The sequence below is a fragment of the uncultured Sphingomonas sp. genome (assembly GCF_913774285.1).
In the GTDB taxonomy this organism is placed as follows: Bacteria; Pseudomonadota; Alphaproteobacteria; order Sphingomonadales; family Sphingomonadaceae; genus Sphingomonas.
The window spans coordinates 1-50,133 of the sequence record NZ_CAJYHX010000027.1; the positions used below are offsets into that span (position 1 = coordinate 1).

At 67.8% G+C, this 50,133-nt stretch carries 47 protein-coding genes; 18 read left to right on the plus strand and 29 right to left on the minus strand.

The annotated features are described in order from the left end of the window. A partial coding sequence (locus tag QZ670_RS13920) for a ribonucleotide-diphosphate reductase subunit beta (RefSeq protein WP_294256451.1) occupies window positions 1-1,036 on the plus strand: 1,036 nt, incomplete at its 5' end. A 215-nt stretch (window positions 1,037-1,251) separates the two neighbouring features. On the opposite strand, the gene QZ670_RS13925 is transcribed toward QZ670_RS13920, so the two are convergent. The 4 genes from QZ670_RS13925 to QZ670_RS13940 all read right to left on the minus strand — a co-directional run bounded on the left by QZ670_RS13925 (window position 1,252) and on the right by QZ670_RS13940 (window position 4,693). Next, window positions 1,252-1,506, minus strand: a complete 255-nt coding sequence (locus QZ670_RS13925) for a hypothetical protein (protein WP_294256452.1) — start codon at window positions 1,504-1,506, stop codon at window positions 1,252-1,254. A 78-nt stretch (window positions 1,507-1,584) separates the two neighbouring features. Continuing rightward, window positions 1,585-2,208 (minus strand): 2-dehydro-3-deoxy-6-phosphogalactonate aldolase, encoded by a 624-nt coding sequence (locus QZ670_RS13930; RefSeq protein ID WP_294256453.1) that lies wholly within the window; start codon window positions 2,206-2,208, stop codon window positions 1,585-1,587. Continuing rightward, window positions 2,205-3,083, minus strand: a complete 879-nt coding sequence (locus QZ670_RS13935; protein ID WP_294256454.1) for a 2-dehydro-3-deoxygalactonokinase — start codon at window positions 3,081-3,083, stop codon at window positions 2,205-2,207. The genes QZ670_RS13930 and QZ670_RS13935 overlap by 4 nt, the downstream gene beginning before the upstream one ends. After that, window positions 3,074-4,693: a sodium/sugar symporter gene (locus QZ670_RS13940; RefSeq protein WP_294256455.1), complete on the minus strand. Its 1,620-nt coding sequence runs from the start codon at window positions 4,691-4,693 to the stop codon at window positions 3,074-3,076. Before QZ670_RS13940 ends, QZ670_RS13935 begins: the two co-directional genes overlap by 10 nt. Before the next feature lie 192 nt (window positions 4,694-4,885). On the opposite strand from QZ670_RS13940, the gene QZ670_RS13945 reads away from it, so the two are divergent. Then, on the plus strand, window positions 4,886-5,629 hold the full coding sequence (locus tag QZ670_RS13945) for a FadR/GntR family transcriptional regulator (protein ID WP_294256456.1): 744 nt from the start codon (window positions 4,886-4,888) through the stop codon (window positions 5,627-5,629). 54 nt (window positions 5,630-5,683) lie between these two features. Here QZ670_RS13945 and QZ670_RS13950 read toward each other — a convergent pair whose 3' ends face one another. From QZ670_RS13950 to QZ670_RS13970, 5 genes are all read right to left on the minus strand, one after another. After that, window positions 5,684-6,829: a CehA/McbA family metallohydrolase gene (locus QZ670_RS13950; RefSeq protein WP_294256457.1), complete on the minus strand. Its 1,146-nt coding sequence runs from the start codon at window positions 6,827-6,829 to the stop codon at window positions 5,684-5,686. A 41-nt stretch (window positions 6,830-6,870) separates the two neighbouring features. Then, the gene (locus QZ670_RS13955; protein WP_365894660.1) at window positions 6,871-7,395 is read right to left on the minus strand and encodes a DUF1345 domain-containing protein; all 525 of its coding nucleotides are present in this window, start codon (window positions 7,393-7,395) and stop codon (window positions 6,871-6,873) included. A gap of 140 nt (window positions 7,396-7,535) precedes the next feature. Further along, window positions 7,536-8,075 carry an inorganic diphosphatase gene (gene ppa / locus QZ670_RS13960; RefSeq protein ID WP_294256459.1) on the minus strand — a complete coding sequence of 180 codons (540 nt, stop codon included), beginning with the start codon at window positions 8,073-8,075 and terminating at the stop codon, window positions 7,536-7,538. Window positions 8,076-8,112: 37 nt separating this feature from the next. Next, window positions 8,113-10,002 (minus strand): peptidase M61, encoded by a 1,890-nt coding sequence (locus QZ670_RS13965; RefSeq protein ID WP_294256460.1) that lies wholly within the window; start codon window positions 10,000-10,002, stop codon window positions 8,113-8,115. A 94-nt stretch (window positions 10,003-10,096) separates the two neighbouring features. Beyond that, window positions 10,097-11,044, minus strand: a complete 948-nt coding sequence (locus tag QZ670_RS13970; RefSeq protein ID WP_294256461.1) for an isoaspartyl peptidase/L-asparaginase — start codon at window positions 11,042-11,044, stop codon at window positions 10,097-10,099. Window positions 11,045-11,228: 184 nt separating this feature from the next. On the opposite strand from QZ670_RS13970, the gene ispG reads away from it, so the two are divergent. Then, on the plus strand, window positions 11,229-12,353 hold the full coding sequence (ispG, locus tag QZ670_RS13975; RefSeq protein ID WP_294256462.1) for a flavodoxin-dependent (E)-4-hydroxy-3-methylbut-2-enyl-diphosphate synthase: 1,125 nt from the start codon (window positions 11,229-11,231) through the stop codon (window positions 12,351-12,353). 24 nt (window positions 12,354-12,377) lie between these two features. Here ispG and QZ670_RS13980 read toward each other — a convergent pair whose 3' ends face one another. After that, window positions 12,378-13,157 (minus strand): TSUP family transporter, encoded by a 780-nt coding sequence (locus tag QZ670_RS13980; protein WP_294256463.1) that lies wholly within the window; start codon window positions 13,155-13,157, stop codon window positions 12,378-12,380. Window positions 13,158-13,260: 103 nt separating this feature from the next. Continuing rightward, window positions 13,261-14,130, minus strand: coding sequence for a 3-hydroxybutyryl-CoA dehydrogenase (locus QZ670_RS13985; protein ID WP_294256465.1), 870 nt, complete (start codon window positions 14,128-14,130; stop codon window positions 13,261-13,263). Window positions 14,131-14,198: 68 nt separating this feature from the next. Here QZ670_RS13985 and QZ670_RS13990 point away from each other — a divergent pair, with 68 nt between their 5' ends. Then, window positions 14,199-15,182, plus strand: a complete 984-nt coding sequence (locus QZ670_RS13990) for a DUF1176 domain-containing protein (protein WP_294256467.1) — start codon at window positions 14,199-14,201, stop codon at window positions 15,180-15,182. A gap of 6 nt (window positions 15,183-15,188) precedes the next feature. On the opposite strand, the gene QZ670_RS13995 is transcribed toward QZ670_RS13990, so the two are convergent. Next, window positions 15,189-17,408: a transglycosylase domain-containing protein gene (locus tag QZ670_RS13995; RefSeq protein ID WP_294256469.1), complete on the minus strand. Its 2,220-nt coding sequence runs from the start codon at window positions 17,406-17,408 to the stop codon at window positions 15,189-15,191. A gap of 68 nt (window positions 17,409-17,476) precedes the next feature. Then, entirely contained in the window at window positions 17,477-18,043 is a 567-nt protein-coding gene (locus tag QZ670_RS14000; protein WP_294256471.1) for an HNH endonuclease, read from the minus strand. Between the two features lie 100 nt (window positions 18,044-18,143). Here QZ670_RS14000 and gluQRS point away from each other — a divergent pair, with 100 nt between their 5' ends. Further along, window positions 18,144-18,986, plus strand: coding sequence for a tRNA glutamyl-Q(34) synthetase GluQRS (gene gluQRS, locus QZ670_RS14005; RefSeq protein ID WP_294256473.1), 843 nt, complete (start codon window positions 18,144-18,146; stop codon window positions 18,984-18,986). Between the two features lie 9 nt (window positions 18,987-18,995). Next, the gene (locus QZ670_RS14010; RefSeq protein WP_093297005.1) at window positions 18,996-19,223 is read left to right on the plus strand and encodes an HIG1 domain-containing protein; all 228 of its coding nucleotides are present in this window, start codon (window positions 18,996-18,998) and stop codon (window positions 19,221-19,223) included. A gap of 8 nt (window positions 19,224-19,231) precedes the next feature. On the opposite strand, the gene QZ670_RS14015 is transcribed toward QZ670_RS14010, so the two are convergent. Beyond that, the gene (locus tag QZ670_RS14015; RefSeq protein WP_294256475.1) at window positions 19,232-20,524 is read right to left on the minus strand and encodes a sorbosone dehydrogenase family protein; all 1,293 of its coding nucleotides are present in this window, start codon (window positions 20,522-20,524) and stop codon (window positions 19,232-19,234) included. Next, the gene (locus QZ670_RS14020; protein WP_294256477.1) at window positions 20,524-20,964 is read right to left on the minus strand and encodes a DUF2231 domain-containing protein; all 441 of its coding nucleotides are present in this window, start codon (window positions 20,962-20,964) and stop codon (window positions 20,524-20,526) included. Before QZ670_RS14020 ends, QZ670_RS14015 begins: the two co-directional genes overlap by 1 nt. Before the next feature lie 285 nt (window positions 20,965-21,249). On the opposite strand from QZ670_RS14020, the gene QZ670_RS14025 reads away from it, so the two are divergent. From QZ670_RS14025 to QZ670_RS14045, 5 genes are all read left to right on the plus strand, one after another. After that, complete coding sequence (locus QZ670_RS14025; RefSeq protein ID WP_294256478.1) at window positions 21,250-21,816, plus strand: cob(I)yrinic acid a,c-diamide adenosyltransferase; 567 nt, start codon at window positions 21,250-21,252, stop codon at window positions 21,814-21,816. 64 nt (window positions 21,817-21,880) lie between these two features. Continuing rightward, complete coding sequence (gene egtB, locus QZ670_RS14030) at window positions 21,881-23,152, plus strand: ergothioneine biosynthesis protein EgtB (RefSeq protein ID WP_294256480.1); 1,272 nt, start codon at window positions 21,881-21,883, stop codon at window positions 23,150-23,152. Next, window positions 23,152-24,129: an L-histidine N(alpha)-methyltransferase gene (egtD, locus tag QZ670_RS14035; RefSeq protein ID WP_294256481.1), complete on the plus strand. Its 978-nt coding sequence runs from the start codon at window positions 23,152-23,154 to the stop codon at window positions 24,127-24,129. The genes egtB and egtD overlap by 1 nt, the downstream gene beginning before the upstream one ends. 43 nt (window positions 24,130-24,172) lie before the next feature. After that, a complete protein-coding gene (locus tag QZ670_RS14040; protein ID WP_294256483.1) occupies window positions 24,173-25,174 on the plus strand; it encodes a beta-eliminating lyase-related protein in 1,002 nt (333 codons plus the stop codon). After that, window positions 25,171-26,088, plus strand: coding sequence for an EamA family transporter (locus QZ670_RS14045; protein ID WP_294256485.1), 918 nt, complete (start codon window positions 25,171-25,173; stop codon window positions 26,086-26,088). Before QZ670_RS14040 ends, QZ670_RS14045 begins: the two co-directional genes overlap by 4 nt. Here QZ670_RS14045 and QZ670_RS14050 read toward each other — a convergent pair. The 3 genes from QZ670_RS14050 to QZ670_RS14060 are packed head-to-tail and all read right to left on the minus strand — an operon-like array spanning window position 25,998 to window position 30,085. After that, window positions 25,998-26,825: an NAD(P)-dependent oxidoreductase gene (locus tag QZ670_RS14050; RefSeq protein WP_294256487.1), complete on the minus strand. Its 828-nt coding sequence runs from the start codon at window positions 26,823-26,825 to the stop codon at window positions 25,998-26,000. The genes QZ670_RS14045 and QZ670_RS14050 overlap by 91 nt on opposite strands. Continuing rightward, window positions 26,822-28,426: a M28 family peptidase gene (locus QZ670_RS14055; RefSeq protein ID WP_294256489.1), complete on the minus strand. Its 1,605-nt coding sequence runs from the start codon at window positions 28,424-28,426 to the stop codon at window positions 26,822-26,824. The genes QZ670_RS14050 and QZ670_RS14055 overlap by 4 nt, the downstream gene beginning before the upstream one ends. Window positions 28,427-28,432: 6 nt before the next feature. Beyond that, the gene (locus tag QZ670_RS14060; protein ID WP_294256491.1) at window positions 28,433-30,085 is read right to left on the minus strand and encodes a M28 family metallopeptidase; all 1,653 of its coding nucleotides are present in this window, start codon (window positions 30,083-30,085) and stop codon (window positions 28,433-28,435) included. A gap of 190 nt (window positions 30,086-30,275) precedes the next feature. On the opposite strand from QZ670_RS14060, the gene pepN reads away from it, so the two are divergent. After that, window positions 30,276-32,864 (plus strand): aminopeptidase N, encoded by a 2,589-nt coding sequence (pepN, locus tag QZ670_RS14065; protein ID WP_294256493.1) that lies wholly within the window; start codon window positions 30,276-30,278, stop codon window positions 32,862-32,864. Then, on the plus strand, window positions 32,864-34,372 hold the full coding sequence (locus QZ670_RS14070; protein WP_294256494.1) for an AarF/ABC1/UbiB kinase family protein: 1,509 nt from the start codon (window positions 32,864-32,866) through the stop codon (window positions 34,370-34,372). The genes pepN and QZ670_RS14070 overlap by 1 nt, the downstream gene beginning before the upstream one ends. Before the next feature lie 155 nt (window positions 34,373-34,527). Here QZ670_RS14070 and QZ670_RS14075 read toward each other — a convergent pair whose 3' ends face one another. Then, window positions 34,528-36,150, minus strand: a complete 1,623-nt coding sequence (locus tag QZ670_RS14075) for an alkaline phosphatase D family protein (protein ID WP_294256496.1) — start codon at window positions 36,148-36,150, stop codon at window positions 34,528-34,530. 269 nt (window positions 36,151-36,419) lie between these two features. On the opposite strand from QZ670_RS14075, the gene QZ670_RS14080 reads away from it, so the two are divergent. After that, complete coding sequence (locus QZ670_RS14080; RefSeq protein WP_294256499.1) at window positions 36,420-37,967, plus strand: hypothetical protein; 1,548 nt, start codon at window positions 36,420-36,422, stop codon at window positions 37,965-37,967. On the opposite strand, the gene QZ670_RS14085 is transcribed toward QZ670_RS14080, so the two are convergent. From QZ670_RS14085 to QZ670_RS14095, 3 genes are read right to left on the minus strand one after another with little or no spacing between them, the layout of a single operon-like run. Next, complete coding sequence (locus tag QZ670_RS14085; protein ID WP_294256500.1) at window positions 37,904-39,103, minus strand: glycosyltransferase; 1,200 nt, start codon at window positions 39,101-39,103, stop codon at window positions 37,904-37,906. The genes QZ670_RS14080 and QZ670_RS14085 overlap by 64 nt on opposite strands. An 8-nt stretch (window positions 39,104-39,111) precedes the next feature. Then, on the minus strand, window positions 39,112-39,630 hold the full coding sequence (locus QZ670_RS14090; protein WP_294256502.1) for a DUF2141 domain-containing protein: 519 nt from the start codon (window positions 39,628-39,630) through the stop codon (window positions 39,112-39,114). Continuing rightward, on the minus strand, window positions 39,627-40,553 hold the full coding sequence (locus QZ670_RS14095; protein ID WP_294256504.1) for a hypothetical protein: 927 nt from the start codon (window positions 40,551-40,553) through the stop codon (window positions 39,627-39,629). The genes QZ670_RS14090 and QZ670_RS14095 overlap by 4 nt, the downstream gene beginning before the upstream one ends. Here QZ670_RS14095 and QZ670_RS14100 point away from each other — a divergent pair. Both QZ670_RS14100 and QZ670_RS14105 read left to right on the plus strand, forming a co-directional pair. Continuing rightward, complete coding sequence (locus tag QZ670_RS14100) at window positions 40,540-40,740, plus strand: hypothetical protein (protein WP_294256506.1); 201 nt, start codon at window positions 40,540-40,542, stop codon at window positions 40,738-40,740. The genes QZ670_RS14095 and QZ670_RS14100 overlap by 14 nt on opposite strands. Beyond that, a complete protein-coding gene (locus QZ670_RS14105; RefSeq protein ID WP_294256508.1) occupies window positions 40,741-41,835 on the plus strand; it encodes a glycosyltransferase in 1,095 nt (364 codons plus the stop codon). Here the strand turns inward: QZ670_RS14105 and QZ670_RS14110 are convergent. The 7 genes from QZ670_RS14110 to pyrE form a co-directional block, all read right to left on the minus strand. Next, the gene (locus tag QZ670_RS14110; RefSeq protein WP_294256509.1) at window positions 41,820-43,886 is read right to left on the minus strand and encodes a TonB-dependent receptor; all 2,067 of its coding nucleotides are present in this window, start codon (window positions 43,884-43,886) and stop codon (window positions 41,820-41,822) included. The genes QZ670_RS14105 and QZ670_RS14110 overlap by 16 nt on opposite strands. Then, window positions 43,879-44,520, minus strand: coding sequence for a maleylacetoacetate isomerase (gene maiA / locus QZ670_RS14115; RefSeq protein WP_294256511.1), 642 nt, complete (start codon window positions 44,518-44,520; stop codon window positions 43,879-43,881). Before maiA ends, QZ670_RS14110 begins: the two co-directional genes overlap by 8 nt. 4 nt (window positions 44,521-44,524) lie before the next feature. Continuing rightward, entirely contained in the window at window positions 44,525-45,622 is a 1,098-nt protein-coding gene (locus QZ670_RS14120; protein ID WP_294256513.1) for an AI-2E family transporter, read from the minus strand. Continuing rightward, window positions 45,619-46,509, minus strand: coding sequence for a signal peptidase I (lepB, locus tag QZ670_RS14125; RefSeq protein ID WP_294256516.1), 891 nt, complete (start codon window positions 46,507-46,509; stop codon window positions 45,619-45,621). Before lepB ends, QZ670_RS14120 begins: the two co-directional genes overlap by 4 nt. Then, window positions 46,509-46,922, minus strand: coding sequence for a holo-ACP synthase (acpS, locus tag QZ670_RS14130; protein ID WP_294256519.1), 414 nt, complete (start codon window positions 46,920-46,922; stop codon window positions 46,509-46,511). The genes lepB and acpS overlap by 1 nt, the downstream gene beginning before the upstream one ends. 157 nt (window positions 46,923-47,079) lie before the next feature. Beyond that, a complete protein-coding gene (locus QZ670_RS14135) occupies window positions 47,080-47,808 on the minus strand; it encodes a pyridoxine 5'-phosphate synthase (protein WP_294256521.1) in 729 nt (242 codons plus the stop codon). Beyond that, on the minus strand, window positions 47,805-48,389 hold the full coding sequence (pyrE, locus tag QZ670_RS14140; protein ID WP_294256523.1) for an orotate phosphoribosyltransferase: 585 nt from the start codon (window positions 48,387-48,389) through the stop codon (window positions 47,805-47,807). Before pyrE ends, QZ670_RS14135 begins: the two co-directional genes overlap by 4 nt. Window positions 48,390-48,560: 171 nt before the next feature. Between pyrE and coxB the strand changes: the two genes are divergently transcribed. Both coxB and QZ670_RS14150 read left to right on the plus strand, forming a co-directional pair. Beyond that, a complete protein-coding gene (gene coxB / locus QZ670_RS14145) occupies window positions 48,561-49,673 on the plus strand; it encodes a cytochrome c oxidase subunit II (protein WP_294256524.1) in 1,113 nt (370 codons plus the stop codon). Window positions 49,674-49,676: 3 nt separating this feature from the next. After that, a partial coding sequence (locus tag QZ670_RS14150) for a cbb3-type cytochrome c oxidase subunit I (protein WP_294256526.1) occupies window positions 49,677-50,133 on the plus strand: 457 nt, incomplete at its 3' end.

Sequence of the window (50,133 nt, forward strand, 5' to 3'; positions counted from 1 at the left end):
AAGTAAAGTGTATCGCCCGTTCCAGTATCCATGGGCGTTTGAATTTTGGAAAAAGCAGCAGCAGCTTCATTGGCTCCCGGAAGAAGTGCCCTTGGGTGAAGATTGCCGGGATTGGGCGCAAAAGCTGACAGATCATGAACGCAATCTTTTGACTCAGATCTTTCGCTTTTTCACGCAAGCCGATGTTGAAGTTCAAGACTGTTACCGTGAAAAATATGGTCGGGTCTTCAAGCCCACCGAAATCAAGATGATGCTGACCGCGTTCAGCAACATGGAGACGGTGCATATCGCCGCCTACAGCCATCTGCTCGACACGATCGGCATGCCCGAAAGCGAATATTCGGCCTTCATGCAGTATAAGGAGATGAAGGACAAACACGACTATCTCGCCCAGTTCGGCGTCGATACGGACGAGGATATCGCCAAGACGCTCGCGATGTTCGGCGGCTTTACCGAAGGGTTGCAGCTCTTCGCCTCCTTCGCGATGCTGATGAACTTCCCGCGCTTCAACAAGATGAAGGGCATGGGCCAGATCGTCACCTGGTCGATCCGCGACGAGAGCCTGCACTGCGAAGGCATCATCAAGCTGTTCCACACCTTCTGCAAGGAGCGGAACTGCATGACGCCGAGCGTCCGCGACGACATTCTGGACATGTGCCAGAAGACCGTGCGGATCGAGGACGCGTTCATCGACCTCGTCTTCGAAATGGGCCCGGTGAACGGCATGACGCCGAAGGACATCAAGAAGTATGTCCGCTTCATCGCCGACTGGCGCCTCGGCCAGCTGGGCCTGAAGCCGATCTACATGATCGACGAGCATCCCCTGCCCTGGCTCGCCCCGCTGCTCAACGGCGTCGAGCACGCCAATTTCTTCGAGACGCGCGCGACCGAATATTCGAAGGCGGCGACGCGCGGCCAGTGGAACGAGGTGTGGGACAGCTTCGACAAGCGCCGCCAGGCCAAGACCAGCACGATCGCCAATGAAGACGCGATCGAAGGCGACATGTTCGCCAAGGCGGGCATCGCGGCGGAGTAAGTAGCGACATCGGCGAAGGGGCGGCCCTCCCTCACTTGGTCATCCCGGCGAAAGCCGGGATCCATTGGGGGCTAGGTGCCGGTTCTTGCCAAGAGCGAGAGGCGAATGGATCCCGGCTTTCGCCGGGATGACGCACAGGTTGAACGACCTTGCCTCTCGCCACGACATCCTGGCAAAGCTTCCAGAATGAAGTTCGAAGGACGGACCTTGGGTGATTAACTCCCGTTGGTCCAGCGACGGATAACAGCGTTGATCAGGCCCCGGGATGTGAAGCCAACAACAGCGGCAGTTGCCAACGCGGCCAAGATCAACAACCAGTCCAGATCGTGATGACAAGATGCGTCCGGAGCGCAATCGCCGAGCGCACTCAACAAAATCGCGAATCCGAGCAGGGGTACGCCCACCATTGCCGCTAAGGCGCAGCCCCACTTACCGCCCGGTGTGCCGCCCGACTTGTAGCCCTCGTTCATCTCGACAGACTAACTCAACCGGGTTTGACCGCATATCGGGCGCAAGCGGACCTGCCGCTTACGCCGCGCCCCTAGGAATCACCCCAGCGCAGCAACGAACGCCCGCGCATTGGCGCCAACCTGCTCGGCGCTCATCCCCACCTTGTAGAGCGCCGAGCCCAGGCCGAAGCCGGGTGCGCCCGCGGCGATCCACGGCGCCATCGTATCCGGCGATACGCCGCCCACCGGCAGGATCCGCGCTTCGGTCAGCACCGCGCGCATTGCCTTGAGCACCGTCGGGCTTGCCGCCTCGGCCGGGAACAGCTTGAGCGCCGTCGCGCCGGCGTCCAGCGCGGCGAAGGCCTCGCTCGGCGTCAGGATGCCCGGCAGCGAGACCAGCCCCGCCGCCGCGCTCGCACGGATCACGTCGAGGTTCGCGTTGGGCGAGATGATCATCGTGCCGCCCGCGTCCGCCACCGCCTGCACCTGCTCCACCCGCAGCACCGTGCCCGCGCCGATCACCGCGCGACCGGCGAAGCGATTGGCGAGGCGCGACACGCTCTCCAGCGGCTCGGGCGAGTTCATCGGCACTTCGATCAGGGTGAAGCCGGCCGCGACCAGTTCGTCACCGATCGCCTCGACCTCGTCGGGCTTCACGCCCCGCAGGATCGCGATCAGCGGGCAACGGGCGAAGGCGGCGTCGAATTCGGCAATGTGGCTCATGCAATCTGCTCCGCAATGGCAAGGATTCCCGCGACGAACGCGTCATGGCTGCTGGCTATGACGGCCTCGCGCCCATGCGCGCCGATCGCCGCGGCATAGAGGCCGCCCAGCATCGGGTCGGCCAGGATATGGACGGTGTCATGACCCGCATGCTCGAGCCGCGCGGCGACGTCGCTGCCGATCAGCAGACCGCTGGCGAAGGCCGCCGCATCGGCATCGTCGCGCACGCCCAGCATCTTGGCCGCGCGGATCCCGAACAGCGAGGCGGCGAGGTCGCGCTTGCGCCCCTCCTCCACCCCCGCGTGGAAGGCAGCGCCGACATGGACCTCACCGCCGAGCTGTGCGGCGAGCAGGCCGTGCTTGCGCAGCGTGGCGAACAGTTCGCCGGTCATTGCAGTGGTGAAGTCGGCAATGCGGCCGTCCACCATCTCGACCCATTTGCAATGCGTGCCCGGCTGGACGAGCAGCGCGTCGGCGGGCGCCAGCCCCGCGCGCACCGCGCCGAGCAGTTGGACTTCCTCGCCGCGCATCACGTCGGGCCGCCCGGTAACCATGGTAGAGACGCCCGGCACGATCGCGCTGCGCGCCTCGACCCAGAGCAGCCCGGCCGCCAGCTCGTCGATACCGGCAGGTGCCGCGACATAGGGCGCCGGGGCCCAGCCGATATTGGCGCCGACCATGCCCGCCATCAGCAACGGCAGGTCGCCGTGCCGCGCGCGGATGCCGGCGGCCTCGGCGGCAAAGTCGGTGACCGAGGTCACGCCCTTGTCGTCACGCTCGGTATGGGTGACGGCGCCGTTCTCGACCAGGAAGACGCGGCGGTTGGTCGTGCCCCAGTCGACCGCGAGGAAGGAGCCCGAGAAGCTTACCACCATGTCGCGTACAGCCCGATCAGGATCAGAATGATCACCACCGCGGCCACGTTGAAGCCGGTGGTGGTGTTGAAGCGAACGCCTTCCATGCGGATCCGGTTGCTGCCGCCCGCCGCCGGACGGGCAAGCGAGACGATCACCGCCAGCGCGAGCGAGGCGAGGAACACGATGCCCATGCGATTGATGAACGGCACCGCGTTCAGCGCCTCGATCCCGCCCCACTTCGCCGGGAACCAGAAGACGAAGCTGAGCACCACCGAAGCGACGGCACCCACCAGCGCCCCCGCCTCGGTCGCGCGCGGCCAGAACAGGCCGAGCAGGAAGATGACGGTAATGCCCGGCGTCACGAAGCCGGAGAATTCCTGGATATACTGGAAGGCCTGGTCGAGGCTGCCGAGCAGCGGCCGGGCGGTGAACATCGCGATGATGATGGAGACCACCGCGGCGATCCGGCCGACGCGCACGAGGTGCGTTTCATATCCCGCCTTGTCCGCGCCGTCCTCGGCGCGGCGCTGCACGCCCTTCAGCTTGGCGTAGATGTCGAGCGTGAAGATCGTCGCGATCGAATTGATCTTAGAGGCGGTGGACGCGATGATCGCCGCGATCAGCGCTGCGAAGACGAGGCCGAGCAGGCCTGTCGGCAGCAGCGCCATCATCGTCGGATATGCCTGGTCGGGCTTGGCGAGGTTGGGGGCCAGCACCACTGCGGCGATGCCCGGCAGCACGATGACGACCGGCATCAGCAGCTTGAGGAAGCCGGCGAACACCACGCCGCGCTGCGCTTCGGCCAGGCTCTTCGCGGCGAGCGCGCGCTGGATGATATACTGGTTGAAGCCCCAATAGCTGAGGTTGGCGATCCACATGCCGCCGATCAGCACCGCGATGCCCGGCAGATCCTTGTAGTGCGGATTGTCGGGCGAGAGGATCATGTCGAAGTGATCGGGCACGCGCCGCGTCAGCTCCTGGAAGCCGCCGATCACGCCGCTGTCGCCACCGATCTTAGTCAGCGTGAGGTAGGCGACGACCAGCCCGCCCAGCACCAGCAGCGTCACCTGGACGATGTCGGTCAGCGCCACTGCCTTGAGGCCGCCGCGCAGCTGGTAGAGCAGCGCGAACGCACCCAGCCCGATCAGCGCCACGTCCTGGTTGACGCCCGCCACCTGGGTGACCGCGATCGAACCCAGCCAGATGATCGAGGTGAGGTTCACGAACACATATAGGATCAGCCAGAACACGGCCATCACCGTGCGGATGGTCGGCCCGAAGCGCTGCTCCAGGAACTGCGGCATGGTGTAGATTTCGTTGCGCAGGAAGATCGGCAGGAAGAACTTGCCGACGATCAGCAGCGTCAGCGCCGCCATCCACTCATAGGACGCAATGGCGAGGCCGATCGCATAGCCCGATCCCGACATGCCGACGATCTGTTCGGCGGAGATGTTCGCCGCGATCAGCGAGGCGCCGATCGCCCACCAGGGCAGGTTCTTCGAGGCGAGGAAATAGTCGCTCGAATCCTTGGTCGCGCCCGCCTTGTCGCGGCTCACCCATTGCGCGAGGCCGAAGATGCCGATCGCATAGACGATCACCACGACCAGATCGATGTTGGATAGACTCATGCCCACTCCTGCCGGTGCCGGCGCGAACGGCATGGCCCGCGCGTCTTGCCCCTCCCCGCCCCAGTGCAGGGTTCGATCCTTCATTTATCTTATTTATCGGGGTTGTCCAGCAACGCGGCTGGAGTACCATGGGTGCAACGATGCGGACGTGCGCAGCATCGCACGGACAAGAACAGGAAAGCAACTGCGAGGATGTCCACCTCTCCTTCCCTCCCTGCCGATGCGGTCCGTTCGGGGCTGGGCCGCAACCTCACCTATGGCATGCTCGACGCGCTGGGCCGCGCGATCGTCACCGGCCGCTACGAGACCGAACCCTTCCCCACCGAGGCGGAACTGGCCAAGCAGCACGGCGTCAGCCGATCGGTGACGCGCGAGGCGGTGAAGATGCTCACCGCCAAGGGCCTGCTGAGCGCGCGACCGCGCCAAGGCACGGTGGTGCAGCCGGCCTCCTCCTGGAACCTGTTCGATACCGATGTGCTGCGCTGGCTGCTCGAACGGCAATTCTCGGTCGACCTGCTCCGCCAGTTCAGCCAGCTCCGCATCGCGATCGAGCCCGAGGCGGCGGCGCTGGCCGCGCAGTTCGGCACGGCGGAGGATCTGCAGCGCATTTCGGCCGGGCTCGCGCGGATGGAAGCCGCCGAGCGCGGGCTGGACGACACGCTGGATGCCGACATCGCCTTCCACGTCGCGGTGCTGCGCGCCTCGGGCAATCCCTTCTACGCCCAGTTCCGCGACATGGTGGCGACGGCACTGCGCACCTCGATCCGCTTCACCAACCGGATCAAGGGTCGCACCGCCAGCGTGGCGGACCATGCCGCGGTGCGCGACGCGATCGCGGCGAAGGACTATACCGCCGCACGCATCGCGATGCGGACGCTGATCGGCGACGTGGTCGAGCTGATCGAGACAGTCGAAGGGGCAGACACGGCGGCCTGACCCCTCCGCCGGGCCCGCACCAGCGGCCCGGCGCAACGGGCGAAAGGGTCCGCCTCAGAAGGCCGGGTCGAAGTTGAAGAAGATCGGATTGGAGATCGCCACCATCGGCCCGGCGACCTTGGTGAAATTGTCGACGCCCGGATAGGGCGTCTGCGGCCCCTCCACCTCGACGCGATAATAGCTGCGCGCCTTGGCATCGGGCATGTCGGTGAAGCCGACGCTGCCGTCGGCGCCGACGTCGAGGGTGGCGAACACATCGCCATTCTTCACCACGCGGACGTGATAGGCGCCGTCCTCGCGTTTGCCTGCCAGCTTCACGGTGAAGCGCACCGGCCCCGTCGGCGCACGGGCATTGTCGCCCATCAGCATGTCCGTCTCGCCGTCGCCGTTGACGTCGGCGGTGAGCTCGACCCGGGGGGCATAGGGATTGGCGCTGATCGACGCGCGCCCGCGGCCGATCGCGGCGATCACCGCCTTGCGGGTGCGGGCCGGCGCGAACACCCAGGTCGTCGGCGTGCCGATATTGTTCGCCGTTGCCTCGATCGCGCGGGGTTCGGTGCTGCCGGGGACGGTGCCGTGGTGCGAATCGCTGCCGCCGCGCGCGGCGATCTTGCGGCCCGAACTGAGCATGTCGTCCCACACCATCAGGTTGGTCTTGTTCGGTGCCCAACGGACGGTGTTCCACACCTCGATCGAATCGACCAGATCGTAGGAATAGCCGAAATGATCCTTGTTGGTCGGGTGGTTGGCGGAGAGATGCACGCCCAGCCCGTCCTTGACCCTCTGCACCGCCACGTCGCGCGCATCCCGGATGTCGAAGAGCTTCTTGTGGTCATAGGGCTTGGCCGACAGGATCACGGCATGGCCGCGCACGGTCGTCCACTCGGCGCCGTACAGGAGCAGCAGCTTGTCCGAGCGGAATTCGGGATCCGACCACGTGTTGTGGGCCGTGTCGCCGTCGACATGGTTGTCGTGGTCGCTGATCAGCAGGAAGTCGAACCCGACCCGCTCGGCATCCGCGATGATCCGCGCCTCGGGATGGTTGGTCGAATCCTTGCTGTGCCGCGAATGGACGTGGAGGTCGCCCTTCATCCACGCGCCGTCGGTCAGGCTGGCAACGACGAACTTGTCGTTGGTCTGGGCGGGCGCGGCGGCAGGCACAAGCAGCGCGGCGAGCGCGAGGGTGGCGACACGAAACATGGCTTCTCCGGCAGGCTGGCGTCGGGCGGACGCCCGCCGCTTCAACTACCGCCGAGAACGTTGATCGTGAAGGCCACTACGCCCAGGTTGAACACGAAGGCGGCGAGGCAGTGCAGCGTCACCACCCGGCGTAGCTGGCGGGTCTCGACCGAGACGTCGCTGGTCTGGAAGGTCATGCCCAGGCAGAAGGCGAAATAGATGAAGTCCCAGTAATTGGGCTCCGGCGTCTTGGGAAACTCCAGGCCGCCCTTGTCGCGGCCGCCGGGCGCCTCGCTGTAGAACAGGTGGGCATAGTGGAGCGCGTAGACGGCGTTGCTGAAGGTCCAGCTGAGGGCCAGCGTACCGATGATCAGCGCGAGCTGCGCCGGCTGGGGCGCCTTGCGCTCCATCAGCTCGCTGGCAATCGCGATCAGGATGATGACGGTGACGGCGCCGGTGATGCCGAGCAGCACCAGCCGGTTCGCATCGTTGTTGCAGGCCGAGCGTCGCATCGCATCGGATTGATGCTTGAGCATCGGGATACACAGCGCCAGGAACAGCGCCGCACCGATGTCGAAGCCAAGCATCGCGCCTGCCCGGATGCCGAAATGCGGCACCAGCAACAGCCCCGCCGCGATCGTCGTCGCGGCGAAGGCAAGGAAACGCGGCGGCGCGAGGACGTTGCCCACCCCCCGGGGACGGCCCCCACGCCGCCGCACTTTCTGGCTCAGGCTGCCTTGGCCTTCTTGGCGGCTTCGATCGCCTCAAGGACGATCTGGCGCGCTTCGGCGGCATCGCCCCAATTGCCGATCCGCACCCACTTCTCGGACTCCAGGTCCTTGTAGTGCGTGAAGAAATGCTCGATCTGCTGGAGCACGATCGTCGGCAGATCCGAACGCTCATCGACGTCCGAATAATAAGGGAAGGTGCTGTCGACCGGCACGCAGACCAGCTTCTCGTCGCCGCCGGCTTCGTCTTCCAGCTTCAGCACCGCGATCGGGCGCGCACGCACCACGCAGCCCGGCACGAAGGGCGAGCGAGCGATGACGAGCGCGTCGAGCGGGTCGCCGTCGGGCGACAGCGTGTGCGGCACGAAGCCGTAGTTCGCCGGATAGCGCATCGGCGTGTGCAGGATACGATCGACGAACAGCGCGCCGCTGGCCTTGTCGAACTCATACTTCACCGGCTCGCCGCCGACCGGCACTTCGATGACGACATTGAGGTTGTTGGGGGGATCGTCCCCAACCGGAATCAGATCGATGCGCATAAGTGTCTCTAAACCTTGGTTGGCGGCTCCGCCCGTCTCAGCGGGCTTGCAGCAGCTTGTCGAGGCCAGCCTCTCCTTCGACCGTCTTGACGAGATGCGGATAGCGCAGCCCGTCATGATAGTCGATGCTAACCTCTCGGTAACTATCGTCCCGTTTTAGGGTCAGTCGAATCGGCGCCTTGGTGCCCTTGGCGGCCTTCACCGCCTCGATCAGCGCGTCGACCGCATAGGCGCGGCCATTCACCGCGACGATTTCGTCGGCAACGGTGATGCCCGCCTTGAACGCCGGGCCGTCCCACATCACGCCGGCGATGCCCTTCTTGCCGACCGCAAGACCCAGCGAATAGCTGAGGTCCGCGGTGCCCGGACGGCTCATCTTGTTCGGCACCTCGGTGTAGACGAGCTTGTAGCCGTTCCGCTCGAAGCCCTTGAGCGGCGCACGCTCGGACACGTCGTGGAGCCGGGCGGTGAGCAGCTTGCGCCAGTCATAGGGCTGGATGCCCTCCAGCGTCTTCACCACGTCGTCGAAGGTGTAGGTCACCTCGCCATAATCGCCGTCGCGGCCGCCGAAAAAGGCGCGTGCGAAATCGTCGATCGACTTGGTGCCCTTGCTTTGTTCACGGAGGACCGAATCGACCTCCATCCACACAAGCAGGCCCTCGTTGTAGTAATCCTCGCTGCGCTGCCAGCTGGTCCAGCCCTTGGGGGCGCGGGCGGTGATGATCGGATCGTTGGTGGTGTCGATCATCGGGCGCCACTGGCGGCCGGCGCGATTATCCAGGCTCGCCATGATGTTGGCATAGCCTTCCAGCGTCTCTTCCTTGGACACGAGGCCCGAGCGCGCCTGGAACACATAGCCCCAGAACTGGGTCTGGCCTTCGTACACCCACAGCGACTGGTCGCGCATCGGCATGCGGAAATCGGGCGTCCACAGCTCGGCGCCGCGGCGATACTTGCCGTCCCAGCTATGGGTATATTCGTGCGGCAGAAGGTTGCGCGCACCCGCCTGCTCGGCCCACTTGGTGAAATAGCCCGGGCCGACCCCGTCTTCCGAGCTGCGGTGATGCTCAAGGCCGATCCCGCCCATCTTGTCGCTGATCGACAGGAGGAAGTGGTAATGGTCGTAATGCTGAGCGCCGAAGGTCTTCACCGCCTGCTCGACCAGCCGCTTGTGCGCCTCGATCTGCTCGGGCTTGGCCTCGAGCTCGTCGGCGCTGTCCGCGACGACGTCGAGCGTCACCCGGTCGCTGAGCGGGAACTTGCGGTAGTAGCGGCCAGCGATCACCGGCGAGTCCATCAGGATCTCGTAGCTGGTGGTCTCATAAGCATAGGTCGAGCCCGTCACCTTGGCGGGCACCGCACCCGCGGCGGTCCAGCCGTCGGGGTACTTCACCGTCGCCTGGATCGGGATACGGCGGGTGAAATAGCCGGCCGGATAGAGGCTGAGCGAGTTGAACTGCACGCTCATCATCTCGGGCGTCATCACGATGCGGCCCTGGTTGCCGTCCGTCGCGGAGACGAACTGGAATTCGGCCTCGACCGTCTTGGCGCCCGCCGGCACGTCGACATGGAAGGCGAACACGTCGACCGTGTCGCGCGTCCAGGGAATGCGCTTGCCGTTCGCCTTGATCTGCAGGCCCGCCAGCTTCTCGATCTCGCCGCGGGGGCCGTGCTTGCCCGGCAGCCATTCGGGGAAGAGCAGCGTCAGGCGGCCCGCCTTGGCGACCGGGATCGTCTCGCGCACCCGGAAGATGCCGCGCACCGTGTCGGTCGCGTCCACGTCAATCTTCAGCGTGCCCGGATAGGCCATGTCGCGCGCCGCCGGGATGGTGTCGACGATCGGCACCGGCTGCGGCATCGAATTCTGCGCGAGCGCAGGCGCGGTGGTGGCCAGCAACAGGCTGGCGAACGAAATGGCACGAACCATGATGTGACGGCCCCTTTTGAACGATCTTCGCGAACGCGAAACGGCGCGGATCGGGCAATATTGTTGCTCGCGAATTTCCGCGAGGCAAGGGGGTTCAGTCGCGCCGATCCTCGTAGATCGCTACCGTGCGCTCGCCGCCCGCCGAAGCCTTGCCGCGATACATGCCGGGAGTGGTGAAGCTCCAGTCGAGCTCGCCGGTGGGGGCGACCAGGATCACCCCGCCAACCCCGCCCATTGCCTTCACATCAGCCATCACCACATCGGCAGCCTGCTTGGCGGTTTCGCCCTTGAACCGCATCCGCGCGCAGATCTCGTGCGCGACGCCCTCGCGGATGAAGAACTCGCCCGAGCCGGTGGCGGAAACCGCGCAGGCGCGATCATCGGCATAGGTGCCCGCGCCGATCAGCGGCGAATCGCCGACCCGCCCCCAGCGCTTGCCGGTGAGTCCGCCGGTGGAGGTGGCCGCTGCGACATGGCCGTGCGAGTCCATCGCCACCGCACCGACCGTGCCGTACTTCATGTCGACGTCGAAGCCGCCGCGGGCGGTGTCGCCCTTCATCGAGTCGAGCTGCCAGCGGCGCTCCTCGGTCCCGAACCAGCTGTTGTCGACTTGCTCCAGCGCCTGCTCGCGGGCGAACTGGTCCGCCCCCTCGCCGGCGAGCAGGACGTGGCGGCTCTTCTCCATCACCGCGCGGGCAAGTGCTACCGGATGCCGCGTGGTGGTCGATCCCGCCACCGCGCCGGCCGCGCGGGTGCGGCCGTCCATGATCGCGGCGTCGAGCGTGTGGCCGCCCTCCCAGGTGAACACCGATCCGCGCCCGGCGTTGAAGTGGGGATCATCCTCCAGCACCTGCACCGCCGCCTGCACGGCGTCGATCGCCGAGCCGCCGGCTTCGAGCACCGCAGCACCGGCATCGAGCGCGGCGTTGAGGCCGGCTTCCGCGCCCACCTCCTGCTCGGCGGGCAGTTCGCCGCGCCGCATGCTGCCGGCACCGCCGTGAATCATCAGCGTCCAGCGGGGCTTGGAGGTGGCGGTGGACATGGCGGCGGGCTCCTGCGGATGTGAATTGCGCCGTCCCCTAGCAGATCAGGCGGAGGCTCCAAGCCGCGCTACTGCATCCCCTCGAGCCGCTGCGCCCCCCCCCTATCGAGAAAGGATATGCGTTGGGAGTCGAGGGACAGCTTCCGCCCTAGCCCCGCCGCGCCGATGCGCCTATATGGCGCCCATGTCCGTACGACCCTGGCGCGATATCGTCCGGCGGCAAAGCCGTCAGATCATGGTGGGCAACGTGCCCGTTGGCGGCGACGCACCGGTGACGGTGCAGACCATGACCAACACCGCGACGTCCGACGTCAAGGCGACGATCGACCAGATCCGCCGCTGCGAAGAGGCGGGCGCAGACATCATCCGCGTCTCCTGCCCCGACGTGGAGAGCACCACCGCGCTCAAGCAGATCGTCCGCGCCGCGCGCGTGCCGATCGTCGCGGACATCCATTTCCACTACAAGCGCGCGCTCGAAGCCGCCGATGCCGGCGCCGCCTGCCTGCGCATCAATCCCGGTAATATCGGCTCGGCCGACCGGGTGAACGAGGTGGTCAATGCGGCCAAGGCCAATGGCGCGTCGATCCGCATCGGCGTGAACGCCGGCAGCCTCGAAAAGGACCTGCTCGAAAAGTACGGCGAGCCCTGCCCGGAGGCGCTGGTCGAATCCGCGCTAGATCATATCAAGCTGCTCCAGGACCGCGACTTCCACGAATTCAAGGTGGCAGTGAAGGCCAGCGACGTGTTCCTGGCGGTCGCCGCCTATCAGCAGTTGGCCGACGCGGTCGACTGCCCGCTGCACCTCGGCATCACCGAAGCGGGCGGGTTCGTCGGCGGCACGGTCAAGTCGGCGATCGGCATCGGTTCGCTGCTCTGGTTCGGCATCGGCGATACGATCCGGGTCAGCCTCTCGGCCGAGCCCGAAGAGGAAGTGCGCGTCGGCTTCGAGATCCTCAAGGCGCTCGGCATCCGCAACCGCGGCGTTCGCGTCGTCTCGTGCCCGAGCTGCGCGCGCCAGGGCTTCGACGTGATCCGCACCGTGCAGGCGCTGGAAGAACGTCTCCAGCACATCCGCACGCCGCTGTCGCTTTCGGTGCTCGGCTGCGTGGTCAACGGCCCCGGCGAGGCGCGCGAGACCGATATCGGCCTCACCGGCGGCGGCAACGGCAAGCACATGGTGTATCTGTCCGGCCTGACCGACCACACGGTCGAGGATGCCGACATGCTTGATCATATCGTCCAGCTGGTCGAGGCCAAGGCCGCCGAGATCGAAGCAGCGAATGCGGAGCCGGCCCAGGCGGCGGAGTAACTCGCGCACCTGATGGCGCGCCGACTATCCGTGGAGGAACTTCCAAAGCGGATGGGTGGGGTTCGCCAGCAGCTTCACGACCAGCGCGAAGGACATCACGACCAGTAGCGGCCGCACGCCACGGCCGCCGAAGCGGATCGCCAGCCAGGCCCCGACTTGGTTGCCGGCGATATTTGCCGCAGCCATCGTAAAGCCGAGCAGCCAGAGCACCTTGCCGCCGGCGATCATCGCGAGCAGGCCGGCGATGTTGGTCGCTAGATTGAGGAACTTCGTGTTCGCGATCGCTCGAACCAGACCAAGCCCGCCCAGTGCCACCAGCGCGGTCGTCAGGAACGATCCCGTCCCAGGGCCGAAGAATCCATCGTAGAAGCCGATGCCCCCACAGACCAGCGTCAGCCCGGTGCGCCCGAGCCGGGCGTGGCGATCCTCCTCGCTCATCTTCGGTGCGAGCAGGAAGTAGAACCCCATCGCGATCAGCAGGATCGGCACGAAGGCAGCCAGGAAGCTCGGATCGACATGCTGGACGATCGTGGCGCCGAGCACCGACCCCACGAACGCAGCCGCCGCAGGCAAGGCGAAGGCCTTCACGTCGATCCGCCCGGCGCGGAAGAAGGCGAGAACCGCCGATCCCGTGCCGAGCGCGCTCTGCAGCTTGTTGGTCGCCAGCGCCGCAACGGGCGGGACGCCGGCCGCCATCAGCGCGGGGATCGTCAGCAGCCCGCCGCCACCCGCCAGCGCATCGATGCCGCCGGCCAGGAAGGCGACGAGCAGCAGAAAGGAGATGGCTTCGACGGTGAGGTGCATGCGGCTCGCTATCGTGCGGCCCGAGTATTGGAAACCCTGCGGGTCGATTCCGCCGTGCCGAGGGCCGGCGGAAGCGGCACCGCGCCGCTCCCGCCGGACCGGATCAGCGCGTCGGCACCGGCTCGGCGCCAGTGTAGTCGTAGAACCCGCGCTTGGTCTTGCGGCCGTACCAGCCCGCTTCGACGTACTTCACCAGCAGCGGCGCCGGGCGGAACTTGGGGTCGCCGGTGCCTTCGAACAGCACGCGGGTGATCTCCAGGCAAGTGTCGAGCCCGATGAAGTCGGCGAGGGTGAACGGGCCCATTGGGTGATTGAGGCCGAGCTGGCAGGCCGCGTCGATGTCGGGGATCGTCGCCACGCCTTCGCCCAGCGCGAAGCATGCCTCGTTGAGCATCGGCATCAGCACGCGATTGACGATGAAGCCCGGCGCGTCATTGGCATGGACGATCCGCTTGCCGAGCGACTGGCCGAACGCCTCGACCGCCGTGACGGTCGCGTCGCTGGTGGCTAGGCCGCGGATCAGCTCGATCAGGCCCATGACCGGTACGGGGTTGAAGAAGTGGACGCCCATGAAGCGCGCCGGATCGGGCGCCGCCTGGGCAAGCCGGGTGATCGGGATCGACGAGGTGTTGCTGGCGAGGATCGCGTCGCCGCCCAGCGCCTTCCCGACCGTCTCGAAGATCTGGCGCTTGATCGCCTCCCGCTCGGTCGCGGCTTCGATCACTAGGTCACAGGGCGCCATCGCGGCGAGATCCGAGATCGGCGTGATCCGGCCGAGCGCTGCCTCGGCATCGGCGGCGGTGATCTTTTCCTTCTCCACCGCACGCGCGAGCTGCTTGGCGATGCCCGCCTTGCCGGCTTCGGCACGCGTCTGGTCTACGTCGGAGAGCAGCACGGCATAGCCCGCCTGGGCCGACACCTGGGCGATCCCCGCCCCCATCTGGCCCGCACCGATCACGCCTACCGTCTTCATGTCCGTCTCCTGAAACGTTGTTGCCGCCCTACTACGCAACCGCGCGAGGCTCGGCTAGCATCTGCGGCATGTTCCTGTTTGCTCTCGCAACCGCCCTCGCTGCCCAAGTCGCGCCCGGCCCGTTGGAATCCTTCGGCGACTGGGCCGTTGCCTGCGACAATGTCCGCCGCTGCGAGATGACCTCGCTGCTCCCGTCGGATGGCGAAACCGAACCCAACGGGGCGGAGCTTTCCCTGGTCCGCGAGCCCGGCGCGGCGGGAGCGGTGTCGATCACCGTCTGGCCCCCTGACGGTGCCAAGGGCGCCCCCTCGCTCACCATCGACGGCGCACGCGTCGAAGGCGGCAGTTTTCGGCAGGGAGCGCTAGAGTTCAGCGGCGTCGCGGCGCAGCGCCTCGCAACCGCGCTCGTCAATGGCCATGCTGCACAAATTGTCGCAGGGGCGGGCGAAAAGACCGGCGACATCTCCCTGGTGGGCGCATCGGCGGCGCTCCGCTTCATCGACGCCCAGCAAGGCCGGGCGGGCGGCGTGACGGCGCTCGTCGCGCGCGGGCCCAAGTCGGCGAACATGGTCCCAGCCGCGGCACCGCTTCCGGTTGTTCCCGCGATCGCGCCCACCGGCCAAGCGGCTGCCATCTCGCCCGCGCTGATCGCCCGGCTGAACAAGGAATCCGGCTGCGGCGAGAACTACGCCGAGGCGTTTCCTCAGCCGGAGCCGGAGATCGACGTGCTGGGCGGCGGCGCAACCCTGGTGCTGCTCGCCTGCGGTTCGGGCGCCTATAACCTGACGAGCGCAGCCTATGTGGTGCGCGATGGCAAGGCGACGGAGGCCCGGTTCGATTACAACACGGATCTGATCAATGCGGATTGGGACCCGAGCAGCGGCACCCTTTCCACCCATGGCAAGGGCCGCGGGATCGGCGATTGCGGGGAAGGCGCCAGCTATGTCTGGGACGGCAGCAGCTTCCGCCTGACCGAGGCGACGCGGATGGACGAGTGCCGCGGCTCGGCCAACTGGCTCACCGTCTGGCGCGCCGAGGTGCGGCGCCGCTGAACCCCGTCACTCCTCGCCGTCGGGATCGTCGCGCGGGGGATCGCGGCGGCGGCTGTCAGCGTCGCTGCCGGGCACCGGGATCCGCACGTTGCGCGGGATCGCGTCGCGCGCCTCGCCTTCGGGCACCAGCTCGCGCACTCGGCCGAGGTCGAGCTGCACGCCGTCCTGATCGACCTGCACGCCCGCGCCGTTCAGCACCTCGTCGAGACCGATGGCGTTCTCGTCGATCGCATTGTCTTCCTCGACCGGTGCCGGCGGCAGGGTGAGGCCGAGCGCCCGGACCATGAAGTCGCGCCAGATATGCGCCGGCAGCCCGCCGCCATAAGCCCCTGACACGGGGCTGTTGTCGTCATTGCCGATCCACACGCCGACGACGAGGTCGCCTGCCCAGCCGACGAACAGCGCGTCGCGCCCGTCCTGCGTCGTGCCGGTCTTGCCGAACGCGGGCACCGGCAGCGCCGCCGATCGCGCGGTGCCCGATTGGACCACCGTGCCGAGCATCGAGCGCAGATCCTCGAGCAGCCGTTCGTCGAAGCGGCTCGGGCCGCCGAGGCGACGCGCCAGCCAGTCGTCGGCCGATTCTTCTTCGTCCAGCCCGCGCGGGCGGACCGGATAGCTGCCGTTCGCCACCGCCGCATAGGCCGCGGTCAGCTCCAGCAGCGAGCCGGTCGAGGTGCCGAGCGCGATCGAGGCATCGTTGCCGAGCGGGGTGGAGATGCCGAGGTCGCGCGCCGCCTGCGTCACCCGGCCGACGCCGAGCTTCTGGATCAGCCGCGCCGCCACCACGTTGCTCGACTTGGCCATCGCCTGGCGCAGCGTGATGCGGCCGGCATAGCGGCCGTCGCTGTTGGAGGGCTTCCAGTCGCCGATCTGTACCGGCGTATCGTCGACCATCGTGTCCGGCGTCATCCCCGAGCGCAGCGCGGCGAGATAGACGAACAGCTTGAACGCCGAACCCGGCTGGCGGCGCGCCTGGGTGGCGCGGTTGAACGGGCTGGCGGCATAGTTGCGCCCGCCGACCATCGCGACGACGCGGCCGTCCGGCCGCATCGCGACGAGTGCTACCTGCGCCTTGCCGAGCCCCGAGGCCTTGATCACCCGCTCCGCCGCCGCTTGCAGCCGCGAATCGAGCGTGGTCGTCACCGTCTGCTCGGTGGCGACGCCGCCGGCGCGGTCGCGCGCTTCGGGGAGCACCCAGTCGGCGAAATAGGTGCCGTTGGGCAGCGTCTCGTCGCTGTCCTGCACATGGAGCACCGCCGGGCGCACGCGCCGCGCCTCGGCCTCGGTGATGAACCCTGCTTCCTGCATCGCGCCGATCACCAGCCGCTGGCGCTCGCGCGCGCCGTCGAGATTGCCGGTGGGGGCGAGGCGGCTCGGCGCCTTGACGAGGCCGGCGAGCAGCGTCGCCTGGCTCAGCGTCAGATGCTCGGGCATGGTCGAGAAATAATGCTGGGCGGCGGCGCGCAGGCCGTAGACGTTATCGCCGAAATAGACGTTCGAGAGGTAGCGCGAGAGGATCTCGTCCTTGCTCAGCCACGCCTCCAGCCAGAAGGCGATCAGCACTTCCTGCGCCTTGCGCCCGAAGGTGCGCCGCGAGTTGAGGAAGGCGTTCTTGGCGAGCTGCTGGGTGATCGTACTGCCGCCCTGCGAGCCGCCGCCCGAGCTGACATTGTGGAAGGCGGCACGGACGATGCCGCGCGGATCGACGCCCCAATGGCTGTAGAAGCGTCGGTCCTCGATCGCGATGAACGCCTGCGCGACATGGTCGGGCAGCTTGGAGACGTCGACCGGCTTGCCGATCACCGCCCCGCGCCGCGCGATCGGGGTGCCGTCCGCGGCGAGCAGCGTTATCGACGGCGGTGCCGGCGGCCGCAGCGACTTGGAGAGCGGCGCGGTGATCGCCAGCCAGGCGACCGCGGCGATGAACAGCAGGATGCACACCGCGAGCCCGCGAACGATCCAGCGGCCCCAGCGAATGCGGCGCTTGCCCGGCGTGGCGGGCGGCAAATCGTCGCCACCGTCGAAGCCGCCGCCTGCGCCGTGACCGCCGCGATAGGGCTCGTGCGGCGCGACGCTTTCCCCCGCCCCCATGCCCGGCCGCCAGATCGGCTCACGCTTGTCGCGCCGGCCCTGCGGACGCCAGCCCTGGGGTTGTACACCACCGTCGTCGGCGCCATCGCGCCGCAACGGGAATCGACTATCGAGAATGCCGGGCTCGCGCGCCATGGCCCCGCCTTAGCCGACTATCTGTGTTATCGCAATAACACACAGGGATTTTGCGGAGCGGTGGTCGCTCAGGCCTCCAGCTCGATGTCCCAATAGAGCCAGTCGCGCCAGGTTTCGTGGAGATGGTTGGGCGGAAAGCGGCGGCCATGTTCCTGGAGCTGCCAGCTCGTCGGCCGGATCGGTTGGATGTAGAGCGGCATGCCGGCCTGCTGGGGGGTGCGGCCGCCCTTTTTCAGGTTGCAGGGCGCGCAGGCGGTGGCGACATTTTCCCAGGTGGTGCGGCCGCCCTGGGCGCGGGGAATGACGTGGTCGAAGGTGAGATCCCGGTGCGATCCGCAATATTGGCAGGCGAACTTGTCGCGGAGGAACAGATTGAACCGGGTGAAGGCGGGAAATTGCGAAGGCTTCACATATTGTTTGAGCGCGATGACCGAAGGGAGCTTCAGCACCGCGCTGGGACTTCGCACCTCGCGTTCATAATAGGAGACGACGTCGACACGGTCGAGAAAGATCGCCTTGATCGCCGTCTGCCAGGGCCACACGCTCAGGGGATAATAGCTGAGCGGCGTGTAATCGGCGTTCAGCACGAGCGCCGGGCACCCATCCGGATGGCGGATCAGATCGGGATGGTACATGCAAGAACCTCACCCTCGATTTCGGTGCCTCGCCTCTTGCGCAGAAGCGTGACGCCCGCATGACAGCATATGCCGCGACTCACGGTCAAGAGCCACATCCATGAATATCCACACCCGATTTGCCCCCAGCCCCACCGGTCGACTCCATCTCGGCCACGCCTATTCCGCGCTGCAGGCGCACGACTTCGCAAGGGAGCGCGGCGGTCGTTTCACCCTGCGCATCGAGGATATCGACGGCACGCGCTCGCGGCCTGAACATGTGGCAGCCATCCTCACGGATCTCGACTGGCTGGGGCTGCAATGGGACGAACCGCCGACCTTCCAGTCGCAGCGGCTGGGGCTGTACCAGGATGCGCTCGACCGGCTGCGGGCCATGGGGCTCCTCTACCCCTGTTTCTGCACCCGCGCCGATATCGCTGCGAGCCTTTCCGCGCCGCACGGGCCGGACGGCCCGCTCTATCCCGGCACCTGCCGTGGGCTGGTCGATCCGGACCAGACGCGTCCGCATAGCTGGCGAATCGACATGGCGAAGGCGGTCGCACGGACGGGGCCGCTGACCTGGCACGATGCCCATGCCGGCATCGTCGTTGCCGATCCGCTGCGCCATGGCGACGTGATCCTCGCCCGCAAGGACGCGCCGGCCAGCTATCACCTCGCCGTGACGGTGGACGATGCCGCGCAGGGCATCAGCCATGTCGTACGCGGGGCCGATCTGTTCGCCGCCACCCATGTCCATCGCCTCCTACAGGCGCTGCTCGACCTGCCGACGCCCGAGTACCGTCACCACCCCCTGCTTGCGGGGCCGGATGGCCAGCGCCTCGCCAAGCGGCACGGCGCGCCGACGCTGGAGTCGCTGCGGCTGGCAAGCGAAGACGGCCGGGCTCTCTCCGACAAACTGCGCAAAGGGGAAGTACCGATTGGCTTCGGGCAAATCGAGGCGTAGGGTACCGCGATGTTGTTCCTCGCGATCCTGTTCCTCGCAGCGGTCCTGGCGACGCTGTTCTTCCTCATCAAGGGGCTGGTCAACATGGCCGGCACCACCACGCAGGATCTGGAAGGCGACGGCCCCAGCCAGCGCGCGTTGCGATCGAACAAGCTGATGCAGAAGCGCATCCTGTTCCAGGCGGTGGCGATCGGCGTCGCCGCGCTGATCCTGCTGATCGCCTCCGCCAAGAGCTGAGCTGGGGGTCAGCCTCCGCTGACCCGCCACACCGTGTTGCCGAGATCATCGGCGATCAGCAGCGCGCCGGTCTTGTCGAGCCCGAGGCCGACCGGGCGGCCATGCGCCTTCTCGCCATCGACGAAGCCGGTGACCACGTCGACCGCCTTGCCCGACGGCCGCCCTTCGGCGAACGGCACATAGATCACCTTGTAGCCGTTGAGATGGCCGCGATCCCAGCTTCCATGCTCGCCGATGAACGCGCCCGAGCGCCACTGCGGCGGGAGCGCGGCGGCATTGGCGGCGAACACCATGCCGAGCGGGGCGACATGGCTGCTCAGGCCGTAATCCGGCTTGATCGCCTTGGCGACGAGGTCCGGCCGCTGCGGCTTTACCCGCGGGTCGACGTGCTGGCCCCAATAGCTGTACGGCCAGCCATAGAAGCCGCCGTCGCGCACTGAGGTGAGGTAATCCGGCACCAGGTCCGGCCCCAGCTCGTCGCGCTCGTTGACCACGGTCCACAGCACGTTGGTCAGCGGCTCGAACTGCAGGCCGTTCGGGTTGCGCAGGCCGGTGCCGTAGAGCCGGTAGGCGCCGCTCGCGCGATCGACCTCCCAGATCGCGGCGCGACCGCGCTCGGCATCCATGCCGTTCTCGGTGATGTTGCTGTTCGATCCCACCCCGACATAGAGCTTGGTGCCGTCGGGGCTGGCGACCAGGCTCTTGGTCCAGTGATGGTCGATCGGGCCTCCCGGCAGGTCGACCAGCTTGGTGCCCGCCGCGGTGATGCTGGTTTGCCCCGTCTGATAGGGGAAGCGCAGGATCGCATCGGTGTTGGCGACGTAGAGGTCGCCGCCGACCAGCGCCACGCCGAAGGGCGAGTTGAGCCCGGTGAGGAACTTGGTCTTGAGCTCGGGCACACCGTCGCCGTTCGCATCGCGGAGCAGGATGATGTCCATCCCCGCCTTGCCGCCGCCGTGCGCGTGTGCCTGGATCAGGTTCATCACCACGTCCTTGGGGCGGTGAATCGGCTCGGACGGGCCGTCGGTCTCGACCACCAGCACGTCGCCATTGGGCAGCGTGTAGACCGAGCGCGGCTTGGCGAGCCCGGTGGCGAAGGCCTGGACCTTCATCCCCGCCGGCACCTTGGGTTTGCCGCTGCCCCATGGGGCGGGCGGCACCACGTGCATCGGCGGCACGAGATATTGCTGGATGTCCGGCAACTTGGGATCGCCGCCGATCTGCTGGCTGGTGTCGCCGCCCTTGCTGGCGCAGCCGGCGAGCGCGAGCGTGGCGCTCGCGGCGAGAAGCAGTGCACGCATCAGCGAACCCCTCCGAACAGGCTTTGGCGCAGCAGGATCGCGCCAAGCGCCGACGCGCCGGTAAGGATGAGCACGGTCAGCACCGACAGGATCAGCCCCGCCGGCATCGCGCCGTACGCATCGCGGCTGTGGATGAAGTTGTTGAGCAGCGCCAACACCATGGCGACGGCATAGGCGATCGCATAGGGGGTAAGCAGTCGGTTGGCGCGCACCGCCGGGCGGAGCAGATCGACAATGCCCACGATCGCGCCGAGCGCGCCCAGCACCATGCCGCCGGCGATCAGCCAGTCGGAGAAATTCTTCCAGCTGATGTCATAGGTTTGGAAATAGGCGATGTCGGTGAGCATGCCCGCGAAGAAGCAGACGAAGGGCAGGCCGAGCACGATCGGGTGCAAGGGCAAGCCATAGGATCGGGTGCGAAGCGGTACGGGATCGGGCACGGGACGTCTCCCCAGACGAGGCAGGCCCTTCGAACGGTCGCGCTTTCAAGGGGTTCCGCCGCAATGGTCCACCAGCCCGCGTCCCCAGCGTTTCCTCCCCCGCCAGGGGGAGGTGGCAGGCGCAGCCTGACGGAGGGGGAGGATGCCAGAACCCCTGGGCCGGCGTGCGTCCTCCCCCTCCGACCCGCTGGCGCGGGCCACCTCCCCCTGGCGGGGGAGGATACGGTGGGACCCTGTCCCTCCGCCCTCTGGCCACGGCTGCGCATCCGCCCTACCCTCGCCACCATGGTCAAGCTCAACAAGATCTACACCCGCACCGGCGACGCCGGCACCACGGGGCTGGCGGACGGCTCGCGCGTTTCCAAGGCTTCGGCCAGGATGGAGACGATCGGCGATGTCGACGAGGCGAACAGCGCGATCGGTGTCGCGCGCACCACGCTCGCCCCCGGCGACCCGCTCGAGGCCACGCTCGCCCGCATCCAGAACGACCTGTTCGATCTCGGCGCCGACCTCGCCACGCCGGGCGACCGCGAAGGCGCGCTGCGGATCACGCCCGAGCAGATTGCGTGGCTGGAGGCTGCGATCGACGCGTTGAACGACGAGCTGGAACCGCTCAACAGCTTCGTCCTGCCCGGCGGCACTCCGGCCGCGGCGGCGATCCACCTTGCCCGCGCGATCACCCGTCGTGCCGAACGCGCCGCGGTGGCCGCCAACGACCAGGGCGGGCTGAGCAGCAACGCACTCGTCTATCTCAATAGACTTTCAGATTTTTTGTTCGTGGCAGCGCGCACCATGAACCAAAAGGGCGCGGCGGACGTTTTGTGGATCCCCGGGGGGCCTCGTAACCAATAGCCGCTCCTGCGCGCATCCCACCGTATGGGTTGCCGCCGCAACCGGCCTGCGGTAGGAGAACAGAATGCGAACGATGCCCGCCACTGCCGCCGCCCCGGTTGCCCTGGCGGGCCGTTTCTCGGCCGTCCGCGCGCTCAGCACCGCGCTGGTGGCGCCGCTGTCCGATGCCGATGCGACGCTCCAGTCGATGGACGACGCCTCGCCTGCCAAATGGCATCTCGCCCACACCACCTGGTTTTTCGAGACCTTCGTGCTGCGCGATCATGTGCCCGGCTATCGCCTGTTCGACGAACGCTGGCCCTTCCTGTTCAACAGCTATTACGAGGCCGAGGGCCAGCGCCATGCCCGCCCCCGCCGCGGCATGCTCTCGCGGCCGACGCTGGACGAGGTCCGCACCTATCGCGCGGCGGTGGATGCGGCGATCGTCGCCGCGATGCCGACGCTGCCGCCCGAGGCGCTGGCGCTGATCGCGCTCGGCTGCCAGCACGAGCAGCAGCACCAGGAGCTGTTGCTCACCGACATCCTCCATCATTTCTCGGTCAACCCGCTCGAGCCGGCAATATGGCCCGGTGCCGCCAAGGTGCCGGTGGCGATGCCCGGACCGATCGGCTGGATCGAAGGCCCGACAGGCCAGGCCAACGCGGGCATCGACATGCCCGAGGACCTGTCGGGCTTCGCCTTCGACTGCGAGACCCCGCGCCACCCCACGCTGCTTCACCCGCACGCGCTGGCCGATCGCACGATTACCAATGGCGAATGGGCGGCGTTCATCGCCGATGGCGGCTATGCCGATCCGCGCCACTGGTTGTCGGACGGCTGGGCCTGGGTGCAGGCCAACCGCATCGCCGCGCCGCTCTACTGGCAGCAGGTCGACGGCGTCTGGACGCGCTTCGGGCTCGACGGCCGCCGCCCGATCGACCCCGCCGCGCCGGTCACCCATGTCAGCTTCTTCGAGGCCGATGCCTATGCCAGCTGGGCGGGCGCGCGGCTGCCGACCGAGTTCGAATGGGAAGCCGCAGCCGCTGGCACCGACCCGCTGGGCGGCAACCAGCTCGATGCCGCAGGACCGGTCGAGCCGCGCCCCTCCACCGGCGGCCCCGCCTGGTTCGGCGACGTCTGGGAATGGACCGGCAGCGCCTATCGCCCCTATCCCGGCTTCCGCACCGCCGAGGGTGCGGTCGGCGAGTATAACGGCAAGTTCATGAGCGGGCAGTTCGTGCTGCGCGGCGGCAGCTGCGCCACCCCGCGCGGCCATGTCCGCGCCAGCTACCGCAACTTCTTTTACCCCCACCAGCGCTGGCAGTTCACCGGCGTACGTCTGGCGAAGGACCTCTGATGCTCAAGCAGGAACTCGAAGACGGCCAGGCGAGCCTTGCCGACCCCCATTTCCGCGCCGACGTGCTGACCGGCCTCGCCGCCAGCCCGCGCGCGATTCCGGCACGCTGGTTCTACGACCGCCGCGGCTCGGAACTGTTCGAGGAAATCACCGAGCTCCCCGAATATTATCCGACCCGCACCGAGACGGCGCTGCTCGAATCGATTTCCGCCGACCTGGGCGCGCTCGCCGCGCCCAATGCGGCGGTGGTCGAGTTCGGCTCCGGCTCGTCGGTAAAGACGCCGCGGCTGCTCCGGGCGATCGAGCCCGCCGCCTATGTGCCGATCGACATTTCGGGCGAGTTCCTGCGCCACTCGGCCGCCCAGCTCTCTCAGGCATTCCCCGGCCTGCCGGTCTATCCGGTCGAGGCGGACTTCCTCCGCCCGGTGCCGCTGCCGGAGCAGGTGGCGACGCTGCCCAAGCTCGGCTTCTTCCCCGGCTCGACGATCGGCAACATGAATGCCTGGCACGCGGTCGACCTGCTGCGCGCGATGCGCGAATGGCTGGGCGAAGGCGCGCGGCTGCTGATCGGCATGGACCGGGTGAAGTCGCCCGAGATCCTCGTCCCCGCCTATGACGATGCGGCGGGCGTGACCGCGGCGTTCAACCTCAACCTGCTCGAGCGGATCAATCGCGAGCTGGACGGCACGATCCCGGTCGACGCCTTCCGCCACCGCGCGATCTGGAACGCCGACTGCGCCCGCATCGAAATGCATCTTGAGGCGCAGGGCGACGTGGACTTCACCGTCGACGGCCGTCCCTTCGCGGTGGCGGCGGGCGAGACGATCCACACCGAGAACAGCCACAAATACGGCCCCAACGGCGCGCGCCAGCTGCTCCGTTCGGGCGGCTGGACCCCGATCGAACAATGGACCGACGAGAAGGACTGGTTCGCGCTGATCCTGTGTGAGGCCCAGCCGCTGCGCCGCGCGCCGTAACAGACCGTTGACCGGGCGTGTGCCAGGCCGCAAGGGTCTGGCCATGCGCTTCTTTTCGGACAATGCCGCCGCCGTCTGCCCGCCCGTGCTCCAGGCGCTGGTCGACGCCAACACGCTCGACACCGCCTATGACGGCGATGCCTGGTCGAAACGGCTGGACGGCGCCTTCTCCGACCTGTTCGGCACCCAGGTGCGGGCGCTGTGGGTGCCGACCGGCACCGCGGCGAACTGCCTGGCACTGACCGCGCTGTGCCCGCCGCATGGCGGCATCGTCTGCCACCGCGATGCGCACATCAATTGCGACGAGGGCGGGGCGCCGGAATTCTACACCCACGGCGCCAAGCTGCTCACCGCCACCGGGCCGGGCGCGAAGCTGACGCCCGAGGCGATCCATGCGGTGATCGACCCGATCCGCAACGACGTGCACCAGGTGCAGCCGCACGCCATCTCGATCACCAACGCCACCGAATATGGCCTGGTCTACACGCCCGACGAAGTCGCGGCGATCGGCGACCTCGCCAAGGGGCGCAAGCTGGGCTTGCATATGGACGGGGCGCGCTTCGCCAACGCCGTCGCGCATCTCGGCTGCCATCCGGGCGACGTCACCTGGCGCGCCGGTGTCGATGCGCTGAGCTTCGGCTTCGTCAAGAACGGCGGCATGAGTGCCGAGGCGCTGGTGTTCTTCCGGCCCGAACTCGCTGACGTTACGCTCTACCGCCGCAAGCGTGCGGGGCTGCTTTTCTCCAAGGGGCGCTATCTCGCCGCGCAGCTGCTGGCGATGGTGGAGAACGATGTGTGGCTGGCCAATGCCCGCGCCGCCAACGCGGGCGCGCGGCTGCTCGCCGAGGCGGCCGGCGACCGGCTGGTGCACCCGGTGCAGGCGAACGAGGTGTTCCTGAAGGCGAACCCCGCCGAAGCCGAAGCCCTGCGCGCGCTGGGCTTCGACTTCTACGACTGGGCCGAGGGCGAGGTGCGTCTCGTCACCAGCTGGGACCAGGCCGAAAACGCGATCCAGCCGCTGGCGCAAGCGATCGCAGCGCTTTGATCAGCGCCGACACCCCCCGCTCCGCCCGGCTGACGGTCCTGATCCCCTTCCTGCTGGTGACGCTGATCTGGGGCTCGACCTGGCTGGTCATCAAGGACCAGTTGGCGGTGGTGCCGCCGAGCTGGTCGGTGAGCTATCGCTTCCTCGTCGCCGGGGTGTCGACGCTGCTCTGGGCGGCGTTCCGGCGCGACCGGCTCCTGCTCGACGCGCGCGGCCTCGCCTTCGCCGCCTGCCTGGGGCTCGCCCAGTTCGTGCTCAACTTCAACTTCGTCTACCGCGCCGAATCGCACGTCACCTCGGGTGTCGTCGCGGTGGTCTATGCGCTGCTGCTGGTGCCCAACGCGATTCTCGCGCGCATTTTCCTCGGCCAGAAGATGGGGCGTCAGTTGCTGATCGGTTCGATCGTGGCGATGGCGGGCGTGGCGCTGCTGTTCCTCCACGAGGCCCGGCTCAATCCGGTCGGGCCGCACGAGGCGCTGCTCGGGATCGGCATCGCACTGGCGGGCGTGCTCTCCGCCTCGGTCGCCAACGTGATGCAGGCGACCGGCACCGCCAAGGCCTATCCGATGGCGACGACGCTCGGCTGGGCAATGCTGATCGGATCAGCGCTCGATGCGGGCTTCGCGCTCGCCACGGTCGGCCCGCCGGTGATCGAGACGCGGCCCGCCTATCTGCTCGGCATCGTCTATCTTGGCGTGATCGGCTCCTCGATCACCTTCACCATCTATTTCCAGCTGATCCGCACCATCGGGCCGGCCAAGGCGGCCTATACCAGCGTGCTGATCCCAGTGATCGCGATGCTGCTGTCGACGCTGTTCGAGGGCTATCGTTGGTCGCTGCTGGCGGTGGGCGGCGGCGCGCTGGTGCTGGTCGGGCTGGTGCTCGCCTTGAGGGCGCGCAGGCCCAACCGGTAATCGGCGTAGCGCGGCCGCCAGCCGAGCAGGCGCTTCGCCTTGCCGTTCGCCACCCGCCGGTTCTCGGCATAAAAAGCGCGCGAGGCGGCGCTGAGCTCGACCTCGTCGGGCGTCACCGCCGGGCCAGGATCGATGCCGAGCAGCTCGGCGGCATAGGCGAGCACCTCGGCCTGCGGCGCGGGCAGGTCGTCGGCGAGATTGTAGGCGCCGGGCGGCCCCTCGAAGGCCGCGATCACTCCGGCGACGAGATCGTCGACATGCACCCGACTGAACACCTGGCCGGGGAAGTAGACGCGAGTCGCCCCCGCCGCCATCCGCTCCAGCGCCGAGCGCTCGGGGCCGTAGATGCCTGGCAGGCGGAAAACATGCGCGTTGGGCAGCGCCCCCCAGCCGAGATCCGCCTCGACCCGGCCGCCGCGCCGCCCCCGCAACGGCGCGCTTTCGTCGACCCAGCCCCCCCCGGTATCGCCATAGACGCCGGTGGAGGAGAGATAGCCGAGCCACTTGCCGCTTGCCGCGAGATCGGCGCCATAGGCGGCGAGCACTGGATCGGCATCCCCCGGCGGGATACTGGAGAGGATGTGCGTCGCTGCCGCGATTTCTGCACGGGTGCGTGGCTGGTCGTCGAAGGTCGCGCGGGTCACCGTGGCGACCTCGCCGCCCCCGGCCTGCACGGCCGCCATCAGCCGAGACGCGGTATAGCCAGGGCCAAACACCAGCAGGCGGACGACGCTCACTGCACGCTCCCGAACAGCATCCCGAAAAAGTCGCCTTGGTTCCAGCTCGGCCGCGCGTCGCCGTCGGCGAGCGCCTGCACCGTCGCCAGCCCGACATGCTTGTATTTCACCGCCGAATTCCAGTCGAACGGCAGGTCGATCTGGTCCGACGGCTTGTGGTAATTCCCGTCGAGGAACTTGCGCGCCGCCACCGCACCGGTGCCGCCGGGGCCGGTGTCGATCGACACCGCCGGAATGCCCGCCTGCACGAAGCTGTAATGGTCGGAGCGGACGAAGAACATCTCGTCCGGCTCGGGATCGGGCACCACGCCCAGCCCCTCGGCCTTGGCCGCGGCGGCGACCACCGGGCCGATGCTCGATCGCTCGCCGCCCAGCACGACGAGGTCGACCAGCGGATAGGTAAGGATCGGCATGTCGAAATTGACGTCCGCGACGATCGAGCCTTTGGGCACGGTCGGGAAATGCGCGAAATAGTCAGAACCGATCAGCCCCTTCTCCTCGGCGGTGAGCGCCACGAACAGCAGCGAGCGGCGCGGGTGCTTGCCGCTTTCCTCGATTGCCTTGGCGATCTCCAGCAGCATCGACACGCCGATGGCATTGTCCATCGCGCCGTTGTAGATCGTGTCGCCCTTCACCGGCTCGCCGACGCCGACATGGTCGAGATGGGCGGAGAGCACCACCGTCTGCGCCTTGAGCGTGGGGTCGCTGCCCTCGATCCTGCCCACGACATTGTGGCTGTCCCGCGTCGACAGACGCGTCTTGCTCGCCACCGCCAGCGTGCCGGTAAGCGCACCCGTCGGCATGCGGCTGCCGCGCGTCTGCGCGGCGAGCACGTCGGACCAGCGGATGCGCGCGCCCTCGAACAGCTTGGCCGCGCCGGCCTGGCTCACCTGGCCGACGACCGGGGCTTGGAGGGACACGGCGTTGGCGACGCCGTCCGGCCCCGCCCAGCCGGTGCGCGGATAGGCATAATAGGGCGCGAACTTCTCGACGCTGAAGTCCTTGGCCCGCGCGATCGTCTCGACGATCAGCACCGCCTTGGCGCCGCGCGCCGCCGCCAGCCGCGCCTTCTGCCCGTCATCGCCGAAATGCGCGTTGACCTCGTTGGGCAGACCCTTGGGGGTGCCGTCGAGGATCGCGACGATCTTGCCGCGCACATCGAGCCCCTTGTAGTCGTCGCGCTTCCCCTGCGGGTAGACGATGCCGTAGCCCGCAAAGACGACCTCGCCTTCCGTCTTGAAGTCGGGTGACGAGGGCACCGGCTCGTTGACGAAATCCTTGCCGAACGCGAACGGCACGTCCTTGCCGCCGCGCTTCAGCGTCCACACCGCCTTCTCGGCCGGACGGTAGGTGACGAGCTTGACCGGCTGGAACCAGCCGCCATTCGCGCCCGGCTGGAGCCCGATCGCGAGCATCCGCGCCGCAACATATTCGGCCGCCACATCGAAGTCGCGCGTTCCCGCCTCGCGACCGCGCAGCGCATCCGAGGCGAGGAACTGGACATGCGCCTTGATCGCCGCCTGTTCGGGGGTGAGCGGCGGCGCCTGCTGCGCCAGCGCGGGGCCGGCGAGCAGGAGCGGGGCAAGCAGCGCGCGTTTCACCAGGGCTTACTTCGCGCCGGGACCGTCATAGGTGACGCCGAAAAAGTCGCCCTTGTTCCACACCGGCCGTTCGTCGCCGTTCGCGATCGCGTTGGCGATGCGGAAGTTCACGTCGACGAAGCGCACGCCCGACTGCCAGTTGATCGCCGGCTGCTGGTCGATCTGGTCCGAGGGCTGGTGGTAATGGTTCTTCATGAAGTGATCGATCGCCGCGCGACCTGGACCACCGGCACCCGGCCACAGGAACACCGAGGGCACGCCCTTGCGGACGAAGTTGTAATGGTCCGACCGCACGAAGATATTTTCGCCGGGCAGCGGATCGTCGGACATCTTCACGCCGATCTCGGCCGCCGCCTTGGCGACGATCGGCCCCAGCGTCGAATGGTTGGCGCCGTAGACCACGATATCCTCGAACGGATAGGTGATGATCGGCATGTCGAGGTTCACGTCGGCGACGATGCTGTTCTTGATCGTCGGGTTGTTGGCGAAATAGTCGGAGCCGACCAGCCCCTTCTCCTCCGCCGTCACCGCCAGGAACAGGATCGAGCGGCGCGGCTTGGTGCCGGCTGCCTTGAAACGCTTGGCTTCCTCGATCAGCGAGGCGGTGCCGATCGCGTCGTCGAGCGCGCCGTTGTTGATCGTGTCGCCCTTCGCGTCGGGCTTGCCCACGCCGATATGATCGAGATGCGCGGAGAGCATGACGACTTCGCCGGCCAGCTTGGGATCGCTGCCCTCAATCAGGCCCGCCACGTTGAAGCTCGGCATCGGGGTGAGCACGGTCTTGGTCGCGATCGTCAGCGTGCCCGGCAGCTGGAGTGCCTTGAAGGTCGCGCCGTCGACCGCCGCGGCCTTGGCGATCGCCGACCACGGCGTCTTCGCGCCGGCGAACAGCTTCCCGGCGCCCGCCATGCTCAGCAGGCCGAGCCCCGGCACGCCAGGTGCTGCGATATGGCCGGTGCCATCGGCGTTGCCCCAGGTTACGCGCGGCCGGTTGGCATAAGCGGCATACATCGCGAAGGGCCGCGTCTTGGCGGTGAGCGGCGATTCGAGCGTGATATAGCCGATCGCGCCGTGCTTCTTCGCGATCTCGGCCTTGGCCGCGGGGTTCTGGAAGTGCGCGCCTTCCTCGCCGGGGAAGCTCGACGGCGCGCCGCCGAAAAAGGCGACGATCTTGCCCTTCACGTCGACGCCCTTGTAGTCGTCACGCCCCAGCCCGACGATGCCGTAGCCGACGAACACAACCGGTGCGGTGACGCTGTATTCGGGCTTTTCGGGGTTGGCGCCGACGATGAAGTCCTTGCCGGCTTCGAGCGCCACGGGCGCCCCCTTGCCGCGGCCGATCGACATGGCGCCGGTGCCGTCGAGCTTGTAGCTGACCAGCGGCACCTTCTGCAGATAGCCGCCGTCATCGCCCGCCGGCTTGAGGCCCGCGGCGTAGAATTGCGACGCCACATAGTTCGCCGCGATCTCGAACTCCGGCGACCCCGCCTCCCGGCCCTTCAGCGCGTCGGATGCCAGGAACATCACATGGCTCTTCAGCGCCGCCTGGTCGGCGGGCAGCGGCGCGGTAATGACGGCGTTCCGCTCGGCCGCGGTCTGGGCGAGTGCGGGCGACGCCGCGACGAGGAGAAGAGCAAGCGGCGCAGTCGGTCGAAGCATCGGGTTTCCCTGTTGATCGCAAGAATATTTCAAGCCTAGCAGGGATGAAGGGGCGGTCAATTCCCACCCTCGCGCCGCTTGATACATTCCGATGCCGTAACGGCATGTCGAAACACGAATGATGTTTCCGACCAAGGTAATCGAGAGAATAGAGTAGCAGGCGCGACCGCTTGTCCTATATCGAACCGGTATGAGTGACGCCCGCATCGCCGCCGCAGCTCCCCAGGCCATTCGCCGTGAGGATTATCGTCAACCCGACTGGCTGGTCCCCGAGATCGCGCTCGATTTCGATCTCGACCCCGCCGCGACCCGGGTGCGCGCCACGCTCCACGTCACCCGCAACGGCGCGCATGATCGCGCGCTGGTGCTGAATGGCGACGGGCTCGAAGCCGCTGCGGTGAAGGTCGACGGGGTCGCCGCGCAAAACTGGCGGATGGATGGGCAGGATCTGGTGATCCCGCTCACCGGCGATGCCCACACGATCGAGACCGAAGTAGTGATCGCGCCCGAGCGCAACACCCAGCTGCAGGGTCTCTATGCCTCGTCGGGGATGCTCTGCACCCAGTGCGAGGCCGAGGGCTTCCGCCGCATCACCTTCTTCCCCGATCGGCCGGACGTGCTGTCGAAGTACAAGGTCCACATGACCGCGGACAAAGCGCGCTTCCCCGTGCTGCTCGCTAACGGCGATCCGATCGCGCAGGGCGATGCCGAGGACGGCCGTCACTGGGCCGAATGGCACGACCCCTTCCCCAAGCCGAGCTACCTGTTCGCGCTGGTCGCGGGTGACCTCGTCGCCAACACCGGCAGTTTCACGACCATGTCGGGCCGCGAGGTGCAGCTCGGCATCTATGTCCGCGCGCCCGACCTGCCCAAGACCGACCACGCTCTTCACGCGCTGAAGCTCAGCATGAAGTGGGACGAGGAGGTCTATGGCCGCGAATATGATCTCGACGTGTTCAACATCGTCGCGGTCGACGACTTCAACTTCGGCGCGATGGAGAACAAGGGGCTGAACGTCTTCAACAGCCGCTACATCCTCGCCGACCCCGATACCGCCACCGACTGGGACTATGACGCGATCGCCGCCGTGGTCGCCCATGAATATTTCCACAACTGGTCGGGCAACCGCGTCACCTGCCGCGACTGGTTCCAGCTGAGCCTGAAAGAAGGCTTCACCGTCTTCCGCGACCAGAGCTTCTCTGCCGACCAGGGCTCGGCCGCGGTCAAGCGGATCGAGGACGTGCGCTCGCTTCGCGCCAGCCAGTTCCCCGAGGATGCCGGTCCGCTCGCGCATCCCGTGCGCCCGGACGAATATATCGAGATATCCAACTTCTACACGGCGACCATCTACAACAAGGGCGCCGAGCTGATCCGGATGATGGCCACCATCCTGGGGCCGCAGAAGTTCCGCGCCGCGACCGATCTCTATTTCGATCGCTTCGACGGCACCGCTGCCACCTGCGAGGATTTCGTCGCGAGCATGGAAGAGGCAGGCGGCGTCGATCTCGGCCAGTTCCGCCGCTGGTACAGCCAGGCGGGCACGCCGCGCGTCTCGGCCAACCTCGTCCAGGACGGCGGCACCACCCGCCTCGCGCTTGCCCAGACCGTGCCGCCGACGCCGGGCCAGCCGGTCAAGGAGCCAATGGTCCTGCCGCTCAAGATCCGCCTGTTCGGCGAGAAGAGCGGCGCGCCGCTGACCGACGAGCAGCTGGTGCTGCTCGACAAGCCCGAACAGGAACTGCGCTTCGAGGGGCTGCCAGAGCGTGCAGTGCTTTCGATCAACCGCGGCTTCTCGGCGCCGGTGATCGTCGACGCCAATCGCAGCGCGGCGGACCTCGCTTTCCTCTCGGCGCATGACGACGATCCGTTCGCGCGCTACGAGGCGATGCAGCAGCTGATGCTCGACACGCTCGTCGCCGCGGTGACCACGGGCAAGGGCGAGCATGGCGCACTGATCGACGCCGTCCGCAACACGCTGACCGATCCGTCGCTCGACCGCGCCTTCATCGCCGAGGCGGTGCTGCTCCCTTCGGACAGCTTCATCGGCGACCAGATGGCGGTGGTCGATCCGGACGCGATCTTCCGCGCCCGCGAAGCCCTGCGCGCCGATCTCGGCAATCTGCTCGAGGCCGAATGGCGCGCCGCCTATGAGGGCGCGCGGGCGAACCGCTTCGAATATTCGCCGGCCGCCAAGGGCGCGCGCCGCCTCAAGAACGTGGCGCTCGGCTATATCGCCGCGAGCGGTGCGGCCGATGCGGCGGAGCTCGCCTATGCCCAGTTCGAGGCGGCGGACAACATGACCGATCGTCAGGGCGGCCTCGCCACGCTGGTCAACGGCACCTCGTCACTGCGCGAAAAGGCCATCGAGGCCTTCTACCAGCGCTATGCCGGCAACGCGCTGGTACTGGACAAGTGGTTCCAGACCCAGGCGCTGTCCTCGCGCGAGGATACCCTTGCCGCCGTCGAGAAGCTCGCTCGGCACCCCGACTTCACGCTGGCCAATCCGAACCGGGCGCGGGCGCTGGTCGGCGCGTTCAGCATCAACCAGCGGGCGTTCCACGAGCCTTCGGGCCGCGGCTATCGCTTCGTCGCGGACCAGCTGATCGCGCTCGACAAGCTCAACCCGCAGACCGCCGCCAAGCTGGTGCCGCCGCTCGGCCGCTGGAAGCGCTTCGACGCCGATCGCGCGGCGCTGATGCGCGGCGAGCTGGAGCGCATCGTCGCCAGCCCTGGGCTCAGCAAGGACATGTTCGAGCAGGCCACCAAGTCGCTCGACTGATGCTCCGGCTGCTCACCGCCACGGTCCGCGACTCCGCCCGGGTGCGGACCGTGGCGGCCGTGGCGGCGCGGTTCGGGCTGGGCGTTCTGCTGGAGCGGCTCGGCTTTGCGGGAGAGGCCGATGCGGCCGATCCCGAAACCGGCGCGCTGCCGCTCCCCCGCCGCACCCGGCTGGCACTGGAAGCGCTGGGCCCGACCTACGTGAAGATCGGCCAGATCCTCGCCACCCGCGGCGACCTGCTGCCGCCCGAGTGGATCGCCGAACTGGAGCTGCTCCAGAGCGCCGCGCCGACCTTGCCCTTCGAGGCAATCCGAGCCGAAGTAGAAGCCGCCCTCGGCATGCCGCCGGAAGAAGCGTTCGCCTGGTTCGATCCTCAGCCGCTGGCCGCCGCCTCGATGGCGCAGGTACACCGCGCGCGGCTGGCCGACGGCCGCGAGGTGGTGCTGAAGGTGCGCCGCCCCGGCATCCGCGCGGCGATGGAAGCGGACCTTCGGCTGATCGGCGAGCTCGCCGCGCTGGTCGCGAAGAGCAGCGCGGAGGCACGTCGCTTCGAGCCGGTGGCGCTCGCCCGCCAGCTTCGCCAGGCGCTGCTCGAAGAACTCGACTTCACCAACGAAGGCCGCAACGCCGATCTGCTGCGCGTCGACATGGCCGACAACCGCCGCGTCGTGGTGCCGGAGATCCATTGGCAGTGGACGTCCGAAACGCTGCTGGTGATGGACTATATCGCCGGCGTGAAGCCGGTATCGGGCGAAGCGCTGCGGACCGCCGGGATCGATCCCGAAGCCATCGCCGAGCTGGGCGCCGATACCGTGATCGCGATGGTGCTGGTCAACGGCCGCTTCCATGCCGATCCGCATCCCGGCAACCTGCTCTGCCTGCCCGGCGACAGGCTGGCGCTGCTCGACCTCGGCTCGATCGGCCATGTCGGGCCCAAGCGCCGCGACGAGTTCATCGCCTTCGTGCTCGCGCTGACCGGCGGCAACGCGCGGGCCCTCGCCGACACGCTGGCGCTGTGGAGCGAGGGCCATGACGTGCTCCGCCGCACCATCGACCGCGCGGCCGAGGCGATCGTCCAGCGCCATGGCGGGGGCAAGCTCGTCCTGTCCGCGATGATGCCCGATTTCCTGCGGCTGCTGCGCGAGGAAGGGCTGGTGCTGCCACCGGACCTGCTGCTGGTGTTCAAGGCGATGGTGACGATGGACGGCGTGCTCGATCGCATCGCGCCGGGCTTCGACCTGTCCGGCGCGATCGGGCGGGCGCAGGTGGCGCTGCTGGCGAACCGATTCGGACCGGCGCGAATGGCGGCGAGTTCGGCGGCGTTGGCGCTGGCACTGGTGGAGCTCGGCGAGGACGCGCCCCGGTTGCTGCGCACGGCGGCGGCAAGACTGGAGGCGCCGGTTGTGGATACCGGGGTTGCCATGGCGATTACCAAGGCGGGCGGCTGGATCGCGACGGCGCTGATGGCCGGCGCCACGCTCGTGGCTGCAGCAGTCTGGCTAGGCTAGTCTCCTGTATCCTCCCCCGCCCGGGGGAGGTGGCGCCGAAGGCGACGGAGGGGGAGGATGCCAGAACGGAAGCAGTTTTGCGTCCTCCCGCTCCGACCCGCTTCGCGGCCCACCTCCCCCTGGCGGGGAGGGTGCGCTCTCTTCTATTATTCGCGTTACGCCATCACGTTCCGGCCGCGCTGCACGATCGCGCTGTGCCCCACGCTCGCCTTGAGGCTGCGCTCGGCCACCGTCTCCACGAATACCCAGTCGTTACGCGCCTGCTCCGGCGTCAGCGTCAGCGCCATATAGCCGCGGCGGCTGGTGTCGCACCATTTCAGCTCCGGGTTGGCGTTCACCATCGCGGCAGCGATCACCTTCGGATCCGTCTTGAGTGCGCTTTCGAAGCCCGGCGAGGTCACGGCCTGCCCCGCGAACTCGACACCCGCCGCCTTGCCGTCCTGCGCGAGGTCGAACGCCCAGGCATTGTGGCTGTCGCCGCACACCACCAGCAGGTTGGCACCCATGCTCTGCGAGGACTTCAGGAACCGCGCCCGCGCAGCCGGATAGCCGCCCCAGCTGTCATAGCCGAGCGGCAGCCCCAGCTTGCCCGCGAGCACGCCCGCCTGGACATAGGCCTTGGCGCGCGGATTGGCGTCGGGCGCCAGCCAGTCCATGGCCGCGGCGGGCGTCGACAGATTGCCCATGATCGTGCCGAAGCCGACCACCTGCCAGCGCTGCCCCGCCTTCACCGAGCGGCGCATCACATGGTCAAGCCACACTTCCTGCTCGCTGCCGAGCATGGTCACCGCCGGATCGTGCCAAGGTCCGTCCCGGAAGGCGGTGAGCGCCTTGACGGGGTCGGCCTCCTTGAACAGCGGCGCGACTTCGGGCTGCTGGCTGCGTGCGAGCAAGCGGCTCTCGGTGCGGAAGAAGGTCGCCAGCGTGCCGATCTCGTAGGTGCCCCAAGGCGTCTCGGAGACCGGCATCCATTCGCGGAACACCTGCATCGCCGCCGCCTTGCGCGCGCTCCAGTCCCCTTCCTGGTCCGGCTGGTGGTTCTCGGCACCGCCTTCCCAGCTGTCGTTGGCGCTCTCGTGATCGTCCCACTGGACGAGCATCGGCTTGGCGGCATGGAGCGCCTGGAGATCGGGATCGGCGCGGTAGCTGGCGTAGCGCAGGCGATAGTCCGCCAGATGGATCATCTCGCCCGCCGGCTCGGGCCAGCGGCCGCCGATCGCGCCGCCGGCGGGTGCATAGCCGCCCTGCTTGTACTCGTAGAGATAGTCGCCGAGATGCACCCACAGGTCGATGTCGTCGCGCGCGGCGGCATGGCCATAGGCATTGAACCAGCCGAACGGCAGGTTCGAGCAGGAGAAGACCGCAATGCCGAAGCGGCGGGCGTCGCCCAGCGGCAGCGTCTTGGTGCGGCCGACGGGCGAGAAGCTGCCGTCGGGTGCCACGAAGCGGTAGAAGTAGCGCGTGTCCGGTGCGAGGCCGGCAACGGTCACCTTGGCGGTATGGTCGCGCCAAGGGCCGGTGATCTGTTCGCCCTCGGCGACGATGCGGGTGAAGTCGGCGGTGGTGGCGATCTGCGCGCGCAGCTTCACCGCGCCGCCATCGCCAGGGACGTAGCGCGTCCACAGCAGCATCGTGTCCGGCCCCGGCTCGCCGCTCGCCACCGAATGGGTGAAGCCGCGCGCGGTCGCTTGCGCGAGCGCAATGCCGGGTAGGGCGAGCGCGCCGATGCCCAGGGTTCCGGTGAGCAGCAGCGCGCGGCGGTCGAGTCGAAGAGTCATTTGGTCGCGTCCCTTTTTCGGTCGAGCGCTCCCTGCCGCGGCTAGGTGTCGGGTTCGTGACAGCGGCGCAAAGCTGGGCTAGGCATTTGAGCGAATCGGGTTTTCGGGGCGTGACAACTGGGGGAACGCACCCTGCCGAGCGGGAAATCCGCCGGCGGCACGGAGACGAAGGCGCACGTGAAAGCATTCCCAACCGCGCCGGGCCTCGCCCGGTCGCCTCGCCGCATGACTGCGGCTCCACCCTCCTTGGCGCGCAGCATCGCCCGCTGATGGCAACGCGTATCGCTTCCCTCGGCATTGCCGAGCCGAAAGCTGGCTTCGCCGCCGCAGCGGCAGCCCTGCCGCGCTGGATGGCGCTGCTGGCGACAGCGGTGGCCGTGCGTGCCGTCACCTTCGGCAATCCGCTGGTCGCGGTGGACGAGCAATTCTACTGGGTCACCGCCCAGCGTCTGCTCCACGGCGCGCTGCCCTTTGTCGACATCTGGGATCGCAAGCCCCTCGGGCTGTTCCTGCTCTATGCCCCCGCGGCGGCGCTGGGCTTGCCCTGGGGCATCCTCGCCTATCAGTTGATGGCGCTCGCCTGCGTGGTGCTCACCGCCGGCATGATCGCGCGGACCGCCGACCGGGTGGGGTGGGGCTCCGGCGCGCTACCGGCTGCCTTGCTCTACATCCTGATGCTCAACGTGGCGGACGGCCAGGGCGGGCAGGCGCCGGTCTTCTACAATTTGCTCACCATGGGCGCAGTCGCGCTGCTGCTACCGCGGGCCGACGATCGCGACGGCGATCCGATGCGGATCGGCCGCAACCTGCTGGCGATGCTGCTGATCGGGCTGGCGCTGCAGGTGAAGTACACCGTGCTGTTCGAAGGGCTGTTCCTCGGCCTGTGGCTGCTGCGCCGCGAATCGGTGCTGGGTGCCAACCTCCATCATGTCGCCCGGCGCGGCCTCGGCTATGCCGGCATGGCGATGCTGCCGACATTGCTCGCGGGCGGCGCTTATGCCTGGCTCGGCTATCTCGATGCCTGGACCTATGCCAATTTCGGCTCGATCCTCGATCGCCGGAGCGATCCTTTCATCGACCTGGTGGGCGCTTTCTTCGAAGTGATGGTGCCGCTCGCGCCGCTGCTGGTGCTGAGCGGCCTCGGCTGGGCGCGGCTGCGGCGCGCGGGCGGGCCGAACTCCGCCGAGGGACTATTGCTCGGCTGGCTGGTCGCGGCGATGGTCGGGCTGCTCGTATTCGGCTCCTGGTTCCCGCATTACGCGCTGCCCGTGATGGTACCGGGCAGCCTGTGCTGCGCCGCCTTCTTCACACAGGACCAGATCGGTCGCCGCCTCGTCGCGCCGATCCTGCTCGCGGTGGCGCTGATCGCCGGCACGATCTGCGTGCTCGCTGCCCAGGCCAAGCGCGGCAACGCCGCCCAGCTGGCGACGATCGCCGACGCGATCGGCCGGGGACCGGGCTGCCTCTACGTCCAGTCGGGCGACTCGATGCTCTACGGCGCCACTGGCCGCTGCGCGCTGAGCCCCTGGCTTTTTCCCAGCCATTTGTCGCGCGAGCGCGAAAACGGCGCACTTGGGGTCGACCAGATCGCCGAGGTGGACCGCATCTTCGCCCAGCGCCCCGCCGTGGTGGTGATGCGCACGCCGTTCCGCGGCGAGCGGCTGGCAATACGCGCCCGCGTCCAGCACTATCTTCACCGCCTTGGCTATGTCACGCGCGGCACCTATTGGATCGGCACGGTGCCGACCACCGTCTATGCCGCGCCGGAGATGCCCTCGGCGGCACCGCCGCGCCGGGCGGCCAGCAAGCCGGCATAATAGTCCATCAGCGCAGCTGCGTGATCGGCGTCGCTGCGCACCTTGGCGGCGCCAACCCGTGCAGCGTGGCGCAGGATCGTCTGGTCGCGCGCGAACAGCCGCCGGATCGCATCCGCAGCGGAGAGCGTATCGCGCGCGGCATAGGTTTCGGCGAAAGGCGGCTCGGCGATCTCGGCGAACCCGCCCTCGTCGGGCCCGATCAGCGGCAGCCCGGACGCAAGCGCCTCCCAGACGACCAGCCCGAAAGGCTCGGCATCCGATCCGTGGATCAGCGCGTCGCAACTGGCGATGATCCGCGACAGGCGCAGCCGGTCATAGACCGGACGGAAGATGCGGATGTGGGGACTGTCGGCGATCAGCGCCTCGAGCTGCGCGCGCTGCGGCCCGTCGCCGAGCAGCATCAGCCCCACCGGCAGGTCGTTCGCTGCGGCTTCCACCGCCTCGATCACCAGCGGCCAGCGCTTTTCCTTGTGCTGGCGCCCCAGCCCGAGCAGCAGATGCCCCTCGGGCGGCAGGCCCAATTGGGCGAGCAGCGAGACGCGCAGCTTCTCGTCGCGCAGATCGGGGGAGAACCAGCCCCGGTCGATCCCCAGCGGCACCGACGCATCGACCTTGAGCCCGCGCCGCTCGAACCTCTTGGCGAGCGCGGGTCCGTTGGTCACGAACGCGTCATAGTGCGCGAGGAAGCGCGCCATGTACTTGGTGTACCAGCCGAACGCCTGCTCGACCTGAAGCGGCGTCGCGACATTGTCGAGCCAGCGCTGCGGATAGGTGCCGACCAGGTCGCCATGCGCGAAATAGACCTTGAGCGCGTCGCCCTGCCAGCGCCCCACCGTCCAGGCGGGCAGCCAGGGCGAGCTGTTCTCGACGATATCCGGCTTGAGCCGATCGAGCGCGGCCCAGACCGGCTCGTCCTTGACGAAGATGCGGTAGTTGCGGTCGAGCAGCAGCGGCGGGGCCTTGATCCAGTGGATCGCGCCGCCGCCGGGCCTCTCCTCCACCGCATTCTCGGCGCCGGGGGCGACGACGATCAGTTCGTGGCCCAGATCGGCCATCAGGCCCATCTTGCGATCGAGATAGGTGCGAACGCCGCCGCCGGTGGGAGAGTAGAACTCGTTGACGTCGACGATGCGCATGCGGTTCCTCAATCTAGCGGGCTGAACCCTCCCAGGCCGCGCAGATACTGCGCCCGAATGTTCACCGTAGTCACTCCGTTCCCGACGCGGACCATCGCCTGACGCAATTTGGGACGACTGCGCCCCAGGCGCTGGTTCGACGGGAAGCCGGCACCGTCGGACCAGAAGTTGAACTTGTTCTTGCCGTCGCGATCATGGGTGAACAGCACCGCATATTCGCCCGGCCCTGGTACGCGGATGCACAGGATCACCGCGCCGGAAGGCGGCGTGTTCGCCCAGATGCGGCGGAAGGTCTTGCCTTCCTTGATCAGGTCGCGGTCGTCCTTGAGGAAATCCTCCTCGGTCGCCGGATACAGCTCCAGCTTGAGGCGGCCGGTGCGGTCCTTGAGGCCGGTGATCTCGGCTTGGATGGCCGGGCCGCGGCCGCTGGTGCAGGCACCGGCGTCCTCGCCCAGCGTCTGCGCAAGCGCCGGCTGCGCGGTGGCAGCAGCAAGCAGCGTCGCAGCCAGAAGGAGGGTGCGCTTCATGCGGATTTCCTCGTAAGCAATGCGTGTAGGCCGAAGCCCGCGATCAGGATCATGTGCGCGACCAGCGAGAGGCCGGCGATCAGCGCCATCAGCTCGGACAACGCCTCGCCCTGGCCGATGATCATGATCGCGAAGCTGGCGAACAGCAGTTCCTTGTTGGGCACCAGTGGCAGGCGCCAGGCAAGCAGACGCCCGGCGGAGAGCAGCAGCCAGATGCCGATCGAAACCTGCGGCATCGCGAAATGCCAGGCGAAGGCGATCAGTACCGAGCTGGTGATGATGCGCACGCAATGGATGCCGAACACCCACCACAGCTCGCCGCGGGGCAGCGAGAAGACGCGCTTGGAAAAGATCAGGAAGGGTAGCGACATCGCGAAGATCACCGCGATCGAACCCATCAGCGTGTTGAACTCGGCGGGTTTCAGCAGGTCGATGCCGAAGGGCAGCGCCATCGCCACCACCGCGAGCGTCATCGCATTGCCCGCGATCGCGGAGAGGATCGTCACGTCCTTCACCGCGCCGAACGGCGCCGCGACCATCTGGGTGCGCTGGCGTGCCCAGGCATAGAAATAGGCCTCGCCCGAATAGCCGAGCAGCACTTCGTTCGCGATCCGCTTCTTGTGCAGCGCGATCATCCCATCGATCGGGATCCGCCACAGCTTGCGGAAGATGATATAGTCGAACGTCGGCGAGCCGAGATAATAGAGCACGAAGACGAGGTAGAAGAGCGGGTTGGTGGGCATCGCCCGCGCCAGCCCGGCCAGCCCGCCGCCGAACAGCTCGCGCGCCAGCCCCGCCACCATCAGCAGGGTGAGACCCGCGCCGAGCCACATCGGCCAGCGACGCTTGATCTTCTCGACGGGCTCGAGCCCTGCAAGATCGGGTGCAGCCGGGATCGCCGCTTCGGCCATGTGCGTGTTCACCGAAGCCTCCCCAGCCTGCCTGTTCAAACCGTTCAAAAGCGCCACCGACAAGACCGAAACATTCACTCACTTCCCGCGTTTCGACGTTTCCCCCATCCGGGTCGCGTCGCGCGACGCTAGGCTTTCCCAAGACATTGCGGTTTATTCCGGCAGCGATTTGGGCTTTAGAAAGGCAAACCGCAAGTAGATGCTGTACCGCTCTCCCCCCTCCACGCCACTCCATATTCTGGCGTTCGCAGAGACTCTGCAGGGCGGCGGCGTTGAACGCGCGCTGCTGCGCATGGCGGCGGGATGGCTCGAACGGGGACATCGGGTAACGCTGGTGCTTGGCGCGTGCGAAGGCCCGCTGGCGGCCGAGCTGCCCGCCGACATCGAGCTCATCGAGCTGGGCAGCCCGCATTATCCGATTCTGATGCAGCTGCCGCGCGTGGTCCGAAAGGTCGATCCCGACGTGGTGTTCTGCCCGGGCAACTATTACACCGCCGCCGCGGCAATGATCCGCCTGCGGCTCGGGCGCGACTGCCCGCCGATCATCGCCAAGGTGTCGAACGCGCTGGTGCGACCCGAAATGTGGCGGATGGTCGCGTGGGGCTATCATCGCTGGCTGCGCTGGCACCCCTCTTTCCTCGATCACGTCGTGGCGATGACCCCGGCAATGGCGCGCGAGGCGATGACGGAAATGGCCTTGCCCGCCGATCGGGTGAGCGTGATCGCCAACCCGCCGGCCGAACGCATCGTCGATGCCGCGCCCATCGCATTGCCGCAAGGCCGCTACATCGTCGGCGTCGGCCGGCTGGAGTCGCAGAAGCGCTGGGATCGACTGATCGACGCGCTGCCGCGGCTCTCGGATCCGAAAATCCGGCTGCTGCTGCTCGGCGAAGGCAGCGCCCGTGCGCCGCTGGAGGCGCAGGTGGCGCGGCTCGGCCTCGCGGACCGGGTGACGATGCCGGGCCATGTCAGCGATCCGCTGCCGGCACTGAAGCACGCAACCGTGGCGGCGCTGACCTCGGACTATGAGGGCGTACCCGGCGTCGTGCGCGAGGCGCTGTCGCAAGGCACGCCGGTGGTCGCAACCGAGGCGAGCGTGGCGGTGCGCGAACTCATCGACTCGCCGGTGCTCGGCACCGTCGTCCCGCGCGAGGACGGGGATGCGCTGGCGGCGGCGCTCGACCATTGGATCGCTCCTGGCCGCCCCCGCCCCGCACCGCGCGCGGACGAGGGTGATCCAGTCGGCGACTATCTCGCACTGTTCAGCCGGCTGGCCCGTCAGCGCATCGCATAGCGCAGGCCGATCCACAGCGTGCGCGGCGTCGCCCGTTCGATCACGTTGCCGCCGCTGATCCCTGCCTGCACCTCTTCATCGAACAGATTCTCGGCACGTCCCTCGATCCGCAGCGCGCGGGTGACCGGCACGCCGAGTGTCGCGTCGACGGTCCAGGCCGAATCGAGCCGGGCGCTGTTCTGGTCGTCCTCGAACCGTTCGCCAGCATAGCGCGCCGTCACCGAAGCATTGGCCAGCGCCGTGCGCCAGGCGAGGGTCGCTGATCCCTGGAAGCGCGGCGTCTGCGCCGGGCGCAGTCCGTCTAGGGACGCGGCCGCGCCCGAGGCGTGTACGCGGCTGTCGGCATAAGCCCAAGACCCGGCTAGGCTCCAGGCACCCAGCGTCCATTTCCCGTCCAGTTCGATGCCCTTGGCCTCGACGGCATCGAGATTCTGCCGCTGGCGATAGGCGCCGGCCGCCGAGACGAAGCCAACGCCCGGGAAGGTTCCGGGCCCGCGTGCCAGCGTGACATTGGCGATCGCGCCGTCGAGCCGGTTCCAATAGCCGGTAGCACGGAATACGAAGTCGGGCGCGGGCCGCAGGTCCACGCCCACTTCCCCGCCCCATAGCCGCTCAGGGTCAAGCCCGGGGTTGGCGGCGGTGGCGTCGGCACCCGCCCGGAACGGCCTGTAGAGCTCGTTGAGCGTCGGCAGGCGCCACCCGCGATAGCCGGCCGCGCGCAGCGTCACCGGGCCCATCGAATAGGCGGCACCCAGCCGGCCGGTAGGCTCCCAGCCATGCCGGTTGGCATAGCGCGAATCGGTGAGCACCGGGCCGGCGGCGAGGGGCGCCTCGAACAGGCTGCCCTCGTAGATCGTCCAATGGTCGAGGCGGCCGCCGGCATCGAGCGTCCAGCCACCGCCGGTGTAGCTGGCATTGGCGAAGCCGCCGGTGGTTAGGCTGGCACCGCCTGCGATTCGCCGCCGCGTCGGATTGGTGCCGGCAAAGGTATAGAGTTCGCGTGTCTCGCCAGACACGCGACGCAGATCGCCGCCCAGTCGCAGCGTGACGCCCCCACCCACCGGCGGCGCGACTTCGATCCGGCCGCCGATGCCGGTTGCCGGGACCTCCTGCTGCACGACCGGACTCACCGTGTCGCGTGCGGCGGAGATGCTGGCGAAGCCGCTCTCGAACTGCCGCACCTGCAGATAGGCGAGCGCCGACCAGCCCCATTCGCCCTTCTGCCCGTTGCCGCGCTTGACCAAGCGCACGCTGGCATCCGCGCCCTTGCTCAGCACATCGGTAAAGGCGGTGCCGCGGTCGCGCTGGTCGGTGAAGCCCGAGAGGTTGGTCTGAAGCTCGGTGCCGCCGCCGACGTCGGTGACGCCACGCACGGCGACGCTCGCCTGCTCATAGGGCGCCGCACGATCGACGCGGCCGGGGCTCACGATCGGCACGAAGCCGTCGCTGCGGCCATATTGCCCTGCCACCGTGAAGAAGCCGCTGCTTACCGGTACCGCAGCGACGGCATTCGCGTCGACACTGTTCCGGCTGCCGTAGAAAGCGCCGACGTTCAGCAAGCCTAGCTCGGCGGGACTGCCGCTCTCCAGCTCCACCGTACCTGCCAGCGCGCCCGGCCCGGCAAAGCCGCTGCCGCCGCCCCGCGTGACACGCACACCGGCGAGACGGCCGGGCATATATGCCGGGAACGGCACCCAGCCGCCGAACGGATCGGTCTGCGGCACGCCGTCGAGCAGCAGCAGCGCGCGGCTCGAGGCATTGCCGCCCAGCCCGCGCAGCGTGATGCCCTGGCTGGTCGGATGCGCCGAGGTTGACGTCGAGCGGCGGAACTGGGCGAGGCCGGCCACATCGGCCAGCACGTCCTCGATCCGGTTGCTGGCGGTATCGGCCAGGCGGGCGCGATCGATCGTCACCACGTCATAGGCGGCATCGCCCGGCGGCACGTCGAGCCCGCGGCCGGTGACGACGATCTCGTCCTGCGAACGATCCTGCGCGGCGGCCGGCGCCGCCACGCACAGCGCCGCGACCGCGCATCCCAGTTTCTCAAGCATGTGGTGCGACGGTATCCGGATGGGCGGCGACGAACGCCGGATGGGAGATAGCAGCCGCTTCGGCGCGGCGCAGCAAAGGATAGGCATCCAGCGGCACGGCGAAGCGCCGGGCGTTGAACAATTGCGGGACCAGGAAACAGTCCGAGATGTCGGGTGCGGCACCGCCGAGGAACGGGCCGTCGCCGCCCGAGTTGCGCACCATCGCCTCCAGCGCCGAAAAACCCTCGGTCATCCAGTGTGCCGTCCAGGCCGAGCGGGTCGCCGCATCGGCGCCGACGCCATGCTCCAGATGCCGCATCACCCGCAGATTGTTGATCGGGTGGATATCCATCCCGATCACCATCGCCCGCGCCAGCGCATCGGCCCGCGCATCGGGGTCGGCGGGAATGAGCCGCGGCTCGGGATAGCGCGCATCGAGCCAGTCGAGGATCGCCAGGCTCTGGGTGAACACGCGCCCGTCCGCCTCCAGCGCCGGCACCAGCCCCTGCGGGTTGCGCGCGAGATGTTCGGGGCTGCGCTGGGCGTTCTCCAGCAGCGGAATCTCGTGCCGCACATGCTCCACCCCCTTGAGGGCGAGCGCGATCCGCACCCGATACCCCGCCGAGGAGCGGAAATAGTCGTGCAGCACGAGCATCGGCTCAGTCCTTTTCGGAGTCGTCGTCGCTTTTGGGCTTCTTGCCGTTGAGCCGGGCGTTGCTCTCCAGCGCCACCTTGATCATCGCTACCATCGGATCGGCGAGCGCCAGCCCGAGCACGCCGAACAGCGTGCCCGAGAGGATCTGCGAGGACAGCGTCAGCGCCGGCGGCAGGTCGACGGTGCGCTTGGCGACCATCGGGATCACGACATAGCCGTCGAAATTCTGCACGGCGAAATAGATGACGATCGCCCAGATGCCGGTTTCCTGCCCCGCACTGAAGCCCACCGCCGCCATCAGCACGCCCGAGATGATCGCGCCGACATTGGGGATGAAGGCGAGCACGCCGGTGATGATGCCGAGCAGCAGCGCCATCGGCACGCCCGCGACGCTGAGGCAGATCCAGGTCAGCACACCCTCGAACAGCATGCCGAGCAGGCGCCCGGCGAGCAGCCGGCGCATCGTCGTCGCCATGCCGCCCAGCATGTGGGCGAAGGCGTGGCGCTGGTCGAGCGGCACCATCCATTGGAGACCACGCTCATAGATGCGCGGCTCCAGCGCGATGAACAGGCCGAGGATCAGGATCATGATCATGCTGGTCACCGCGCCGATCGCGGTGCCCACGGCGCTGGTCAGCTTGCCCACCGAACCCAGCGCCTCGCGGATCATGCCGTTGATGTCCGACCGGCCGGGCATCAGCCCCATGTCCGAAGCCCAGCGGGCTACCCGGTTGGCCTGCGCCTCCAGCGTCGTGCGCAGCTGCTCCGCCTGCTCCGAGATCTGCATGCCCGTCCGGTAGAAGACGAGGCCGAAGAACGCGAAGACCAGGATCAGCACTAGGCCGATGCGCAGGCCGCGTGGGATCGGCAGTACCTTGCCGAGCAGCCGCGCGCCGCCATCGAGCATCGAGGCGAAGACGAGACCGGCGAAGATGATCAGCAGCGGCTGGATCAGCAACACGATCAGCGCGATGCCGACGGCCATGCCCAGCCAGACGGCCGCCTTCTTGAACTCGGCGCGGGTGGCGGGGTCGCGAAACTCGTTCGGGCCCGGCTCGCGCACGACGCGGACGTGCGCGGACTCCAGCGGATCGTTGCTCATTTATCCTCGTGGGTAGGGTGCAGCGAAATGCCGAACCGATCCCCGCGGAAACCCGTGAACCACGTCAGCGGGTTCCATGTCGACGAGCCATCGCGCGAAAAAGTGATGAACTCGGCACGCCCGCCGATATTTTCCCACGGCACCGGCCCGCCGAGCCCGCCCTGTTCGAGGCTGAAGCGGCTGTCGGCGCTGTTGTCGCGGTTGTCGCCCATCAGGAACACATGGTCCTTGGGCACGACGGTCGGCGGGAAATTGTCGCCGGCGGAGTCGCCCAGGTCGGCGACGTCGTAGCTGGCGCCGTTCGGCAGCGTCTCGCGGAACAGCGTCAGGCTGCAATAGGCCTTGCCCTGGTGGACGACGCGGCGGCCGTCGTAGAAGATCGATCCGCCGCGCTCGGGATCGGGGTCGCAGCGGGTGTTGCCGTCGATCGGCACCAGCCGTTCGCCCAGCGGCTCGCGCGGGACGACCTTGCCGTTCAGCCAGACGATGCCGTCACGGACCGCGATGGTGTCGCCGGGCAGGCCGATCACCCGCTTGATATAATCGGTGCTATGCTGCGGCGGCGTGACGATGACGATGTCGCCGCGCGCCGGCAGCCGGCCGAGGATGCGCCCGGGGATCGGCGGCAGCAGGTGGAAGGTCGGCGTGACGAAGGAATAGCCGTAGGGATATTTGCTGACGATCAGCTGATCGCCCACCCGCAGCGTCGGCAGCATCGATTCCGACGGAATATAGAAGGGCTTGGCGATCAGGCTGTGGAAGGCCAGCACCCCCAGCACCAGCCAGACGAGGCCGCGCACTTCGGCCCACCAATCGGTCCCCTGGCGTGTGGCGCTCTGGCGTCGCTCGCTCCGCTTGCTGCTCAACGCCAGTTCGTCCGCCCCCATCACATATCCTTTTCCGCCGGCACGGCCTCGATCATCACCATCGCGAACGCCCAGGGCATGTCGTCCGTGAGCGTCAGGTGCACCTTGGCCACGTGTCCCGGTGGCGTCATGGCGTCAAGTCTCGCCTTGGCCCCGCCGGTCAGCGCGAGCGTGGGTGCGCCAGACGGTGCATTAACCACGCCGATATCCTTCATGAACACGCCCCGGCTGAACCCGGTTCCGACCGCCTTGGAAAATGCCTCCTTGGCCGCAAAGCGCTTGGCGAGCGTCGGGGCGTAATTGTGCGGGCGCTTGGCGGCCTTGGCGAGCTCGACCTCGGTGAACACGCGCTGCTCGAACCGGGTGCCGTAGCGATCGAGCGAATTGCGGATCCGCTCGATATTGCACAGGTCGGAGCCGAGACCGAGGATCACAGATCCCTCTCCCGCCTGCGGGAGAGGGAGGGAGCCGCCGCAGGCGGCGGAAGGGTGAGGGTGTGTGGGGCGAGCGAGCAGGCCGGCCGATGTGAACCCGACTCACCCTCACCCCGACCCTCTCCCGCAAGCGGGAGAGGGAGAAGGCGGGCAAGCCTCACCGCGCCGAGTCCATCAGCGCGCGCATCCGCTGCACGACGGGCCCGAGCCCGTCGAAGATCGCCTCGCCGATCAGAAAATGACCGATGTTGAGCTCCATCACCTGCGGGATCGCGGCGATCGGCACCACGTTATCGAAGGTGAGGCCATGTCCGGCATGCGGCTCGATGCCGTTGCGCGCCGCCAGCGCCGCCGCGTCGGACAGACGCTTCAGCTCGACCGCGAGATCGTCGCCTTCCAGCTCGGCATAGCGGCCGGTATGCAGCTCGACGACCGGCGCACCGAGCCGGATCGCCGCGTCGATCTGGCGGGCCTCGGGTTCGATGAACAGCGAGATGCGGCTGCCATTGTCGCGCAGCTTGGCGACCATCGGTGCGAGCAGGTCGAACATGCCCGCTGCGTCCAGCCCGCCCTCGGTGGTACGCTCCTCGCGCTTTTCGGGCACGATGCACACGGCGTGCGGGCGATGCCGAATCGCGATCGCCAGCATCTCCTCGGTCGCGGCCATTTCGAGGTTGAGCGGCACGGTGAGTTCGGTCGCCAGCCGGGCGATGTCGCCGTCGGTGATGTGCCGGCGATCCTCGCGCAGATGCGCGGTGATGCCGTCCGCGCCCGCTTCCGCCGCGAGCAGTGCCGCGCGCACCGGATCGGGATAGCCGCTGCCGCGCGCGTTCCGCACGGTCGCGACATGGTCGATATTGACCCCGAGGCGCAGCTTGCCGGTCATGCGGTGATCGCCCGGCTCCCCGGCTTGATCGCCGGGATCGCCGCCAGCTCGGGGGGCAGCTGATCGGCCGGATAGGCCGGCACGTCGAGCTTGGTCAGCGAAATCAGCGGCACGCCCACGTCCGCCTTGCCGTTCGAGCGATCGACGATGCACGCCGCACCCAGCAGCGTGCCGGGATGCTTGCGGATCGCGGCGATGCACTCGCGCGAGGAGAGCCCGGTGGTCACGATGTCCTCCACCATCACCACGCGTGCGCCTTCGGGAATCTCGAAGCTGCGGCGCAGCTGGAACTCGCCGTCCTCGCGCTCGACGAACACCGCCTTGCAGCCGAGCGCGCGCGCCGTCTCATAGCCGGGGATGATCCCGCCGATCGCGGGGGAGACGACGATGTCGACCTCGCCGAAGGTCTCGCGAATCAGCTTGCCGAGCGCGCCGCACACCCGCTCGGTGCGGACCGGATCCTCGAAGATGCGCATCTTCTGGAGAAATACGGGAGAGCGCAAACCCGAAGACAGGATAAAATGCCCCTCAAGCAACGCGCCTGCGTCGCGAAATTCGTCGAGGATGGCGTCTCCGGTCAATGTCTGGGCTCCTGAAGTCTGTGCTGGTTCGATCCTTTAAGTGGCGGGGGCTGCTACCGCAACCGCACGCGAAAAAGGTTGAGCATGGCCTTTTCCCAGCTATACCTTTGGTACAAAGGGCCGCTAGGATGCCCCGGTTGTGCGTTCCTGGAGAGGGGTGACAACACCATTATGCGCAGTTTCTTGGTACCGACGATCCTGCTGGCCACCGGGCTGGCCTTCGCTTCTCCGGGACTGGCGCAACCCGCCGCCCCGGCTCCTGCCGCGTCGCCGGCCGCCGCTGCAGCGCCTGCCGCACCCGCTCCCAAGGTTGCCGACCCGACGCTCGATGCCGCGGGCAAGCCGCTGCACACGGCCGTGCCCGGCACCGGCGAGCCGGTCGACAAGGCCTATTACCTCCAGCAGCAGGTGACGCCGACCGGGCAGGAAGCGCACTGGTTCCACAACACCATCCTGCTGCCGCTGATCACGATCATCTCGATCTTCGTGCTGCTGCTGCTGGTATGGGTGATCGTCCGCTACCGCCGCGCGGCGAACCCGACGCCGTCGCGCACCAGCCACAATACCGCGATCGAGATCGTCTGGACGCTGGCGCCGGTGCTGATCCTGGTGGCGATCGCGATTCCCTCGATCAAGCTGCTCGCCGCGCAGTTCAAGCCGGCCCCCAAGGGCGCGGTGACGCTGAAGGCGATCGGCAACCAGTGGTTCTGGTCGTACGAATATCCGGACAACGGCAACATCCAGCTGACCGCCAACATGCTCAAGGAAGAGGGGCAAGTCGGCAAGGGTCAGCGCTATCGCACCGATGCCGACGGCCCCCGCCTGCTCGCCACCGACCAGCGCGTGGTGCTGCCGGTCGGCGTGCCAATCCGCCTCGTCACCACCGCGACCGACGTGATCCACAGCTGGGCAATGCCCGCCTTCTGGATCAAGCTCGACGCGATCCCCGGACGGCTGAACGAGACCAGCTTCGTCATCCAGAAGGAAGGCGTCTATTTCGGCCAATGCTCCGAACTGTGCGGCGCGCGCCACGCCTATATGCCGATCGCGGTCGAGGCGGTGAGCCCCGCCAAGTTCGCGCAGTGGGTCGCCTCGAAGGGCGGCACCATGCCGGGCGCCGCGGTCGAGCCGGCCAGCACCACCGCCATGGGCAATGACGCGACCGACGCCACCGCCAACGGCGCGATGGAGAAGGCCCCCACCGTCGACGCCACCGCCACTCCGGCACCGTCCAACAAGCCTGCGACCGCGAACCCCGCCGGCGCCGGCAACACGGGCAACTGAGCCATGACCGATACCGCGCTCCCCTACACCGCCGCGCACGATCACTCGCACGCGGAGCATGACGCCGATCACAAGCCGAGCTTCTTCGCGCGGTGGTTCATGTCGACCAACCACAAGGACATCGGCACGCTCTACCTAATCTTCGCGATCTTCGCCGGGATCATCGGCGGTGCGATCTCGGGCATCATGCGTGCCGAGCTGATGCAGCCGGGCATCCAGTATCTGCCTTGGTGGGTCGCCAAGCTGCACGGCGAAGGCACGTTCGACGAGGCGATGCACTTCTGGAACGTGCTGATCACCGCGCACGGCCTGATCATGGTCTTCTTCATGGTCATGCCCGCGATGATCGGCGGGTTCGGCAACTGGTTCGTGCCGATCATGATCGGCGCGCCCGACATGGCGTTCCCGCGCATGAACAACGTGTCCTTCTGGCTGCTGATCCCGGCCTTCACCCTGCTGC

What these genes read in the sequence shown, in the direction of transcription:
- QZ670_RS13925 (WP_294256452.1), bottom strand. Translation starts at nt 1,506, where the DNA reads ATGAACGAGGGCTACAAGTCGGGCGGCACACCGGGCGGTAAGTGGGGC.
- QZ670_RS13930 (WP_294256453.1), bottom strand. Translation starts at nt 2,208, where the DNA reads ATGAGCCACATTGCCGAATTCGACGCCGCCTTCGCCCGTTGCCCGCTG.
- QZ670_RS13935 (WP_294256454.1), bottom strand. Translation starts at nt 3,083, where the DNA reads ATGGTGGTAAGCTTCTCGGGCTCCTTCCTCGCGGTCGACTGGGGCACG.
- QZ670_RS13940 (WP_294256455.1), bottom strand. Translation starts at nt 4,693, where the DNA reads ATGAGTCTATCCAACATCGATCTGGTCGTGGTGATCGTCTATGCGATC.
- QZ670_RS13945 (WP_294256456.1), top strand. Translation starts at nt 4,886, where the DNA reads ATGTCCACCTCTCCTTCCCTCCCTGCCGATGCGGTCCGTTCGGGGCTG.
- QZ670_RS13950 (WP_294256457.1), bottom strand. Translation starts at nt 6,829, where the DNA reads ATGTTTCGTGTCGCCACCCTCGCGCTCGCCGCGCTGCTTGTGCCTGCC.
- QZ670_RS13955 (WP_365894660.1), bottom strand. Translation starts at nt 7,395, where the DNA reads ATGCTTGGCTTCGACATCGGTGCGGCGCTGTTCCTGGCGCTGTGTATC.
- ppa (WP_294256459.1), bottom strand. Translation starts at nt 8,075, where the DNA reads ATGCGCATCGATCTGATTCCGGTTGGGGACGATCCCCCCAACAACCTC.
- QZ670_RS13965 (WP_294256460.1), bottom strand. Translation starts at nt 10,002, where the DNA reads ATGGTTCGTGCCATTTCGTTCGCCAGCCTGTTGCTGGCCACCACCGCG.
- QZ670_RS13970 (WP_294256461.1), bottom strand. Translation starts at nt 11,044, where the DNA reads ATGTCCACCGCCACCTCCAAGCCCCGCTGGACGCTGATGATTCACGGC.
- ispG (WP_294256462.1), top strand. Translation starts at nt 11,229, where the DNA reads ATGTCCGTACGACCCTGGCGCGATATCGTCCGGCGGCAAAGCCGTCAG.
- QZ670_RS13980 (WP_294256463.1), bottom strand. Translation starts at nt 13,157, where the DNA reads ATGCACCTCACCGTCGAAGCCATCTCCTTTCTGCTGCTCGTCGCCTTC.
- QZ670_RS13985 (WP_294256465.1), bottom strand. Translation starts at nt 14,130, where the DNA reads ATGAAGACGGTAGGCGTGATCGGTGCGGGCCAGATGGGGGCGGGGATC.
- QZ670_RS13990 (WP_294256467.1), top strand. Translation starts at nt 14,199, where the DNA reads ATGTTCCTGTTTGCTCTCGCAACCGCCCTCGCTGCCCAAGTCGCGCCC.
- QZ670_RS13995 (WP_294256469.1), bottom strand. Translation starts at nt 17,408, where the DNA reads ATGGCGCGCGAGCCCGGCATTCTCGATAGTCGATTCCCGTTGCGGCGC.
- QZ670_RS14000 (WP_294256471.1), bottom strand. Translation starts at nt 18,043, where the DNA reads ATGTACCATCCCGATCTGATCCGCCATCCGGATGGGTGCCCGGCGCTC.
- gluQRS (WP_294256473.1), top strand. Translation starts at nt 18,144, where the DNA reads ATGAATATCCACACCCGATTTGCCCCCAGCCCCACCGGTCGACTCCAT.
- QZ670_RS14010 (WP_093297005.1), top strand. Translation starts at nt 18,996, where the DNA reads ATGTTGTTCCTCGCGATCCTGTTCCTCGCAGCGGTCCTGGCGACGCTG.
- QZ670_RS14015 (WP_294256475.1), bottom strand. Translation starts at nt 20,524, where the DNA reads ATGCGTGCACTGCTTCTCGCCGCGAGCGCCACGCTCGCGCTCGCCGGC.
- QZ670_RS14025 (WP_294256478.1), top strand. Translation starts at nt 21,250, where the DNA reads ATGGTCAAGCTCAACAAGATCTACACCCGCACCGGCGACGCCGGCACC.
- egtB (WP_294256480.1), top strand. Translation starts at nt 21,881, where the DNA reads ATGCGAACGATGCCCGCCACTGCCGCCGCCCCGGTTGCCCTGGCGGGC.
- egtD (WP_294256481.1), top strand. Translation starts at nt 23,152, where the DNA reads ATGCTCAAGCAGGAACTCGAAGACGGCCAGGCGAGCCTTGCCGACCCC.
- QZ670_RS14040 (WP_294256483.1), top strand. Translation starts at nt 24,173, where the DNA reads ATGCGCTTCTTTTCGGACAATGCCGCCGCCGTCTGCCCGCCCGTGCTC.
- QZ670_RS14060 (WP_294256491.1), bottom strand. Translation starts at nt 30,085, where the DNA reads ATGCTTCGACCGACTGCGCCGCTTGCTCTTCTCCTCGTCGCGGCGTCG.
- pepN (WP_294256493.1), top strand. Translation starts at nt 30,276, where the DNA reads ATGAGTGACGCCCGCATCGCCGCCGCAGCTCCCCAGGCCATTCGCCGT.
- QZ670_RS14070 (WP_294256494.1), top strand. Translation starts at nt 32,864, where the DNA reads ATGCTCCGGCTGCTCACCGCCACGGTCCGCGACTCCGCCCGGGTGCGG.
- QZ670_RS14075 (WP_294256496.1), bottom strand. Translation starts at nt 36,150, where the DNA reads ATGACTCTTCGACTCGACCGCCGCGCGCTGCTGCTCACCGGAACCCTG.
- QZ670_RS14080 (WP_294256499.1), top strand. Translation starts at nt 36,420, where the DNA reads ATGGCAACGCGTATCGCTTCCCTCGGCATTGCCGAGCCGAAAGCTGGC.
- QZ670_RS14085 (WP_294256500.1), bottom strand. Translation starts at nt 39,103, where the DNA reads ATGCGCATCGTCGACGTCAACGAGTTCTACTCTCCCACCGGCGGCGGC.
- QZ670_RS14090 (WP_294256502.1), bottom strand. Translation starts at nt 39,630, where the DNA reads ATGAAGCGCACCCTCCTTCTGGCTGCGACGCTGCTTGCTGCTGCCACC.
- QZ670_RS14100 (WP_294256506.1), top strand. Translation starts at nt 40,540, where the DNA reads ATGTGCGTGTTCACCGAAGCCTCCCCAGCCTGCCTGTTCAAACCGTTC.
- QZ670_RS14105 (WP_294256508.1), top strand. Translation starts at nt 40,741, where the DNA reads ATGCTGTACCGCTCTCCCCCCTCCACGCCACTCCATATTCTGGCGTTC.
- QZ670_RS14110 (WP_294256509.1), bottom strand. Translation starts at nt 43,886, where the DNA reads ATGCTTGAGAAACTGGGATGCGCGGTCGCGGCGCTGTGCGTGGCGGCG.
- maiA (WP_294256511.1), bottom strand. Translation starts at nt 44,520, where the DNA reads ATGCTCGTGCTGCACGACTATTTCCGCTCCTCGGCGGGGTATCGGGTG.
- QZ670_RS14120 (WP_294256513.1), bottom strand. Translation starts at nt 45,622, where the DNA reads ATGAGCAACGATCCGCTGGAGTCCGCGCACGTCCGCGTCGTGCGCGAG.
- lepB (WP_294256516.1), bottom strand. Translation starts at nt 46,509, where the DNA reads ATGGGGGCGGACGAACTGGCGTTGAGCAGCAAGCGGAGCGAGCGACGC.
- QZ670_RS14135 (WP_294256521.1), bottom strand. Translation starts at nt 47,808, where the DNA reads ATGACCGGCAAGCTGCGCCTCGGGGTCAATATCGACCATGTCGCGACC.
- coxB (WP_294256524.1), top strand. Translation starts at nt 48,561, where the DNA reads ATGCGCAGTTTCTTGGTACCGACGATCCTGCTGGCCACCGGGCTGGCC.